Source organism: Streptomyces sp. NPDC056161 (genome assembly GCF_042268025.1).
GTDB lineage: Bacteria > Actinomycetota > Actinomycetes > Streptomycetales > Streptomycetaceae > Streptomyces.
Genome location: NZ_JBHJUV010000071.1, coordinates 1 through 45,205 on the forward strand (window position 1 = coordinate 1; position 45,205 = coordinate 45,205).

Here is a 45,205-nt window from a genome sequence, read left to right on the forward strand (position 1 = left end):
CGGGGCCCGCGCGGGCTTCGCCGCGGCCCGCTCCGGCGGCGGGATCGCGGTGTGGGAGTCGGCCGCCGGCGTCTGGCGCCGGCGGCGCTTCCAGCTCGCGGGGCAGGGCCGCGGCGTGCTGACGACCTTCGGCACCCGGCTCGCGGTCACCGCCCGCCGCGGCGTCGAGGTGTGGGACCTCGCGACCGGCGAGCGCATCGCCCGAGGCGACCTGGACATACCCTTCCAGGTGCTCGCCCCGGTCCGGCTCGGCCGGCACACGGTGCTCGCCTGGGCGTTTCGCGACCACCGTACGTGCGGGGTGCGACTGTGGGACCCGCGGCGTCCGGCCGCGCTCAGCGAGGTGTTCAACCAGCACGGATCGGCCTTCGGCGATGCCCGGTTCGGCAGCGCGACCATCAAGGCCGTGGTCGCCGTCCCCGGCCAGGACGGAAAGGCCCGGGTGGCCCCCCGACGGTGGCGCCGCCGGGGAGCGGATCACCGGTGCCCGCGGCCGACACCGCGTCGCTCCGCCACCGCGCAGACGACGAGGGCGAGCGCGCCCCCGGCCACGGTCAGGCCCATCCGTACGCCGGCCAGCCGCCAGTCCTCGGCACCGTGCTCCATGCCGAAGAACAGCGCGACGACGGTCAGGCACAACGTCCACCAGCCGTAGTGGGCGGCCCCGGCCAGTTGCATGGCGCAGACCGTCAGCGCGATCACCAGCGCGCGTTCCAGCAGCGTCAGCGGCGGTGTCAGCAGCAGCGCCGTGAGCGTGCCCCCGCCGAGCGTCCCCACCACGCGTGCCCGCGCCCGGCCGTGCCGTGTCGGCGCGTCGGGTTTGGCCACGCGCAGTGCCGACGTGGCCAGCCACACGGCGTGCGAGACCGCCAGCGTCCAGGCCGTGGCGACACCGACGACGCCCGTCACCGCGAGCGTGCCCGCGTAGACCGCGCCGTCACGTGACCGGGCTCGCACCCTCGCCGGCGACTCGCCGAGTGCCGGCCCCGAGGCGGGGGCCGTCAGCGCGATGACGGCCCCCTGCCACAACGCGCCCGCGGCGAAGCCCGCGGCGTACTGCCACCACGGCATCCCCACGGCGAGATTGACACCGGCCAGCAGGAAGGCCAGCGCGGACATCGCCGCGGGCATCCGCAGCGGGCCGCCCGCGACCTCCCACACCCCCTGTACCGCGGCGACCACCGCGGTACCCGCGACCAGCGCGGGCAGGACCGGGACGGCCGCCGCGCCCGCTGCCGAGCCGACGCTCAGCCCCGTGGCCGCGGCGACGAGCACGGTGGCGCGCGGCCTGCTGTCCAACGGGGAGAACGAGGCCACCATCAAGTACGCCCCGAACGAGCCGGCCACCCCCAGGTCCCCTCGTCCCGTCAGGGTCGTCACCGCGAGCGGCACCACCACCGCCACGGCCCTCGCCGCAGCGACCGTCTCCCGTCCGCGTCCGCCCGGTCGGCTCGGCCACCCGATCACCGGCTGTCCCTCGTGATCAGCAGGGCCTCCCTCTCTCGGCGTCGCCCGCGGGGGAGGGGAGACGGCCCGGCCAGGACCGGCCCCGCTGACTTTCAGTCAGGAGGCACGCCAGCGTGGGTCCCTGATGCCCCGTCCGGCCTCGGCGGCCGAAAAACTGCTGAAAACAGCTGAAATCTATGCTTGTCCGGATCCGGCTGAGAGTACAGCGGAAGGTGATGCGACGGGCGCAGGCCGCGCACGGCCTGCGCCCGTGTGCAAGGGAAGGGGCGTGCGTACGGGCGGATCAGTGGGCCGGGGCCTCGGTGAGGGTGACCTCCTCGATGCTCCGCTCGATTTCCTCGGGCCGGGACGCGGTGCCCTTGGCCCAGTAGTAGATGGCCAGGGAGAAGGCCGCGATCACCAGGATGTCCCACCACAGGCCGATGTGACCCTGGCCGCCGAAGCCGCCCTGCCAGGAGATCAGGCCCAGGCCGGCCAAGTAGGGCGGCAGCCACTGGGCGGCCCGCCAGTCCAGTCGGGGCGCGTCCGGCAGGTCCTTGCTCCTGGCGTACCAGGCGTAGCCGCCGAGCAGCGCGTAGCCGAGGACGATCGCCACGCCCAGCCGCCACAGCGTGTCCCAGCCGGACCAGTAGATGATGAGGTTGGCGACCACGAAGGACAGCGGCGAGATCACCTTGCCGCCGGGCAGCCGGTAGGGGCGTTCGTGGTGCGGGAGCCGTTCGCTGAAGACCCCGTAGGCCAGCGGAGCACCGGCGTACATCAGGACGCTCGCGGAGGTGATGAAACTGACCAGTTGCTGCCAGCTCGGGAAGGGGAGGAAGCAGACCACGCCGGTCACGAAGGAGATGATCAGGCCGAACCACGGCACACCGCGGGCGTCGGTCTTCTCGAACACCTTGGGCGCGTAGCCGTTCTTGGACAGGCCGTAGGAGACGCGCGAGGTCGCGGTCGTGTAGATCAGGCCGGTGCCGCCGGGGGAGATCACGGCGTCGAGGTACAGCACCACGCTCAGCCAGCCGAGGCCCACCACCGTGGCCAGACCGGCCCAGGGGCCGCTGATGCCCGGGAAGTCGAGCTTGGCCCAGCCGTGCGCGAAGGAGCCGAGCGGGAGGGCGCCGATGAACACGACCTGGAGGAGTACGTAGATGACCGCGCCGATGGCGACCGAGCCCAGGGTGGCGCGGGGCAGGTCGCGTTTCGGGTCGCGGCTCTCGCCCGCCAGCTGGATCGCCTGCTCGAAGCCGAGCAGGGCGAAGATGATGCCGCTGGAACTGATGGCGCCCAGCACACCCTTGGCGCCGAACGGCGCGAAGCCGTGGGCGGTGAAGTTGTGCGGGTGGAAGTTGCCCACCGCGATGATGAAGATCGTGGCCAGCGGTACGGCGATCTTCCACCAGGTGGCCGCGCTGTTGGTGTGGGCGAGGATCCGCACGCCGAGGAAGTTGACCAGGACGAACACGGCCATCAGGACGACCGCGACGGTGAAACCACTGGTCGTCAGGGTGCCGTCGGCGTGCTGGAAGCCCTTCGCCCACTGCCAGTGTCCGGCGTAGCCGATCATGGCCTCGACCTCGATCGGGGCCACGGTCGCCGCTTGCAGCCAGGAGAACCAGCCGAAGGACATGCCGGCCAGGCCGCCGAAGGCGTAGTGCGGGTAGCGGGCCGTGCCGCCCGCCACCGGGAACATGCCGCCGAGTTCGGCGTGCACGAGTGCCAGCAGGACGATGGCCACCGCGCCGATCAGCCAGGAGATGATCGCCGCGGGACCGGCCATCACGACGGCCTTCTCGGCGCCGTAGAGCCAGCCGGACCCGATGATGGAACCGACCGAGGCCCACATCAGTCCGATCAGGCCGACGTCCCGCCGCAGGGAGGTTCGGCCCTGGGCGACGTCGGGGGCTGCATGGTCAAGGTTCACCACGTCAAGCGACCTCTCACTATCTGAATGCCGAATTAACGCTCAATGGCCGCTCAGACTAGGAATCGGGCTCGCTCGGCAGAAGACCGCAGCCTGCGATTTGACCCTTCCATGGATGATTCTTTTGCGCAGGTTTTGTACAGGTCAGGCCGGGTTCCGGAATGCCTGTATTCAGTCGAGGAATGTAAGAAGAAGGTGAGACTTGGCGGGCCGGTCGGGGTTTTTGGCGGGGGCGCTCAGGAGCCCGGCCGCCTCACCGCAACTGCATCTTGATGCGGTCCGGGGAGGACCAGCCTTCGTGGGCGGGCACCATGAACCAGACGTCGAGCCGCACCTCGGCGAACAGCCACCGGCCGTCCACGCGGCGGTACACGTCGTCGAACCGCCCGGACACCAGGAAGCTCTCTCCCCGGTACACCGGCTTGGCCTCCAGGTAGCTGATGCCGGTCGCGCGGTCGGCGTCGCGCTCGTCCAGGCGGACGTCGTGCGCGTGGACGAACTGCTTGACGAACGGCGGCTCCGTGGGGGACGGGCTGCCGGTCACCCCGGCGGTCGCCGCGCCGAAGAACGCCGCGATCTCCTCCCGGCCGCGGGGGGTCCCCAGGTGCGCGTAGTCCATCAGCGCGTCGTCGGTGAACAGCTCCGCCGCGTGGTCCTCCCACGCGTTGCTGTTGATCAGTTCGTGGTAGCGGTAGCGGAGCCGGTGCAACGCCTCGATGTCCTCCAGCCGTGCCAGCCGGCGCTCGATGTCCTCCAGCCGTGCCGGCCCGCGCTCGATGTCCGCGAGCCGCATCGCGTCGGAATCAGTCATGATGGCCCCTTTCTCCTTTTTGGCCGGCCATCCGTCTCGCCCGGCCGCGCGGACCGCGCGGACCGCGCGAGTCGCGCCGACTGCGTCGGCATCGTCGACGTCGTCGGTCGTGTCGGCCGGAGACCGGGTACCGGCGGCGGCGCGGATGACATTCCCAGTCAATTCGGTCCGGCGGCGGACCTGAAGGACCGATCCGGTCCTCATCCATACCCGCGCGGTATGGGTCGGGCCGGTCTTGGTGACCCTGCGCAGAGTACGTCCAGCAGGAGCAGTCACACCCTGTTCCGGGCGGGCGGGAAAATGATCTGATGACAGCGGATACCGAGTGTCCCTCCAGGCGACGCCCGACCAGGCGTCGAACTGCCGGCCGGCCGTGCTGCGCGCGCACCACGGCCGGCGGGGGGTCACCCACACGCCGACAAAGGACTCATCCTTATGGAATATCGCCATCTCGGCCGTAGCGGCCTCGTCATCAGCGAGATCGCGTACGGAAACTGGCTCACGCACGGGTCGCAGGTGGAGGCCGAGCAGGCCGCCGCATGTGTGCGTGCGGCACTTGAGGTGGGCATCACCACGTTCGACACCGCCGACGTCTACGCCGGCACGCGGGCGGAGGCGGTGCTGGGCGAGGCGCTCAAGAACGAGCGCCGCGAGGGACTGGAGATCTTCACCAAGGTCTACTGGCCCACCGGACCCGGCCGCAACGACCGAGGGCTGTCCCGCAAGCACATCATGGAGTCGATCGCCGGCTCGCTGCGTCGTCTCCAGACCGACTACGTGGACCTGTACCAGGCACACCGGTACGACGTGGCCACGCCGCTTGAGGAGACGATGGAGGCGTTCGCCGACGTCGTCCACTCCGGCAAGGCCCTTTACATCGGAGTCTCGGAGTGGCCCGCGGAGCAGATCCGGCGCGCGCACGCCCTGGCGCGCGAGCTGCACATCCCCCTGGTCTCCAACCAGCCCCAGTACCACGCCCTGTGGCGGGTGATCGAGGGTGAGGTCGTGCCCACCTGTGAGGAACTGGGCATGGGCCAGGTGGTGTTCTCGCCGATCGCGCAGGGAGTGCTGACGGGCAAGTACGAGCCCGGTCGGCAGCCCCCGCAGGGGTCGCGGGCCACGGACGAGAAGGGCGGCGCCGACACGATCGCGCGCTGGCTGCGCGATGAGGTGCTGGAGGCCGTCCAGCAGCTCAAGCCGCTGGCCGCCGAGGCAGGACTTTCGTTGGCGCAACTCGCGGTGGCCTGGGTGCTGCAGAACTCCAATGTCTCCGCGGCCATCGTCGGTGCCTCGCGCCCGGAGCAGGTCGTGGAGAACGCCAAGGCGTCCGGCGTGGTCCTGGAGAAGGACCTGCTGGCCCGTATGGAGGAGATCCTCGCACCCGTCGCCGTCACCGACCCCAAGCGGGTCCACGACAACGTTCCGCTGCGCAGCGTCTGAGCGGGTCTGACCGTCCCCTGCTGGGCACCGCTGTACAACTCGGCGGTGCCCGGCAGGCGCGTGTTCCTCATATTGCTGCCGCTGCCGCTGCCGCTGCCGCTGCCGCTGCCGCCGGGGCCGCGGCCGTGCTGTTGCCGCAGCCGACGCCGTCTGTCGGCGGCCGTCATCCGCAGCCCGTCGGCCTCCGGCCGCCGACGGGCTCCGGCTCGTCGGCCCAGCCCACGGAGACGATCAGGCCCTTGCGGCAGTGTTCGGGCCCCGTCCGGTCAGGATCCGTGGTCGTCGGACCTGGCCGGGGTGGCGGTCGAACCGTACTTCCGGGGCAGCGTGTCGCCCGGGACGACCAGTTCGTCGATGCCGGTGGCCTCGCCGGAGACCGCGGCCGGCTCGCCGCCCAGCGGTTCCACCGGCCGCCGTCCGGGCCGGCGGTCGAGCCGGGCCGTCAGCAGTGAGGCGACCGCCGCGACGACACAGGCGGCCACCGCGAACCAGAACGCGATCACCAGGCCCTTGTGGAACGGGCCCGAGATCAGATGCGGGAAGTACTCCTTGCTGGTGAGCGTGCGCCCGCCGTCCGGCAGCCCGGCAAGGTGCCCCCCGAGCAACTGCTGGAAGGGGTTGTAGCCCAGGAACGCGGCGAACAGCACGGCGATCGGCGGCAGCTGTGACAACTGCGTGGCCTCGCCGGCCGGAACGCCCTGCTGGACCAGGCCGGTCTGCATGGTGTGCGGCAGGGTGTGCGAGAGCCCGGCGACCATCAGGCTGAAGAAGATGCCGATGGACAGCACCATCGAGGAGTTCTGGAACGTCGCGGTCATCCCGGCGCCGACGCCCCGTGACTCCGCGGGGACCGCGTTCATGATCTCGGCGCGGTTGGGCGAGGCGAACAGCCCGGAGCCCAGGCCGTTCACCAGGATGAGCAGGGCGAAGACCCAGTAGTCGAAGTCGGTGGGCAGCCCCATCAGGGCGAGGAAGCTCACGGCGGTGAGCAGCGCGCCGCCGACGGTGAAGTACCGGGGGCCCACCCGGTCGGACAGATAGCCCGACAGCGGCGCCGACAGCAGGAAGCCCACAGTCAGCGGAATCATGTAGATGCCCGCCCACAGCGGCGTCTTCTCGAAGTTGTAGCCGTGCAGTGGCAGCCAGATGCCCTGCAACCAGATGATCAGCATGAACTGCAGCCCGCCCCTGCCCAGCGCGGTGAGCAGGCTGGCGATGTTGCCCGCGGTGAACGCCCGCAGCCGGAACAGCGAGAGCCTGAAGAGTGGTTCGGCGACCCGCTGCTCGATGACGACGAACACCCCGAGGACCAGCACGCCGCCGATGAGCGCGGCGAGCACCCAGGGGTTGGCCCAGCCCATGGTGCTCGATCCGTAGGGCTGGATGCCGTACGTGATGCCGACCAGTACGGAGATCAGGCCCACGGCGAAGGTGATGTTGCCCCACCAGTCCATGCGGGCCCTGCGCCGCACGCCGGTGTCATGCAGCTTGAGGTACGCCCAGATGGTGCCGAAGACGCCGAACGGCACCGAGACCAGGAAGATCATCTTCCAGTCGACCGGCGCGAGCACCCCGCCCAGGATCAGTCCAAGGAACGAGCCGGCGATCGCCGCGATGGAGTTGATCCCCAGAGCCGTGCCGCGCTGCTTCGGGGGGAAGGCGTCGGTGAGGATCGCGGTGGAGTTCGCGAAGAGCAGCGCGCCGCCGATGCCTTGCAGGACCCGCCAGGCGATGAGCCACATTGCGCCCGCGCTGCCGTGCATCCAGGTCACCGAGAGCATGATCGAGCACACGGTGAACGCCGCGAAGCCCATGTTGTACATGCGCACCCGGCCGAACATGTCGCCCAGCCTGCCGAACGTGACCACCAGGACCGCGGTGACCACCATGAAGCCCATCAGCATCCACAGCAGGTAGCTGGTGTTCGACGGGTCGAGCGGATCGAGGTTTATACCGCGGAAGATGTCGGGCAGGGCGATGAGGACGATCGACTGGTTGATCATCACCATCAGCACGCCGAGGGTGGTGTTGGAGAGGGCGATCCATTTGTAGTGCGGTCCGGGTCCTGCGGCCCCCCGCGGCTGCCTTGAGGTGCTGTCGGCTATGGCCACTGCTGCGATTCCCCATCCCTTCCCCGCCGTGGCGATCACCGGGGAAAATCGTTGGTTGTTGCAGGTAACTTTAGCCCGGGAGGGACACGGCCGCGCTTCCGGAGGGGCCGACGGTGTCAGGGCCGTGGAAGGTCGTCCCGTGGCGGAATTTCTGTGCGCGGACACCCCGATCGCGGCATATGGGTGATGTGCGGCACTCTGATGGGGGGATGGGGATGGGTGCCGTCCTCGACCGCGGGGGCAGGCCCGCGCCGCGGTTCCGCACCCGGTGCGGAAGCCCGGCCCCGCGGCCGGCCCGGAGTCCGCTACGGCCTTGCCCGGTACGAGGCGGCGCACCTGCCGCGGCCGAGCGCGCCCACCCCGCGGACCCCGCCCCGTCGGGAACGGGGCGACCGTCCGCGGACCTGACACGGCACCAGGAGTGGCTTCGGCCCGGTGCCCTTCCGGTGACGCGTCCGGGCCGATCCGTGCTGCCGGTCCCGGCCACGGGATGCCGATCCCGGCCAGGGGGTGCCGGTCCCGGCCGGTGCCTGCCGGTCCCGGCCAGCGGGGGACGGCGCGCGACGTCCGTTGGTCATTCCCGGGCGCTCAGGGCGACGCGACGCCTGCCGCCGCTGCCGAACCCGTCGGCTCCCGGGGGCGAGTGAGGATCGCCGTACGTACGGCAGGACGACATGAGAATTCCCCCGAGTGGTGTGGTGGTTCCCTCGTGGCGGGCGGGTCCGTGCGGCCGATGTGGCCGCTGGCGCGCGCCGGGATGCCGGACCACTTATACCCATACCCCCTAGGGGAAACAACATCCTGACCGTGCGGCGGCGGGAGCCGGCCCGGCCGCCGTGCCGCCCCGGGAGGCACGGATCGGCCAGGTGTCTGCGGTTCGTGCCCTGCCCCGCATGCCTGATGGCGGCGGTTCCAGCGTGGGATTTCCACACAAGTGATACGCGTGCCTCCGCTATTCCCCTTCCTCTGGAACCGTGATCTTCGTTTTTGTCCCCATTGACAAGAGCTACCCCCGTAGGGTTTTCTCTGCACGGTCGCAACAGAGCACACGTCGGTGCCGGTCGATCACCAGCCACAGCAACTCGCGTCATCCGCACCAGCCGGGGTTCCGGAATGGGAGACGGACGTCTGATCGTGCCGGGGTGCTGCAACTCACCGACGAACGTGGCGTTCGGTTGAAATGGGGGACGGCAAACGATGGAGACAGCGATGATGCATGTACCGATCGCGTCCGGATACCGCAGCGTATGACCGCATCGCCGCACTTTTCCGATGCGGCCGATGACCTCACCCACTCGATTTCCTAGGGCCGACCGGGCCCCTTTCCGCGCGGCCGTTCGGCGCTCCCGCCAGAACTCACCGGAGTGATGAGCCAAGCCGCTCGTTCCTTTCGATTCCCGTAATCAATTGTCGGATTCACACTCAGCGACTCGGCCTGCTGCCTGATCGCATCCCGGGTCGGCGTAATTCTCGGCGTGCATTTCGGCATGCCTTCGAAGCGCTGACGGGCAGTCGGCGTTCTCCGCACCCGCACTGGACGAGAGGACACATGGACATCATCGGGAAGCCGCTCATACACGATCGCTTTGCCGCCGTGGCGGCCGCTCGGCGCGACGCGACGGCGGTCGAACACGACGGCCGCCGGATCGGCTACGCCGAACTCGACAGACGGGCGAACCGACTCGCCCACCGATTGCAGACCCTCGGGGCCGGACGCGGCTCGGTGGTCATGGTCCATCTGGAGCGTTCCATCGACCTCGTCGTGTCGTTCCTCGCGACCCTCAAAGCAGGGGCGGCCTACCTGCCGGTGGAACCAGGTCTGCCCGACGACCGGATCGCGGCCTACGCCAAGGAGACGGGCTGCGCGGTCGCCGTCACGCGTTCCGGCAGCGAGCACCGGTTCGCCGGACTCTCGGTGGCGACCCTGCGCGTGGACGCCGACGACACCGCGGAATTACCCACCGGCCCGCCCCCGACCGGCGTCGCGGCCTCGGACACCGCGTACGTCATCTACACCTCCGGTTCCTCGGGCTCCCCGAAGGCCGTGCGGGTCGGCCACGCCTCCCTCGGCTACCTGTGCCGGAGCGTCAACGAGCGGTACGGCGTCGGACCGGACGACCGGGTACTCCAGTTCGCCGCGCTGTCCTTCGACACCTCCATCGAGCAGATCCTCAACACACTGCTCAACGGGGCGACACTCGTCCTGCCCGAATACACCTGGGCGCCGAGCGAACTGCCCGAGCGGCTCGTGTCGCTCGGCGTGACGGTCATGGACCTGACCCCGCCCTACTGGCGCGCCTTCCTCGCCGAACTGGCCCGCACCCCGGCCGACCTGCCGGTGCGGCTCACCATCGTGGGCGGCAGCGCGGTGCACGCCGAGGACTGCCGGACCGCCCTGCGGCTGATGCCCGGCTCCCGGCTGGTCAACGCCTACGGGCTGACCGAGACGACGATCACCTCGTGCACCATGGAGATCACCCCGGCGGTGCTGCCGGCCCAGGGACCCGCGCCGGTCGGACGGCCGCTGCCGCAGACCGTCGTACACGTGCTGGACGAGGACCTGAACCCCGTCCCGCCGCGGCAGCACGGCGAGATCTACCTCGGCGGACCCGGTCTCGCGCAGGGCTACCTCGGCGACGAGGCCCGCGGCGGACGACGATTGCGCACCCTGCCCGGAGCGGCGGCGGACACCGGACCGGTGTACCGCACCGGTGACCTCGGCGGCTGGACGGCCGACGGGAACCTCGAAGTCGTAGGACGGGCCGACCGGCAGATCAAGATCCGGGGATTCCGTGTCGAGCCGGCCGAGATCGAGGCGGCCCTGTCGGCGCACGACCTCATCGAGGACGCCGCGGTGACGGCCTTCAGCCACAAGGGCGAAGCACAGATCGCCGCCTATTTCACCGCGGGGCACACCCCCCACCGGCTCGACCCGGGCGAACTGCGTGCCTTCGCCACCCGCCACCTGCCCGCCTACATGGTCCCGGCCAGGTTCGTGCAGCTCGACGAGATGCCGGTGACGGCGCACGGCAAGATCGACCTCGCCGCCCTGCCCGAGCCGTCGCAGGCCCCGACGGCCGGTCCGACCGCCGACGGCGGGGCACCCGCCGCGAGTCTGGTCGAGCGTGCCGTGGCCGGCCTGTGGCGCCAGGTGCTCGACGTCGATTCGGTCGAACCCGGCGACAACTTCTTCGACCTCGGCGGGAACTCGATACTCGCCGCCGAACTCCTGGCGAAGGCCAGGGCCTCGCTCGGCATCCTGATCACCCAGGTGCGTCCCCTGATCCGGCTCCTCCTCGACGACGCGACCCTGCGCGGCTTCGCCACGGCGGTCGAATCGGCCCGCGCCGGCACACTCGGCGCGGACACCGCGGCCCAGGCCGACTTCGGCGCCGACACGGCCGTCGGCGTACCGATCCGGGCCCGGTCCACGGACGAGACGTCGTGGGCGGACCCCGCCCACGTCCTCCTCACCGGAGCCAGCGGCTTCCTCGGCAGCTACCTGCTGCGGGACCTGTTGGCGACCACCGGCGCCACCGTGCACTGCCTGGTGCGCGCCCGCGACGCCCGCCACGCGATGGAGCGCATCCAGAGCACCGCACGGCGCTACCTGGACGACGACCTGGACGAGCACCGCGCGTCCGGACGGATCTGCGCCGTTCCCGGCGACCTGGACCAGCCGCGACTCGGACTCTCGGACCAGGATTTCGACCACTACGCGAAGACCGTCGACGTCATCCACCACCCCGGCGGGCTGGTCAACTTCATCTACCCGTACTCCCACCTGCGCCCCACGAACGTCGAGGGCACCCGGGAGATCATCCGGATGGCCGGACGCTACCGGAACATTCCCATCCACTACGTCTCCACCATGGCCGTGATCTCCGGCTTCGGCACCGCCGGGGTCCGGCACGTCACTGAGGAGACACCCCTGGCCCACCCCGACCGGCTCTCCGTCGGCTACGTCGAGAGCAAGTGGGTGGCGGAGAGGCTGCTGCTGAACGCGGCCGAGGAGGGACTGCCGGTCGCCATCTACCGGGCCGCCGACATCTCAGGAGACCGCGTCACCGGGGCCTGGAACACGGCGACCGAGATGTGCGCGATGAAGAAGTTCATCGTCGACACCGGGACCGCGCCCATCGCCGAACTCCCGCTGGACTACACGCCCGTCGACTGCTACTCGGCCGCACTGCTGCACATCGCGTCGAGCCGGCTCCCCGCGGGCGAGGTCTACCACCTGACCAACCCCGGAAAAGCGAACGTATCCCTCCTCGTCGAGCGGCTGCGCGCACACGGCCACACGATCCGCGAGATCCCCTGGGAACAGTGGATCGACGGCATCGTGAAGACCGCGGTCGAACAACCCGACCACCCCATGACGCCGTTCGCCCCGCTGTTCATCGACCGATGCTCCACCGGCGAGATGAGCGTCGCCGAGATGTACCTCGAAACGACCTTCCCCGTCTTCTCCCGGCACAACGTCGAGCACATGCTGCACGGCAGCGGAATCGAGATCCCGCCCGTGGACGGCGACATGCTCGACCGTTACATCCGGTACCTGACCTCCATCGATTTCCTGTGAGGCGGCCGTGTACATCCGAACGCCGGCCCGTACCGGCAGCTCATGGGAATCGCTGGACGTCGTCGGCGCTCCCGCGGACGGCCCCGTCGCCTTCGGCGGAGACCTGGGCCCACGGTCCCTGCTCGCCGCCTACCAGCGGGGCCTGTACCCCTTCCCGGCCGGCACGGCCGAACAGCGCATCGTCAACGAGCTGATGTACGAGGCCCAGGTCGAGGCGGGTCTCGTGAAGGTGATCCCCGGCTGCGACGAACCCTTCTCGATCGCCTGGTGCGCACCGGATCCGCGGCCCGTCATCCGCGTCGGGCAGACACGGTTGCAGCGCAGCCTGCGCCGCCAACTGCGCACCAGGAGCGACTGGACGACGACCGCGGACCTCTGCTTCGAGCAGGTGGTCCGCCGGTGCCGCGCGGACCGCACCGAACACTGGCTCACCGACGACCTGCTGCGAGGTCTGTGCCTGCTGCACGAGCTGGGCCACGCGCACAGCGTCGAGGTCTGGGACGGCGACGAACTGGTCGGCGGCACCTACGGCGTCCGGATCGGCGCCGTGTTCAGCGCCGACTCCCAGTTCACCCGGTGCAGCGGGGCGGGCAAGACCGCGGTCGCCGACCTGACCCGACGCTTCGCCGAGGCCGGCGGACTGGCCGTCGACGTCCAGCGCGACGGCGAACACGTCCGGCTCCTGGGCGCGCGCCCGATTCCCCGGCGGCAGTACATCGGCCTGCTGGCCCAGCGGCCGGAGAGCCGGCCGCTGAGCACGGAGCGACTGCCCGCCCGCCGCCTCGCCGAGTGACGACCACGCCCGCGCACGCGCCCGCCGACGGGAGAGACCCATGTCCGGTACCGCCAGCAGCACCAGCACCGATCTGCGGGTGATCAGCCTCGCCGACAGACCCGAACTGGAAGAGGCGATGATCACCATGGAATCGTCGTGGCCCGCCTACATCCGCCCCGAACCGCTCCTCGTGGACTGGGCGTTCGACGCCCACGCCGCGCACCAGCTCGTCGTGGTCGACGCACAGGACGAGGTCGTCGCCCGAGCCGCCAGCGTGCCCTTCGCCTGGGACGGCGACCCCGACCACCTGCCGGACGCCGGCTGGGACGAGACGCTGCGCCAGTGCCTGTCCGACACCCGGGCCGGCCGGGAACTCACCGCCCTGTGCGCGCTGGAGATAGCCGTCGTCCCGGACCGCCGTGCGCAGAACCTGTCCGCGTACACCCTGCGGGCCCTCGCCGACCACGCGCGCGAGCGGGGCTTTCGGCATCTCGTCGTCCCGGTCCGCCCCAGCCGCAAGCACCGGCGCCAGGAACTGCCGCTCGCCGACTACCTGGCACTGAGGCGGCCCGACGGGCTGCCCGAGGATCCCTGGCTGCGCGTGCACATGAGGGCCGGCGGCGAGGTCCTGAAGGTGTGCCCGGCGTCCATGACCGTCTCCGGAAGCCTCGCGCAGTGGCGCGAGTGGACCGGGCTTCCCCTCGACACCGACGGTCCGGTGGAACTGCCCGGCGCCCTGACCCCGCTCACGGTGAGCACCACGCACGACTACGCCGTCTACGTCGAACCCAACGTCTGGGTCAGACACCACCTCACCGGCCGCCGGCCATGACGACGCCACCCGACGCCACCCCTCAGAACCCAGCACACCGGACGGCTCCGCACACCGGACGACTCCGTGACCCGGACCACTCCGCACCTGCGGAACGACACACCTGCTTAACAACACACCTGCTTAACAACACACCTGCTTACCGACACACCTGCTGACCGGCGCACCTTGGCCGGCGCACCTCGGCCGACACACCTTGACCGACACACCTTGACCGACACACCTTGACCGACACACCTTGACCGACACACCCTGAGCGACACCGACGACAAGGAGTACGACCTCCCATGAGCAGCACGACTCCCCAGGACGTCCTCGCCACCGAGAAACTGGACCTCCGCGCGGCCCTGATCGAGCGGATCGGCGGATACATGACGGCGCACGCGATCGGTGTGGCCACGGAACTCGGGCTCCCGGACCTGATCGGAACCGGCTCCCGCACCGGCGCGGAACTCGCCGCCACGACCGGCACCCACGAACCGTCGCTCCGGCGCCTCCTGCGCACGCTGGTCGCCGTCGGCATCGCCGAGGAACCCGAGCCGGGGCGTTTCACACTGACCGGCATCGGCTCCCAGCTGTGCGCCGACTCCCCTGACTCCCTCCACAACTTCGCCAGGATGTTCTGCCACCCCATCTTCCTCACCGCCTGGCAGAGCCTGCACCACACCGTCAGCACCGGCGAGCGGGCCTTCGACCACGTCCACGGGATGGGCGTCTACGACTGGCTGGCCCAACACGGCGAGACCAGCACGCTGTTCAACGAGGCGATGAGCGAGGAGTCCAGGATCTCCGCCGGGCAGCTCGCCGCGGGATACGACTTCCCGGCGACCGGCACCGTGGTGGACCTCGGCGGCGGCGACGGCACCCTGCTCACCGCGATCCTGACGGCCCGGCCCGAGCTGCGCGGCATCGTCTTCGACAGCCCCAGCGGCGTGGCCGAGGCCGCTGCCGCCCTCGGCAAGGCCGGCCTCTCGGACCGGTGCGACGTCCGGGCCGGTGACTTCTTCCAGTCCGTGCCGGGCGAGGGGGACCTCTACATCATCAAGAGCGTCTTCCAGGACTGGGGCGACGACGAGGCGCGCGCCATCCTGCGCACCGTACGGGCCCACATGCCCGCGGCGGCCACCCTGCTGATCGTCGGCACGGTGCTGCCCGAGACCGCGGACACCGCCGCGCCCGTCGCCTACTTCACCGACATCAACATGATGGTCATGACCGGCGGCCAGGAGCGCACCGAGGGTGAGTTCCGGGCGCTGCTCGCGGAGACCGGGTTCACCGTGCGGTCGGTCGGGCTCGGGCAGGCCGGGCCGCTGTCGGTCATCCAGGCCGTCCCCACGGCCACGGCATGACGGCGGAACAGGCGCCGGAGCAGCGGGCCGACCGGACGACGACCCCCCGGCCGGGTTTCGCCGCCGGGCTGTTCCTCGGCCGGGCGGCGACGGACCTCCTCACCCTTCCCGAGGGCGATCCACGGCGCCTGGCGGAGGCGGAGGAGCGGTTCCTGTCGCGGCTGCGCGCCTTCTGCGAGAAGGAGGTGGACAGCGCCGCGATCGAGCGCGACGACCGCATCCCCGACGAGGTGGTCGAAGGACTCAAGGACCTCGGCGCGCTGAGCATCAAGATACCCAGGCGGTACGGAGGGCTCGGGCTGTCCTCCGTCTGCTACCACCGCGCACTGATGATCACCAGCACGACGCATCCGGCGCTGAGCGAGCTGCTCGCCGCCCACCAGGCCATCGGGCTCGCCCAGCCGATCCTGCTGTTCGGGACCGACGAGCAGAAACGCGAGTTCCTGCCCAGGTGCGTCCGGGAGATCTCCGCCTTCGCCCTCACCGAGGCGGACATCGGCAACGACCCGTACCGGATGCGTACCACGGCCGTCCACGACCCGGCCACGGACAGCTACGTGCTCGACGGTGTGAAGATGTGGACCACCAACGGGGTGGTCGCCGACCTGCTGGTGGTGCTGGCGCTCGTGCCCGCGCCGGGATCCGACGACGGCAGGATGACGGCCTTCGTCGTCGAGTCCGACTCGCCCGGGGTGACGGTCGAGCACCGCAGTTCCTTCCTCGGCCTGCGCGGCCTGGAGAACGGCTGCGTCCGCCTGCACCAGGTGGTCGTCCCGGCACGCAACCGGATCGGCGCGGAGGGCGAGGGACTGACCGTCGCCCTGGGCGCCCAGGACACCGGACGGCTTTCGCTGCCGGCGGTGTGCGCCGCCGCGGCGAAATGGAGCCTGAGGATCGCCCGGCAGTGGAGCGCGGCCCGGGTGCAGTTCGGCCGGCCCATCGGCCGTCATGACGCGGTCGCCGGCAAGCTGTCCTTCATCGCGGCCACCGCGTTCGCCCTGGAGGCGATGGTCGAGGTCATCGGCCGGCGCGCGGAGCGGGCCGGCACCGACACCCGGCTGGACGCGGAGCTGGCCAAACTGTTCGCGTCGGAGCAGGCATGTGTCGTCGCGGACGAACTCGTACAGATCCGGGGCGGTCGCGGCTACGAGACGGCCGAATCAGCGGTCGGACGCGGGGAACGCGGGATACCGGTCGAACAACTGCTGCGCGACACCAGGGCCGGCCGCATCTTCGACGGCTCCAGCGAGGCACTGCGCGCCTTCCTCGCCCACGATCTGATCGACCTCCACCGTGCCGCCCCCCAGGAGCCGGTGCCCGGTGTCCCGGCGCGTCACGGCGGCGGCCCCCTGGGCGGCCACCTCGCGTTCGTCGAACGGACCTGCCGGCGGCTGGCCGGCGAACTCGCCCTGGTCGCCGGCGGCCCGGCAGCCGGACTCGACGAACGCCAGCGGTTCTTGGGCCGGATCGTCGACGCCGGCGCCGAGTTGTACGCGATGAGTGCCGGCTGCGTCTACGCCGAGGCTCTCGGCGGCGCCGACTCCGCCGCCGGACGACTCGCCGACGCCTTCTGCCGTCAAGCCCGGCTGCGGGTCGCACACCTGCTGGACCGGCTGGCTGACAACACCGACGAGGCGGACCGGGGGACCGCGGCGGACGTGCTCGCGGGCCGGCACGTCTGGCTTGAGGACGGGGTGCCGGACCCCTCCACCGACGGGCCGTGGATCGCCCGGCCGGAACCCGGACCCGCGACCGGCCCGAACCTGCGGCGGGTCGTCCGGCCGACCGGCGCGGCGGACACCGCGCGAACCACCGACGGACCGGTGAGGAGGGCTCGGTGAACACCGTGCCGGATGTCGTCGCGGCAGCGCGGGAACGCATCTCGGAGGAAGCCCGCCCCAACCGCTTCCTCGACGTGCTGGAACGTGGCCGCGTGCCCGGGGAACGGCTGCGGCAGCTCGCCGGGGAGCTGTATCACCTCGTGGGCAGTGACCGCCGCAGCTTCGCGTTGCTCGCGACCCGCTTCCCCTCCGCTCCGGCGGGAGAGCTGTACCGGGCCATGGCCCAGGGCGAGATCGAGGCGCTGGGCCTCCTCCTCGACTTCGCGACCGCGCTGGGCCTGCGGGAGGGGGAACTGCGTGCCTACGAGCCCCAGTCGGCGGCCCAGGCGTATCCGCGCCACCTGGCGCGATCCGCGCAGTTGGGCGGTTGTGGCGAGGTCGCCCTCGCCCTGCTGGCGAACGCGGCGGAGTCCGGCGAGACCTACACCCGCGTGGCCGACGCGCTGGCCTCCCGGTACGGCTTCGAGGAACGGGCGCTCGGACATTTCCGCTTCTTCGCCGAGACGCCCCAGCCCCTCCTGGACCAGGCGGCGGCCACGCTGGAGCACGGGCTGGCCGGTGGGGACGACCCGGGCGCCGCGCTGCGCTGCGCCGTGACCGTGCACTCTCTGGAGGCCGGCTTCTGGAACTGCCTGGCCCGTGACCTCGACCCCGGCTGACCTCGTCGAAGTCCCGGCAGCGGAGGACCGGTTGGCTTGACACCCATACCCCCTACCCCTATTTTTCTAGCGCTACCCCAAGGGGGTATGCCCACGCGCGTGCGACCGGGCCTCGGGCACGGCGGCGTCGCGGGTCTCGACGAGGAGAGGAGTACCGATGTCTACGGCAGGAAGCCGGCAGTTACGAGCGGGGGGCAAGGAGTGGGCGGCGCTGGGCCTGCTGGTCCTCCCCGCGCTCCTGCTGTTCATGATGTTGACCATCCTGTTCCTGGCCATCCCCTACCTCGCGGCGGATCTGCGGCCGAGCAGCGCGCAGACCCTGTGGATCCTGGACATCTACGGCTTCCTGATGGCCAGCCTGCTGGTGCTGATGGGAACCGTGGCCGACCGCTTCGGACACCGGAACCTCCTGATGGTCGGCGCCGTGCTGTTCGGTGCGGTCTCGGTGGCGGCCGCCTTCACGGACTCCCCGGCGCTGATGATCGTCTGGCGTGCCCTGCTCGGTATCGCCGCCGCCATGCAGATGCCCACCACACTCGGCCTGATCTTCACGATGTTCCAGGACCCGAAGCAGCGGGGGGTGGCCATCGGCACCTGGGCGGCGGCCATCTCGGCCGGCGTCGCGCTCGGCCCCCTGCTCAGCGGCCTGCTGCTCGAAGTGTTCTCGTGGCGGGCCACCTTCCTGGTCGCCGTCCCGGTCATGGCGGTCGTGGCCATCGGCGCGCCGCTGCTGCTGCCGGGCCACCAGGGACCGAGGAACGGCAAGCTCGACCTGGTCAGCGCGCTGCTCATGCTGCTGACGCTGCTGCCGCTGATCTACGGCGTGAAGTCCTTCGCCACCACCGACTCACCGGCGCTCTCGGCACTGTCCGTCGTGGTCGGAGTGGTCTTCGGCGCCGGGTTCGTCTTCCGCCAACTGCGCACCGCCGATCCGCTCCTGGACGTCCGCCTCTTCAAGAACCGTACGGTCAGCGGGGCCCTCGGCGTCTTCATCCTCTCGGCCATGGGCCTGGGCGGCGTGTACCTGATGTTCACCCAGTACCTGCAACTGGTGAAGGCGCTGTCGCCGCTCAGGACCGGCGTCGCGATCCTCCCGGCGGCCCTCGTCCTGATCGTGGTCGCCATGCGCGCCCCGATCCTCGCCCGCCGGATCAGGCCCGGCAACGTGATCGCCGCGGGCCTGGCCGTACAGGTGGTCGGCTACGTCCTGTTCACCCAGATCGACAGCACCACCGGTCTGCCCTGGGTCATCGCGGGCTTCATCGTGCTGTATCCGGCGGTCTCCCCGTCCATGGCGCTGACCACCGACCTGGTGGTCGGCTCGGTACCGCCGGAGAAGGCGGGCGCGGCCGGCGGTCTGGCCTCGACCGTCAACGATCTCGGCATCTCCCTCGGTGTGGCGATCATCGGCAGCATCGGCGCCGCCACCTATCGCAGCGGCGTCGCCGACAAACTGCCCGGCGCCCTGCCGGACGAGGCGAGGTCGGCCGCCCGGCAGAACCTCGACGGAGCCGTGGCCGCCGCGCAGGACCTGCCCGCCCGTGTCGGCGGCGAGCTGCTGCGGGTGGCCAGGGAGGCGTTCACGACCGGGCTCAACGTCGCCGCCGCCACGGCCGCGGTGATCGCCGCGGTGAGCGCCGTCGTCGCGGCCGTGGCGCTGCGGCACGTACCGCCGACCGGCTCGCCCGCACCGGCCGCCCAGGGCGCCGAGGCGGGCGCCGCCGAGCCGGTCTCCACCGCGGAGGCCGACTGAATGACCGACACGGCGACAAGACACCGAAACAAGTGATCACAGCTGGACGCGACGGCTGGGCCGGCTCCGCCGCTCCCGCCGCCGCGTCCGGCCCTCATCAGGAGGCACGCAGTGATTCCCTTCAGCGCAACTCCGACCGAGACGATGCAGAGCAAGGGCGGCCGGTGCATGTACGCACAGGTCGAGCACCTGCGCTCGCTGGGACCCGCCGTCCCCGTGCACCTGCCCGAAGGGGTGGGGGCGTGGTCGGTGTCCCGTGGAGACGTCGTCAGGAAACTCCTGACGCATCCCGGCGTCTCCCGGAACCTGAAGAAGACCGTGCCCGGTTACCGGCCCGGCTCCGTCCCCTGGCTGTCCCCGTGGGTCGACCTGGACTCCATGGCCACCACCGACGGACGCGAGCACGCGCGGCTCCGCAAGCTGATCACCCCGGCCTTCACCCCCCGCCGGGTGGAGAAACTCCGCTCCCACATCGAGGCGGACGTGACCGCGCTCCTGGACGACTTGGCCGCACGGGACGCCGACGAGCCGGTCGACCTGCACCAGGAGTTCTCCTACTGCGTGCCGACCCAGGTGATCTGCGACCTCTTCGGCATCCCGGACGATCAGCGGCCCGAGGTACTGCGCGTGTTCCGCGCGGTGGCGAGGACCGGGCTGTCGGAGGAGGAGTCGGTCGCCCTCTACGAGGACCTGGTGGCGGCCATGCACCTCCTGATCGCCACCAAGCGGCGCACCCCCGGGGACGACCTGACCAGCTTCCTGCTCACCGCACGCGAGGAGGGCGAGGAGTCGCTGAACGAGCACGAACTGGTGTCGACCCTGCTGCTGATGATCGGCGGCGGCAGCCAGACGACCATCAACCTCATCGACCACACCGTCCGCGAACTGCTCGGCCGCCCCGACCAGCTCGCTCTCCTGCGAGCCGACCCGGCCCGCTGGGACGACGCGGTCGAGGAGTCCCTGCGCGTGCACTGCCCGGTGATGCATCTGCCCATGCGCTGGGCCGCCGAGGACATAGACCTCGGCGAAGGGGTGGTCATCCGGGCCGGCGACGCCATCCTGATCTGCTACGGCGCCCACGGCCGGGACCCGCAGGTGCACGACGATCCCGCCGCCTTCGACATCGACCGCGCGGACAAGGACCACCTCGCCTTCGGCCTCGGCGCCCACTTCTGCCCCGGCTCGCATCTAGCCCGGCTCGAAGCCCGGGTCGCGCTGCCCGCCCTGTTCGACCGGTTCCCGCGGCTGACTCTCGCCGTCGAACCCGAGGACGTACCACCCGGGAACACCTTCATCGGCAACGACATCTCGTCGCTGCCCGTGTTCCTGCGGCACCGGTGACCGCCCGCCGCGGACGCACGCCGCGGACCACGTACGCCGCGGGCCGTGCGGCACGCCCGCCGCGGCGCCAGGACACCATACGGTCACCCACGGAAAGGTCTCCCATGGCGATCGAAGAGAACCTGATCGACCGGACGGCACATCTGCTGAACGAGGCCCGGTACCTGAACCTGGCCACCACCCGGGACGGCACCCCCTGGGCGGCCACCCTGGAGTACGCGTGGTTCCCCGATCCGCTGCACTTCGTCTTCGGTTCGTCCACCGGATCCCGCCACAGCGGTGACATCCGCTCCCAGCCGCGGGTGGCCGGTTCGCTGTTCGTCAGGGAGGGCGCGGCCGGGGTGGCCGTCTCGTCCGTCGACGGAGCGCAGTTCACCGGCCGCTGCACGGAGATCCCGCCCGAACAACTGGCCGCGTACCACGCGCCGTTCTATGAGACGGTGTTCCCGGACGCTCGGCAGCGGACCGAATGGCAGCTGCCGTCGGAGCTGTTGCAGGCGCCCGCGCCCCACCGCCTCTACCGGATCGACGTCGAGCACTGGTGGCTGATCGACACGCGCACCTGGGCCGAGGACCGCGTCGACCGCCGGATCGAACTGCCGTTGGACGCCGGGACACAGACCCGGCTGTCCGCTCGCAGGCGGGTCAGGACGGCGTTCGGTTGACCTGCCCGCCCGGACGGTGCGCGGGGGCGGGTGAACCGGCCGGGTCCGCCGGCGGGGGGTGGGAACGGGCCCGGCCGGATCGCACCCCGCGGGCGGCGGGGAGCGCTGCACGGGACCGCGTCAGGCGGCGCGGCCGGTCAGTTCGTACCCGGCGTCGTCGACGGCCTTGGCGATCAGGGTGTCATCGGGGCCCTCCTTGGTGATGACCGTGACCCGGCCGGTGTCCACGTCGACGTCGACGGACAGCACGCTGTCGACCCCGCCGACGGCTTCCGTGACCGCCGCCTTGCAGTGGCTGCACGTCATACCGGACACCGCGTAGGTGGTGCTGACGCCGTCGGAGACGGACTCGCCGGTCGCGTCGGAGTGGCAGCTGCCGTCGGGGGTGCAGCAGGACGACATGGGTTTCCTCCTGGAGTTGAGCAGAGACTTGGCGGCGGCCCATTACCCCTGGAGGGTGAGGGTACTCATTACGGCCCTCCGGGTGTGGCGCCCGGTAATACATATACCCCCTACCCCTATATGGGGGCAAGGTCCCCGCACTCCCGTCGGCGCATCGGCACCGCCCGGATCCGCCTCGGCCACGGGGCGGCGGGGGAGGGGCCGCGGCAGCCGCTGTCCGCCCGGGTCGCGGGGCCGCCGGCCGGTGGTCCCGCGGCGGAACCGGGAATCCCCGGTGCTCCGCGGTCCGTAGCGGCAGTTCACCCCGGGTTCCTTCTGCCGTCGGCCGCGGGTGGTTCGTACCGGTGGAGGGTATCTTTTAGGGGGGAGCTCGCCGCAGGGGGCGACCCTCGGTGGAGGGAAGGGAAGCGGAGGCATGGCGGGCCAGAAGAAGCACAAGGATGACGTGATGATGCGGCTGCGCCGCATCGAGGGCCAAGTACGCGGGCTGCAACGCCTGGTGGCGGAGGACACCTACTGCATCGACGTCCTCACCCAGGTGTCGGCGGTGACCCGCGCGTTGCAGTCGTTCGCACTGCAGATGCTGGACGAGCACATGGCCACCTGCGTGAGCGACGCGGTCGCCGAGGGCGGTGCCGAGCGGGAGCAGAAACTGAAGGAGGCGTCCGACGCCATCGCGCGGCTCGTGCGTTCATGACCGCGCGGCCCGCGTCGGAAAACTCCGGGGCGCGCGTCGGGACCGTGTTCCCGTAACCGGACTCGGCGCCGCTGGCCCTCCCGTGGATCCGGCCGGCCGAGGCCACTCGCCGCCCACGGCCGCTCCCGCCGCCCCGCGGGCCGCCCTTGCCCATTCTTGGCGTGTCCACAACCATGGCAGGGTCGGTCGGCACAGCCAGCCCCGGGAGGGCAGATGCGTCCCAGCCTCAGCAGGCGAACCATCCTGACCGCGACAGCGGCGAGCGGCGCGGCGGTACTGGGAACGACGGGACCGGCCGAAGCGGCCCCACCGCGGGACGAGGGCCGGCGCCCGCCCGCGACGGCCCAGCCGCCCAGCCGTGAACTGCGCACCCTGCTCGCGGAGATCGATCCGGCCCGCATCGAGGCGACGGTCCGCAGACTCGTCTCCTTCGGCACCCGGCACACCCTGTCCGTCCAGGACGACCCGGTACGCGGCATCGGCGCCGCCCGCGACTGGCTGCTCGCCGAACTCCGCTCGTACGCCGCGGCCTCCGGCGGCCGGATGACGGCGGAACTCCAGTCGTACGTCCAGGAACCCGCCTCCCGGGTCCCGACCGCCACCCGCATCACCAACGTGCTCGCCACCCTGCGCGGCTCGGTGACCCCGGAGCGCGTGTACGTCGTCTCCGGCCACTACGACTCCCGCGTCACGGACGTCATGGACGCCACGTCCGACGCGCCGGGCGCGGACGACGACGCGTCCGGCGTGGCCGTGGTGCTGGAACTGGCCCGGGTGATGGCGAAGCGGCGTCCGGCGTCGACGATCGTGTTCGCGGCGGTGGCGGGGGAGGAGCAGGGGCTGTACGGGGCGGCGCACATGGCCCAGCAGTTCAAGGCGGCCGGCGCCGACGTGCAGGGCATGTTCACCAACGACATCGTCGGCAGTTCCACCGCGGACGACGGCACACGGGACCCGTACACCGTCCGCCTCTTCGCGGAGGGCGTCCCGTCCTCCGAAACGCCCGAACAGGCCGCGACCCGCCGCTCGGTGGGCGGCGAGAACGACTCCGCGACCCGCCAGTTGTCCCGGTTCGTGCGCGACGTGGCCGACAACGACGCGACCGGCATGCAGGTCCGGGTGATCTACCGACGGGACCGCTACGGCCGGGGCGGCGACCACATCCCCTTCCTCGAACAGGGCTATGCGGCCGCACGGTTCACGGAACCCGCCGAGGACTTCGCCCACCAGCACCAGGACGTACGCGTCGACGAGGCGGGCCAGCAGTACGGCGACCTGCCCGAGTTCTGCGACTTCCGCTACGTCGCCCGGGTCGCCCGGGTGAACGCGGCGACCCTGTGGTCCCTGGCCCAGGCCCCCGGCACACCGCGCGGCGCGAAGATCATCACCTCGGCGCTCACGAACTCGACGGACCTGGCGTGGACCCGGGGCACCGAGCCGGACCTGGCCGGCTACGAGGTCGTCTGGCGGGAGACCACGGACCCCGAGTGGACCCATGTCATCCCGGTCGCGGACGTGACGCGGCACGAAGTGGACCTGTCCAAGGACAACGTGTTCTTCGGAGTGAGAGCGGTGAACCGGGCGGGACTCAGGAGCCCGGTCGCCTTCCCGCAGCCTGCCGCCGGTTAGGAGCGGCCCGGACGCGCCCGGCGCACGACGAACAGGAGATCGCCGCGCTGCACCGGGCGCGGGTGACGGGCGAGGCGGAAGGCCCGATCGTCGTGCGCTCCAACGCCCACCTGGCGGAACGGGCCGTGCCCGAGTGGCGGGCGGCCCTGGACGCCCTCCAGGAACTGCCGAGGTTCGAGGCCGACAGCGCGGTCCGGTTCTTCGCCCGGCACCTTCGGACGGGCGGCCGCCTCGCCTGCCTGACGTGCGCCGGTGCCGGCGCCTCCGGGCCGAGGCGGTCCTGCCGCCTCGGCCCGGCCCGGCACACCGTGTGCCGCCCCCGTCCAGCGTCCCGCACCGAGCCGCGATGGACCGTTTGCTACTGCGTTTTTTATTCCGGTCAACCCTTCACAACGTGCCGTGATGATGGTCACTGTGAACGCATTTGCAAATATGAGGCCCCCCTCGGCTACGCTGGCATCAGCCGAACATGAGGACCCCCTCCGGAAGAGCCCCCTTGGCTCGGCAACCGGGCGGTCCGGATTTCCCGGATCGCAGATCACAGACAGGGCAGCGGCCGCCTGGCGGCGGTACCGCGGCACCTCACGAGGAGACGAAGATGAACAGGTGGATCAGGCGGGTCTCGGTCGGTCTTGCTTCTGCGGCACTGGCGGGCGGAGCCGTTCTCGGCGCCGGCGGCGCGGCTTCGGCGGCGGTTTCGCAGCCCGTGCAGGCGACCCACGCGCAGCCCGTCCAGCACGCCCAGGTCACGGCCGCTGCCCTGAGGACCGGCGGCGACCGGATCGGGTACCACGGCGACGGGTACGGAAACGGGTACGGATACGGCAACGGGTACGGAATCAGCTGGCCCGGCCAGCCGAACTATTCAGCGCGCTGGGACGGCCACCACGCGTACTTCTGGGACGGGAACGGGTGGAACCAGGTCACGCCGTGGCGCGGCATCGGAGCCACTCAGTGGTACGTGAACCAGTACGCGTGGTACCTGAACCACCGGTGATGCGGATGCGGCCCATCGAGGTCGGCTCGGCGTCGCGCGCGGACGAGGCCCAGGAGGGTCGCGTCCGCGCGCCGTCGGGCCGCCGCGTCATGTCGGGCCACCGCGCGCCGGCGGGTCACCGCGTGCCGGGCCGGGCGGTGTCGCCGGGAGCCGAGTCCGGTCGGCTCGACCCGGACGCCGAACCGGCGGGCGCGTTTGCGGCAAGCCTACGAACGCCGTCCCTGTCGAACGCCGTCCCTGTCGGACGGCGGCATCGTCCGGGGCCCGAGATGCCCTGGCGGACCTGGGTCCGGTCGCCGACCACGGCGACCGGACCCGTTCGTGTGTCTCACACCGTGTGTCTCATGGCCGAGTCGTCTCATGGCCGAGTCGTCTCATGCCCGGTCTCCCGTGGCCCTGAGCCGGAAGACCCGGGCCTCATGACCCGGGCCTCATGACCCGGGCTCATGACCCGGGCTCATGACCCGGCGGGCACAGCCGCCACGTCCGTCGCCGCGTCGGTCATTCCTCCCCGTGGCACTCGACGCACTCCTCCTCGGGGCACTCCAGAGCGACAAGGCTCGCGTCGACCTGCTGGGGGGTCAGCGGGGGCTCGGCCAGTTCGTGGGCGCACGGGGCGCGGAAGGCGTCGAGCATCAGGTGGAGGTGGCGGCGCCACGCGGTGGGGGCGACGGTGCGGGTGGCCTGGATGATCCCGGCCTGCGACCAGATCACGAACGCGATGTCCTGCGGGGTGACGTCGCCGCGGAGGGTCCCCTGCTCCTGGGCCTTGGTGAAGATCTCGGCCGCCAGTCCCTTCGCGCGCTCGAACATGCCCCTGCCGAGTGCGTGCAGGGGCAGTCGCGCGGAGACCAGGTCGTGGAACGCGCGGTCGCACGCCTGTAGCTCACACAGCTTTTCCAGGTAGTGGCAGAACCCGTCCCACGCGTCGTCCATGTTCGCGGCCGCCTCGGCGGCGTCGAGCAGTTCCGTGAACTTCGCGGTGAAGAGTTCCTCGACCAGGTCCAGCCGGCTGGGGAAGTGCCGGTAGAGCGTTCCGATCGCGACACCGGCCTCGCGGGCGATGCCTTCCAGGGAAGCGCCCAGACCCTGCGCGGCGAAGCTCCTGCGGGCTGCGGCCAGGATCGCGTCCCTGTTGCGCTGCGCATCACGCCTGAGCGGTCTTGCCGCCGCCCGTGGTGCGGAAAGGGTGGGCTGGGGGCTCATGCCGTCAGCATAACATGAGGGGGCCCTCGAATTAAAGGGTGACCTCGCTCACGGCACGGGGGCCGACCGCGGACGCCGGGCTCGCGGTGAGTGGTCGCACTCATACGTCTGCTCTCCCGAGGACGACGGGGAGTGCCCACCGCGTCCGGCCGACACGCGCGACCGACGCCGGCTCGGCGCCGAACGCCAGGGGGTACGCCCGCCTGCGGCATCCGCGGGGGCGACGTACTGCCGGCTCCGCCGTCGCGTGCGACCTCGTCCCGCGGTCGGCCGGTGCGCCGATCCGTGCCCGCGTGACGGGACCTGGACGAGCCCGCGAGGCGCGGGACGACGAGCGTGAACTGCCCTTTCCCTGCACGGAGATGAGGCACACGGTACGACCGCCGTGCGGATCGGCGCGGGCCCCCGCGCCGTACGCCGGCCCGGCGCCGCGGCGAGGGCCGCGGGCGCGCCCGGCAGAATGAGCCCACCGGGCCCGATCGGAGGCGGATGTGACAGCAGCGGAGAGCGTCGGCGCGCTCGTGCGCCGACCCGACCTCGGCGTACCCCGCCTGGTCGGCCGCGACCGCGACCTCTCGGCACTCGGCCGGGCGCTCGACGAGCGGCCGGGCCTCGTCGTGGTCGCGGGCGAGGCGGGCATCGGGAAGACCCGGCTGCTCCACGAACTGCTCGGGCGACGGCCGGAGACGGCACTGGTCGCGGTCTGCCCGCCGTTCCGGGAGCCGTACACCCTCGGCCCGGTCGTCGACGCCGTACGCCGGCTCGCCGACCGGGTCACCGGCCTGCCGCTGACCGGGCTCGCCGGGGCGCTGCGCCCGGTCTTCCCGGAGTGGGCCGGGCAACTGCCGCCCGCCCCCGAACCGCTGCCCGACGCGGCGGCCGCCCGGCACCGCCTGCTGCGCGCGCTCGTCGAACTCGTCGACGCCCTCGGCGTCGGGCTGTTCGTGGTGGAGGACGCCCACTGGGCCGACGAGACCACCCTGGAACTCCTGCTGTTCCTGCGGGCCAGGCCGGAGCGGAGCCCGCGGCTCGTCCTCACCTACCGGCCCGAGGACGTCCGCCCCCAGTCGCTGCTGCGCCGGCTGGTCGCACAGGCCGGCGTCACCCGGCTGGAACCCGGCCCCCTGGACATCGCCGGGACCGCGGACCTGGTCTCCTCGATGCTCGGCGGGGAGCCCGTCTCCGAGGAGTTCGCCGGATTCCTGCACGGCCACACCGACGGACTGCCGCTCGCCGTCGAGGAATCGGTCCGCCTGCTCTACGACCGGGCCGACCTGGTCTGTGAGGACGGCGCCTGGCTGCGGCGCGACGTGGCGGAACTCGACGTACCGCCCAGCATCCGCGACGCCGTGCTGGAGCGGACCTCCCGCCTCGGGCCCGCGGCGCGCGCGATGCTCGCCGCGCTCGCCGTGCTGGAGGGCGAGCGGGCGCCGGCGCTGGTCGCCGAGGTCGCCGGCCTGACCCTGCCGGAGGCGGAGAACGGTCTGGCCGAGGCGCTGGCCGGCGGGCTGCTGCACGAGGACCGCGACGCCCGGGTGGGATTCCGGCACATGCTGGCCGCGCGCAGCGTCCACCACGCCCTCGGCGCCCTCGAACGCGGCCGCCTGCACCGTCGCGCCGGGGCGGCACTCGAACAGGAACCGGTGCGCCGCGTCGCCGAACTGGCCCGGCACTTCCGCGAGGCGGGCGACCCGGACCGCTGGGCCGGGTACGCCGAGCAGGCGGCCGACCACGCGATCTCCTCGGGCGACCCGCGTACGGCGTTCGGGCTGCTCCTCGACCTCCTCGCGGGCGGTGCCGTCCGCGGCGCCGCGGTGTCCCGTCTGGTGCAGCGCATGCCGCTGTACGCCGCGCCCGGCAACGGGCCGCTGCGCGACCTCGTCACCGTGCTGCGCGCCACCGCCGCCGGCGAACTCACCCCGCACGAGCGGACCGAGGTCACCTGGCAGCTGGCCCGGCTGATGTTCCACGTCGGTGACGTGGAGGGCGCCTCCGCGGAGATGGAACAGGCCGTGCCGGGACTGGTCGGGGACCGGCCGGTCGCCGCGGTCCACGCGATGATGATGCTCGCCCGGCCGCTCGCGACCGCGCACCCCGCCGCGCATCACCGTGCCTGGCTGGAGCGTGCCGGACGGCTGGTCGAGGACCGGCTGGACCCGGCGCCCGAGGACCGGCTCTCCTTCCTCATGGACCGCGCCGCCACCCTCCTGGTGCTCGGCGACCCGGCCGGCTGGACGGCGGCCCGCGACCTGCCGGGCGACGGACGGACCCCCGGCGAAGTGCTGCAACGCGCCCGGGGGTTCGCCAACCTCGGCGAGGCGGCCATGCTGTGGGGCCGCTACGCCGACGCCCGGCACCGGCTCGACGCGGCCGCCGCCCTGGCCGAGGAGCACCAGCACCTGCGCCTGCGCGACCTGGTCGGGGCGACCCTCGCCCACCTCGACTGGCTCACCGGCCACTGGAGCGGACCGCGGAAGTGGCAGGCGTCGGCCCTCGACGCCGACGAACCCGTGCTGCGCGTCGACGCGCTGCTGCTGGCCGGACTGCTCGACGCCGCCCACGGTGACCACCACCGTGCGCGGGAGCGGGTCCTGGCCGCGATCGCGGTCGGGCGTCCACGCGGCCCCGTCGACGGGGCCCGCGACCCGTCCGCCGTGCTCGCGCGACTGGCGATCGCCACCGGCCGCCCCGCGGAGGCCCTGGCCGCCACCGATGCCGCCTGGCGGCTCGTCGAGACGAAGGAACTCTGGCTCTGGGCCGCCGAGATCGTCCCGCTGCGGGTCCGCGCCCTGCTCGAAGCCGGTCGGGCCGCGGAGGCCGCCCGCGCGGCCACGGCCTTCGCGGCGGGTACCCGCGGGGCGGACGCGCCGGTCGCGACGGCGGCCCGCCTGCTGACCGCGGCCCTGCTCGCCCGCGCCGACGGCGATCCGGCGCGGGCCGCCGGGCACTTCGAGGAGGCGGCCGCCGCCTGGAGCGCCCTGCCCAGACCGTACGACGCGCTGCTGGCCCGCGAGTCGGCGGCGGGCTGTCGCCTCGCCGCCGGTGCACGGGAGGGGGCCGTCGACGTGCTCCGCGAGGTCTTCGACGGCCTCATCGCCCTCGGCGCGCGGGGGGACGGGGACCGGGTACGGCACACCCTCGCGGACTTGGGGGTCCGGGTCGGCACCCGGGTGGGCCGGCCCGGCTACGGCGACCGGCTCTCGCCGCGCGAACTCGACGTGGTGCGGCTGCTGGTGGAGGGCCGGACCAGCGGACAGATCGCCCGCGTCCTCGGGCTCTCGCCCCGCACCGTCGAGAAACACGTCCACTCCGCGATGCGCAAACGGGACGCGCCCTCGCGCACCGCGCTCGCCGTCGCCGTGGTGGAGTCCGGTGACGTGCCGCTGCCCGGGAACGCGCCGCAGCCGCCCGCGTCGACGGGGTAGTTCCGGGGGCCACGGGAGTTTCCCGGGTAGTTCTGCGCATTGCCGCCCACGCGTCGTGCGGCGTTCACTGCTGGCTCTGGGACAGAACGGAGCAGCCGCGATGACCTCTGGCAATGGCGCCGAACCGGCCGGCGAGGAACCGGCGGCCGACAGCGTCGACACACCCCAAAAGGGTCACGCCGACGACTCGGACGACAGTGCGGAACCCCCTGCCGATCCGGCCACGGGCGCGGAACCGCCGCGCACGAGCCGGCGGAAGGCGGGCGTCGAGTACTGGCCGGTCTGACCAGCACCCCACTCAAGTCGGCCCGGCCGACGCACCCTTCCGAGGAGAGTGATGTACGCACGACTACGCATGTGGGCCGCCGGGCTGGCGGTCGCCTGCGCCGCGGCGTCCGGCCTGGTGGCCGTCGCACCGGCACAGGCGGCGGCCGGCGCGACCGGTGCAGCCCCGAGCAGCACGGCGGGCTACAGACCCGTCGGCTGCGCCATCCCCCTGCCCGCCGCCGAGCAGAAGGGTGACGCGCCCTACGCCACCTGCGACCTCATGGGTGTGACGGACCGTCACGGCGCCCTGGCCGCGGACGCGGACACCCCGCCCGCCACCGCCCTCACCCCGAACGACATCAGGGCGGCCTACGACCTGCCCGAGGGCGGCGCCGGCCAGACCGTCGCCATCGTCGACGCCGGCGGCTACGCGTCCGCCGAGGCCGACCTCGCCGTCTTCCGCACCACCTACGGCCTCCCCGCGTGCACGACGGCGAACGGCTGCTTCACCAAGGTCGACCAGAACGGCGGCCACAACCTCCCGGCCGAGGACCCCCACTGGTCCATGGAGACCGCGCTTGACCTCGACGCCGTCTCCGCCGCCTGCCCGCAGTGCCACATCCTGCTGGTCCAGGCGGACTCGGCCGCCATCGACGACCTCGGCCAGGCCGAGAACACCGCCGCCGCACAGCACCCCGTGGCCATCTCCAACTCCTACGGCATCCCCGGCGAGGGCAGCGCCCCGGCGGCCTACGACCACTACTACGACCACCCCGGTATCGCGGTCACCGCGTCCAGCGGCGACTACGGCAACATCGTCAACTGGCCCGCGTCGAACGGAAAGGTCCTCGCCGTCGGCGGGACCACACTGACCCGCGACGCCACCACCGACCGCGGCTGGACCGAGGCGGCCTGGGCCGACGGCGGCTCGGGGTGCTCGACCACCGAGCCGAAACCGGCGTACCAGCAGGGCATCGACACCGGCTGTGCCAACCGTGCCATCGCCGACATATCCGCCGACGCCGACCCGGCCACCGGCCTCGGCGTCTACGACTCGTCCGGGCTCGGCGGCTGGGCCCAGGTCGGCGGCACGTCGCTGTCGTCGCCGCTCATCGCCGCGATGTACGCCCTCGCGGGCACCCCGACGCCCGGCACCTACCCGGTGACCTACCCGTACGCAGACCCGAACGCCGGTGACCTCACCGACGTCACCGCCGGCTCCGACGGCCACTGCGGCAACCAGCTGTGCGAGGCCCGCAAGGGCTGGGACGGTGCGACCGGACTCGGCACGCCCGCCGGCGTCGGCGCGTTCCGTCAGGGCCCGCACGGCCTGGTCACCGGTACCGTGCGCGGCTCGGGCCCGGCGAGCGGTCCGGTCTCCGGTGCCGCGGTCACCGCCACGGACGCGGACGGCCGCGGCTACACCGCCACGACCGACGCGTCGGGCCGCTTCACCCTCGCCCCCGCCCCCGGTGACTACACCCTGACCGTCGCCCAGTTCGGCTACGCGACGGCCCGCACCACGCTGAAGGTCACGGAGGGCGGCACGGCGAAGAAGTCCTTCACGCTGCACGCCCTGCCCACCCACGCCGTCTCCGGCACCGTCACCGACGCCTCGGGCCACGGCTGGCCGCTCGCCGCGACCGTCACCGTCGACGGCTACCCCGGCGGCGCGGTCGACACGGACCCGGTCACCGGCCGGTACACCGTCCGCCTGCCGGACGACGGGCACTACAAGCTGCACGTCTCGTCGTCCCTGCCGGGCTACCGGACGGCGGACGACACCCTCGCCGTCGGCACCGCCGACGTGCACCACGACGTGTCGCTGTCCGCCGACGCGAGCGCCTGCACCGCGCTCGGCTACCGCTACGGCTACGACGGGACCACGACCGGCTTCGAGGGCTGGAGCGGCGCCACCCCGCAGGACGGCTGGACCGTCACCGACACCAGCGGCTCCGGGGTCACCTGGCGCTTCGACGACCCGGCCCACCAGGGCAACGACACCGGCGGCAGCGGCCGGTTCGCCGAGGTCGACTCCTACGACGCGGGCCTCTCCACCCACGCGACGACCAGCCTGGTCTCCCCGGTGCTCGACCTGAGCGGCGACGCCACGCCGATCGTCTCCTTCGACAACTCCTTCACGTCGCCCCGCTACAACTCCAACGCCTACGTCGAGGTCAGCGTCGACGGCGGAAAGACCTGGACCTCGGTCTGGCACATGGCCCGGACGATCTCCACCGGCCCCGAGGTCGTGGCGCTCCCGCAGGCGGCCGGCAAGAACGACGTGCAGATCCGGTTCCGGTACGACGCGGTCCACTCGTACTACTGGAAGGTGGACGACGTCTTCATCGGTGAGCGCTCGTGCGATCCCGTCTCCGGCGGACTCGTCGCCGGCACCGTCGACGACGCCAACACCGGCAAGGCACTGACCGGCGCCACCGTCAGCGTGGCCGGCACCCCGGCGGCCTCGACGGCCGACGGCGGTTACGAACTGTTCGCGCCCGCCTCGGCCGCCGACAGCTCCGGCCGGACCACCCTGGGGGTCACCCACGGCGCCTACACCGCCGCGACCGCCGAGGTCGCCGTCGCCCGCGACCGCATCACCCAGAAGGACTGGCGCCTGGGCGCAGGCCGGATCGCCGTCTCGGGCGGCTCGCTGCGGGTCACCCAGCCGCAGGGCCGCTCGACGACCCGGACCGTGACGCTGCGCAACACCGGCACCGCCCCGGTCCACGTCGTCCTCAACCCGCAGGACGGCTCGTACACGCCCGACTCGCACGCCGGACAGTCACGCGAACAGGGCACCGGCGCACCGGTCCGCCGCCTCGACGGCGACTTCACCCGTGGGTCGCTGCTCACCGGCGGGACCCGTCCGACCACTGCGGGGAAGGGCACGGCCGACGCGACCGCCGCGGCGGGCACCAGCACGGCGGGCACCACCGCGTGGACGACCACCGACGCCCTGCCGACGCCGGTGATGGACGGCGGCACGGTCACGCTCGACGGGAAGGTGTACACCTTCGGCGGGACCGACAAGGCGAGCCTGCTGTTCAAGGCATTCGTCCACGACCCGGCGGGCGGAGGCTGGCAGCGGCTGGCGAACCTGCCGGAGGGCCTGGAGAAGCCCGCCGTGGAGGCGATCGACGGCGACATCTACGTCGTCGGCGGCTGGAACAGCACCGGCAACGCCTCGACGGCCGTGTACCGCTACGACCCGAAGCACGACTCGTGGACCACGGCGGCGCCGCTGCCCACGGGCGTCACGGCGGGCGGCAGCGCGGTCCTCGGCGGTCGGCTCTACGTGGTCGCCGGCTGCGGCGGCAACTGTGCCCCGGCCTCGCAGGCGACCTACGTCTACGACCCGCGGGGCGACGCCTGGAGCAAGGCGGCCGACTACCCGGTCACCGACGCGTGGCTGTCCTGCGCCGACATCGACGGCCGGGTCGTCTGCGCCGGCGGGACCGATCCGGTCAGCGGCAAGGACACGGCGGCGACCTACGCCCTCGACCCGGTCACCGGCACGTGGACGGCGCGGGCCGATCTGCCCTACCCGAACTGGGGGATGGCCGCCGCGTCCTCCGGCGGGCGGCTGCAACTGGTCGGCGGCGTCACCGGCGGACAGCTGACCAACCAGGCGGTGGAGTACGACCCGGCCACCGACTCCTGGTCGGCGCTGCCCGCGGCCGACGCGCCGGTCTACCGCGGCGGCGGCACCTGCGGGATGTACGTCGTCGGCGGCGCGGACGGCACCGGCGACGCGGTCACCGGCGTCGAGCAGTTGCCGGGCTACGGCGACTGCGGCACCTCGGGCGCGGCCGGCTGGCTGTCGGCCCCGCACTCCGTCACCGTCGCCCCGGGCGCCACGGTGCGGGTACCGGTCACCCTGGACGCGGCCGAGGCCGGCCAGGCCGGCACCTACACCAGCGGGCTGACCGTCGGCACCGACTCGCCGTACGCCGTCCCGGCGCTGGCCGTGACGATGAAGGTGACCGGCACGCACTGACCGCGGACCGGCCCACGGCCGGCCGTACCGGCACCGTCCGACGGGGCTCCCGGGAACCCGCCCGGGAGCCCCGTCGGCGACACCGCCGGGAGCCCGCGTCCGGTGCCGGCCCGCGGGCACCACGCGGCCCCTGCGGACGCCGAACGCCCCGCGGGCAGGCCGCCCGCGGGGCGTGTGCGAAGGTGACGAGGGATCAGCCGATCGGCGGCGAATTGAGATAAGTGAATTTCCACACCTGGTTCCAGCGGTTCCATTCCGTGCCCGTTGTGATGCAGTTCCATGTCTGTAGGATCGCCTGCTCGCCGGGCTGACCGGTGGAGGAGGCCGCGTCCAGACAACGGCCGGTCGAGCGATTCCTGATGATCATGTACGTGATGGGGAAGCACATGCACGGTTCCTGCGGCGGAGTGATCTGCTGGGTGTACCACTCGGACGGTGAGTATCCGGGATCGCAGTACGGGTCCTGGACGACCGGCGTCCCGTTCTGGGTGCCGCCGCCGAGCATCAGACACTGACCGGAGTGGCGTGCCTTGATGCGGAAGTATCCGTTGCCGCTGTCGAGCAGCTCGAACTCCTGTGACCAACTGGTGTTGTCCGGCCAGAGGAAGACGCCCTGACCTGGGCTGGTGGAGGCCCACATGACGTCGGCGCGGAGCCCGGTGGACTGATTCACGATCTCCACGAGAGGGACGTACGCGGCCGTCCTCGCGGGGGCGGCGCCGGTGATCGGGGCGGCCGTCGAGGACGGGGCGCCGGGTCCCTGGGCGGCAGCCGACGGGGTGACCACGAAGCCCGCCAGCGCGGCCATCGCCGCGATCAGCGACGACTTTCTCAGTTCTCTCTTCCGTAAGAGCTGCAACCCATTTCCTTTCTTCGGCGCACACCGCATTCGCGTCCGCGAAATGCGGTGGCGAACAGATGAAAATCGGGGCAGTGCCGGAGCGGAGCTGGTTGCAGGACAGATCAGTAATACGCCTCAGGCGCCTCGCGCGTCCCTCCCCAGTCGAATTCAATCCTGGCCGGAATACGGCTGGAGAACAAGCGCCCACTTTCGCCACCGCCCCATGCGCAAGAAAGCGCACGCACGCTACGTCGCGGCGGCAGGTGCCCGCGGCCGCCGCCGGGGCCGCCGGCGCAGCGCCCCGTCCCCGTGGCGCTGTCCGGGCGGCCCGACGTCCTCGGGTCCCTCCCGGGCCCGACGGCGGGCGGTGCGGAGCGGCCCGCCCCGCTCAGCGGCCCGTACGGGACACCGTCACCGCACCTCGATGGTGACCGTCGCCCTGCTGGTCGCGGCCGGCAGCCTGGTGGTGTCCACGGCGAGGTACTCGCCGTCGTCCTGCCGGCCGTCGGGCAGGGTCTTGGCGTGCAGGGTGTACGGCGGGGCGTCGTCGGAGATGCCGTCGATGCCGAAGTCACTGTCGTTGCTGACGATGACGGTGCGGCCGCCGTCGGTGGTGGCCACTCCCTCGATCTTGTCGTGGCCGAAGAAGCCACCGGTCGGGTCGAGGCTGGTGACCAGGGCGCCGAGGTCCAGGTACGGGCTCTTGGCGACCGGGGTGATACCGGCCGCCTTCAGGGCGGCCTGGGCCGTGGCGGTGTCGCCGTCGCCGACGTACGCGTCGATGGTCCGGCGGTCCTGACCGATGAGCAGCCCGCCCTTGGCCGCGTCGTACGTGGCACCCGGCACCTTCGCGGACGGGCCGACGTCGGTCGCCCCGCTCAGGTCGATCTTGAACAGCTTCTTGTACGCGCCGGGCTCCATGGCGCCGTCCCGCTCGTCGACCAGGAAGCTCGTGTCGCTGAGCGCGGTGATCTCGCTGACCGCACCGCTGTTGGTCTTCGGGTCGTCGAGCAGGTAGACGTACTCGTGGGTGGCGTGGCTGCGCAGGTTGTACGTGACGATGCGCAGCGCGGTGATGTTCTTGGTCTTCACACCGGAGGGCAGGTCGGGCACCTGGAGCGCGGACTGCATCATGCCGACGAGCGTGCTGCCGTCGGGGGTGACGGTCAGGCCCTCCATGCCCTTGTTCGGCACCCGGTCGGCCAACTCGGCCGGGAGCGAACCGTCGAAGGGCGACAGGCGTCCGATCTGCTGGCCGGCGGCGGAGAAGTGCGTGATGTACGGGCCGTACTCGTCGGACACCCAGAAGGTGCCGTCGGGCAGGGCGACCAGGCCCTCGGGGTCGTAGCCGTACGGCGACGGCGCCAGCGCCTTGCCGTCGAGGTCGACCAGGGATTCGCCGGTGCTCGCCTGGGTGCTGACGTGTCCGTTGTACGGGGTGCCGTCGGCGGCGCGCAGCGGGATGGTCTGAAGGACCTCCGCCTTGCTGCCGGTCATCCGGATCCGGGCGATCGTCGGGTCGAAGTCGGGCAACGGCAGGGCCTTCTTGCCGTCCGGGGTGTCCACGTTGGGGCCGCGGTCGGTGATCCCGTAGTACTCGTTCTTCTTGCCGGGCACCGGGTACAGGGACGAACCGAACGCCCCGCCCGTCACCTTCACCCCGCCGATCGTGGCGAGCGGCTTGACATCGGTCTGGTACAGCTTGACGGCGTCGCTGACCGAGTAGTCGAAGCTGTCGGTGCCCTTGAAGCCGGGGTCCGGCGTGTAGGCGAACGAGCCGTCCTGGTGCACGGTCAGCGAACCGTGCGCGGTCCTGGTGTGCGAGACGAGGGTCGCCGGGCTTCCGCTGTCGTTGCCCAGAAATCCCCTCCCGCGCACGGTCAGGGTCCGGCCCGCGTGGGCGGTGTACGTGTCGGGGCGTGCGGAGAGCGCCGGTTTCCCGCCGTGGTGGGCCGTCGCGGCACTCGCCAGGCTGCTGCCCGCCACCGACAGCACCACAGCGGTGGCTGCGGCGGTCGCCATCCTCAGACGAGACATGTGTTCCTCCTAGTCGGTGCGTCTCCTTGCGCGACGCACGACCGGCGAGTTTCGTGAGCGGACATGTCCTCTGCCGCAAAAGGGACTTTCCGCGACCCGCTGATCAAGTGACGCGGAGGTGACCGGCAGGTATGGCTTTCGTCATGCGGGGTTGAAGCTCCGGCCGGGGGTGGAGGAGATTCTCGGTGGAGAACGGGTCGGTGTCACTCACCGGCAGGGTCACGTCGGCTGCGGTTGCTTGGCTCATGTCGACTCCGATCAAGGCGTGGGGGAGCGCAGCGAGTGCGGGGAGCGTGCCGTGCACGCGGATCAGAGGTCCAGGACGAGGCGGTCCCCGCAGGAGCGCGAGACGCACGGGTACATGCAGTCGTCCGCGGCGCGCTCGTCGGGGGAGAGCAGGGAGTCCCGGTGGTCGGGTCTCCCCTCCAGCACCGTGGTGAGGCAGGTCCCGCAGACGCCCTGCTCGCAGGAGGACAGCAGGTCCACACCCGCTTGTCGGAGGGCCCGCAGCACCGACAGGTCGGGAGCCACGGTGACGGTGATGCCCGACCGGCGCAACTCGACCTGGAAGGCCCGGCGCACCGGCTCCGGCTGCTCCGTCGCCGAGAAACGCTCGGTGCGCAGGCTGTGCGCCGGCCAGTGCGCGGCGGCCCGCTCCACGGCGTCGAGCAGGGCCGAGGGCCCGCAGCAGTAGATCTTCGTGTGCGGCGACGGGGTGGCGAGCCATCCGCTCAGGTCCAGCCGCCCCTGCTCGTCCTCGGGGACGAGGTGCACGCGCTCGCCGTACGCGGACGTCAACTCCTCGCGGAACGCCATTGGCCCGCCTGCGTCCGCCGTACAGCAACTGCCAGTCACAGCCGATCAGTTCTGCCTGGTGCACCATCGGTATCAAGGGCGTGATGCCGCTCCGGCCCGCGCGTTCGGCTCAGGACTGTCCACGACCACGATGTCGACTCCTGTCTTCAGGAACGCGACGATCATGCTCGTGGGCGGCGTCGGGCGGCCACGGGATTCTCACTGAGCGAGCGAGGAGTTTTCGGGGCACCGGCCCGACAGGGCCGGGCACGGCCGCCCACGGTCACACGTCCACGTACGGCCACACGCCCACACGTTCACTTTCGGCCATGTACGGCCATGTGCAGCCATGTACGGTCACATGTCCACACGTTCTCGTTCAGCCACGCACCTGCGCGGACGTCCGCTGCCACCGGCCGCCGAGCGCCGCGTTGCCGGTCCTGCCGTCGGCGGCAGACGGTCGGTGGCAGGCGGTAGGCGGCAGACGGTCGGTGGCGGGCGGTCGGCGCTCGGTCGTCCGGCCGAGGGTTGCTCCCGGTGCCGCTCACCCGGTCCGGGTCAGCTTCGTTCCGACCGAGGGTTCCCGCAGCTCGGACCGCAGCGCCACCGGCACACGCTGCGCCCCCGTGCCGCCGTCCACCGCCAGCTCGCCGACCACGGTCCCGGCGGGCGCCCCGTGGACGAGAGCCTTGCCCTGCCCCCGGAGCGTGAGGGTCAGCTGCTGCCCCGGCACCCCGGCCACCGCCAGGTCCCGTGTCGCCACCACCGCCGTACGGCCACCGAGACGGTCGTCGACGTGTCCGACGACCTGGCCCTCGCGTACCACCGTCGCGGAGGTGAGCGCCTCCCGGACGGCCGTGATGACCTTCTTGCTGTTGTCCTGCACCAACACGAGGCTGTTCGCGCCGTTGGGGTCCGCACCCGTGACGTGCTGGTCCAGCATCGTGCCGAGGATCAGCCGGTCCACGCCGCCCACGGACTTGTACGCCGCCCAGGACAGCGCGCCGCCCGCCGAGGTGTTGGACCCGGTCTTGATGCCCATGACGCTCAGTCCGGCCAGGAGCAGCCGGTCGTTGTTGTTGTAGATCCGCCCGACCCCGGGGATGTCGGCGCCCGCCATGGCGACGACAGCGCGGAAGGCGTCGGACCTCATGACCGCCTCGGCGAGTACGAGTTGGTCGACGGCGGTGCTGACGGTTCCCTCGTCCAGCCCGCTGGGATCGGTGTACGTGGTGTTCTTCATGCCGAGCGACCTGGCGGCCTCGTTCATCTTCCGGACGAACGCCGTCTCGTCCCGGGTACCCGTGTCCCACCGGGCGAGCAACCGGGCCACGTTGTTGCCCGAGGGGATCATCAGCATCCGCAGCATGTCCAGGAGGCTGAACGTCTGGCCGACCCGCAGCCCCTCGATGCGTGACTCGTCCTTGGCCTTGCCCTCCTCCACCGCCTGGGCGTCGACGGTGACACGAGGGCCCGGCTCGTCCCTGGAGAGCGGGTGCTCGCGGAGAATCACGTAGGCCGTCATGACCTTGGCGACGCTCGCCGTCGGGACGGGCTTCTGCTCCCCGAACGTACCGATCGTCCCGGAGCCCTCGACCATGACCGCGGCCTGCCCCCTGGCGGGCCACGGAACGGCGAAGGCGGTGCCGTCGACTGTGAAGGACGACATCCCCGCGTCGAGGCTGAGGACCGGCCGGGGCAGCGGCCGGACCAACTGGACGACGACGAGGACGACCAGTACGAGCAGCGCTACGAGGGGCGCCCAGATCTTGAGGCCGCGGCGGAGTGTGCGCGCCGGGAGCGACGGTGACGACGACGGGTCGGTGAGGTGGGCGAGCGGGTCGAGCGGGTCGAGTGTGCCGACGGCGGGTTGTGTGCCTTGGGTGTCCTGCGGGCTCGGAGCGTCCTGCTCGGTGGACGGGGGAGCGGGCGCTTCGACACGTGCCACGCCGGTGACTTCTTCGAGGCCGTCGGCCTCTTCGGGCTTTTCGGCCCCTTCGGCCTGTCCGGCCTGTCCGGGTCCGTCGTCGGAGGGTGCCCCGGTGCTGTCGACCGGGGTTTCGTCGTCGCTGTTGTCCGGCTGGCGTGCCGGTGCGTCGGTGGTGGCGGTGGTGTCGGTGGTGCTTTTCGCCCGTTCGGGCTCGCCCGTCCGGTCCGACTGCTCGGACGGTTCCGGTTCTGACGCCGGCCGCTCGGCCGCCCCGGTGTTCTCGTCGGGGGTGTCACCGTCGTCGTCGGCCCGGTGTGCGGGTGTGTCGGTGGCGTTCTTCGCTCGTTCGGGCTCGCCCGGCCCGTCCGTCTCCTCGGCGGGCCCCGGCCCTGACGTCTGCTCCGGCCCTGGCGTCCGCTCCGGTTGCGAAGTCTGCTCCGGCTCCGACGTCCGTTTCGGCTCCGAGGTCTCCTCCGGCCCTGACGTCTGCTCGCCGGACGGTCGCCCCTTGTCCTTGGCGGTTGATGCCGGGCTCGGATCGCGTTGCGCGCTGGAGGGGCCCGCCGACGGGTCGTCCTGGTCGAGGACGCCGGTGTCGGGTGTACGGTCCGCCATCGCTGTCTCCTTCGTACGCTCGCGACACATGCCGCCGACCGGACGGGCACGTCAGGCGACCCGACGACGGTGCTGGGGTGGGCGCCGGGCGATCCACGGCCTCCGGAGTTCCGGCCGGGCATCGCCACGCGGCGGTGCGGCCAGCCTAACCGATCATCATTCGAAATCCGGGCCGACAGCAGCCGGCGGCCGACTGAAAACTGTCGATGTGTCAGCTCCTGCCGTCCTGCCGCGCGTGCGGGTGCCGCGACGCGACCGGCGTGCCGGTCGGCGCGCCGATGCCGGTGATCAGCAGCCCCGCCCACGGCGCCCTCTGAAGGGACCCTGTAGGCGGCGTGGACCTACGGCCGCCCCGCGAGCACGGCGTGATCGACTCGGGACACGGGCAGGATCAGGTGGGCCGTACGGTCGGGATCAGGACACGGCTCCCCGTGCGGCCGTCGGGACGGGAACGGCAGACAGACCCCGCGGGGCCGCGGGTCACTCTTGCCCGGCGGGCGCCCGGCGTGGTCTTGTGGAGCGGTCGTGTGATCGGAGGGGTGACGGGTGGAGTCGTCGGCCGGGAGTACCGGTGAGTTGCTGGCCATCAGCGACCTGCACGTGGGATACCCGGAGAACCGGGCCATCGTGGCGGACCTGCGTCCGACCTCGGACGAGGACTGGCTGATCGTGGCGGGCGATGTCGCGGAGACGGTGGCCGACATCCGCTGGGCCCTCCAGACGCTCGCGGACCGGTTCCGGCGGGTGCTGTGGGTCCCGGGCAACCACGAGTTGTGGACGCATCCCAAGGACGAGGTCACGCTGCGCGGAGCGGAGCGGTACGAGCATCTGGTGGCGCTGTGCCGGGAGCTGGGCGTGACCTGCCCGGAGGACCCGTATCCGGTGTGGGAGGGGCCGGGCGGCCCGGTCGCCGTGGCGCCCCTGTTCCTGCTGTACGACTACTCGTTCCTGCCCCCGGGGTGCACCACGCAGGAGGAGGGGCTCGCCTACGCGCACCGCACGGGCATCGTGTGCAACGACGAGTACCTGCTGCACCCGGACCCCTACCCCAGCCGCGAGGCGTGGTGCCGGGCGCGGGTGGCCGAGACCGAGCGCCGGCTGGCGGAGCTTCCGGACGGGCTGCCGACGGTGCTCGTCAACCACTGGCCGCTGGACCGGCATCCGACGGAGGTCCTGTGGTATCCGGAGTTCGCCATGTGGTGCGGTACCCGGGCGACCGCCGACTGGCACCGCAGGTTCCAGGTGCGGACGATGGTCTACGGCCATCTGCACATCCCGCGGACCACCTGGCTGGACGGTGTGCGCTTCGAAGAGGTGTCCGTGGGTTATCCCCGTGAGTGGCGCAAACGGCCGGGCACGCCCGGCACACTGCGCCGCATTCTGCCGATGGAGGTTGGATCCGGTGATCGAGGAGCTGCTCCCGGACTCGGTCGTGGCCGTGGACAGGCACGGTGACGACGGGATCGAGGAAGCCCCGCTCTTTCCCGAGGAGGCCGCGCTCATGGTCCGGGCCGTGGCCAAGCGGCGCCGTGAGTTCTCCGCCGTACGTGCCTGCGCCCGGCGGGCCATGGAGAAGCTGGGCGTGCCCGCACAACCGATCGTGAGCGGGGAGCGCGGAGCGCCGCAGTGGCCGGACGGCCTGATCGGCAGCATGACCCACTGCGACGGCTACTGCGCGGCGGCCCTGGCCCGCGCCACCGACCTCGCCTCCCTCGGCATCGACGCCGAGCCGCACGCCACCCTGCCCGACGGCATCCTGGAATCCGTGTCCCTCCCGCAGGAGGCCCGCCGACTGCGCGAACTGGCCGCGGTCCGGCCCGCGGTGCACTGGGACCGGCTGCTGTTCAGCGCCAAGGAGTCCGTCTACAAGGCGTGGTTCCCGCTCACCCGGCAGTGGCTCGACTTCAGTGAGGCGGACATCGAGATCCGCCCCGAGCCCGGCGGCGGTCCGCAGGGAAGCTTCCGCGCGGCACTCCTCGTGCCGGGACCGCTCGTGAACGGCCGCCGGCTCACCGGCTTCGACGGCCGCTGGGCGGTACGACGGGGTCTGGTGGCCACGTCGGTGACGGTCCCGCACGCCTGAACGGGTGCGCCCCGCCGCCTGACGGGGGACCGCGCGGTACGGGGTTCTCCGGTACGGGACTTCAGCGCGGGTGTCCCACTACGGGCGTGGCGTGTCAGTACCGGCCTCTCAGGCACCGGCATCTCGGTACCGGCATCCCGGTACCGGCCATTCCTGCGCGCCTGCCGGTAGCGGCCGTCCGGGGTTGCCCGTCCGGCACCGGCCGCCCCGCACGGCCGAACCGTACGGGCCCGCCGAGGTCTCTCAGCCGGACAGTTCGCCGAGGGCCGGCTGCTTGCGCCGCGTGGTGATCAACATCGCCCACAGCGAGAAGACCAGGGGTATGGCGCCCGAAATGATCACCTGGCCGCGGCTGGAGACCAGGCTGTTGGGCGTGCCCAGCAGATAGCCGAGGCCGATGCAGGACCGGGACAACGCCTGATAGCAGGCCCAGGCACTGCCGTGCACCTCGGCGGGCACATGGGTGTGCACCGCGTTGCGCAGCCCGACGTTGCACACGCCGTTGCCGAAGCCGCCCAGCAGGAACAGCGGGAAGATGACCGCGGCCACCGGGACGACGCCCGCGAACAACAGCCCCAGGGAGATGCCGAGCACCCCGCCCAGGATGAGAGCGGTGTGCCGGTTCGCCCAGCCCGCCCGTCCCGCGAGCAGCGCCCCGGGGATGCTGCCCAGCGCCCAGGTCGCCAGGAACAGGCCGAAGACGGTGTCGTTGCCGTCGGCGACGTCGCGCAGGTAGTAGACGCCCGCCACGACCTCGATGCTGGTCGCCAGCATCGCCGCGGCCAGGGTGGGCAGCAGCGTGCCGACGACCGGCGCGCGCCGCAGCGCCTGGTAGCCGTCCGAGAGCTTCGCGGCGGGCCGCCGTTCGAGCGTCACGTCGGAGGACTTGGGAAGGGCCAGCGCGGTGCACCAGGCGAGGACGAGGAACGAGACGGCGTCGGCGCCGAGCAATACCGCGGTGCCCCAGGCGGAGTGCAGAAAGCCGGCCAGCGCCGGCCCGAGCAGCCCCGCGGCGGACAGGCCCGCGGTGAGCAGGCTGTTGGCCCGGCCGGTGTGCTTCTCCCCGGCCACCACGGGCAGGATCTTGAAACCGGCGGCCACCGACGCCACACCGGCCAGCCCGGCCACGGCGATCAGCGCCACCCGCAGGTGGAAGGCGTCGACGACGGCGGCCGCGCCGAGCGTCAGCGCCTGGGCGACCAGGGCCCACAGACACACGGACCGCGCGCTGAGCCGGTCCACCAAGGACCCGATGAGGGGAGCGGCGACGACCGTGGGCACGAGGTCGGCGAGGAACACCTCCGTCACGCCCCACGAGATGTCCTTGTCCGCTGCGTCGAGCACCATGCCCAGAGAGGCGAGCGAGTCGCCGACGCGGGAGAAGAGGGTCCCCACGATCAGGATGAGCACGGGGGCCGGGACCAAGGTCATCCGGCGGAGCGCGGCGAACGACGTCTTCCGCGTCTTCTGCGTGTCCAATCGATTCCAATCCGTCCGCTTCTGTGTCACCCATGGACTGCTCACGAACAGATTAGAACTGTTCGTTCAACGGGACGGCGTCCACCGGCCATCCGTGCGCACCACTGTGCGTGGCCCCGGCGACGGGTTGGTTCCGTGTGCGCGTACCGGTTTCTCGACCATGAGCGGCACTTCAGCGGAAATCGGTATTCGTTCTCCGGGAATCCACCGAACGCCGGGCAACGCGTACTCGGCGGTGCGTCGAACCCGGTCCGAGCCGGTCTGACACAACATGCCTGTACCGTCCAGGTGTTGACCTCGCTTTTCGGCCAGGCACCCCAGTCGCCTGGGTTTCCCGTGGTCAACCGCGGTGGCCGGGATCCCAGTCAGGGTAAGGCTGTGCCGATCACCGCGGGTTTGCCGAATCCTGGCAGGCGAATGTCCGGAAAATGTCAGGACCTTGCCCCGACGGAGTTGACCTGAGGCCGGTCTGCGGGCCCCGGCGCACTCGAATTCCCGGCAGATCAGGGTGGATCACGGAAGATCGCGGAGGATAGTGGAAGATCGCGGCAGAAGGGGACCGAACGGGCCGCCGAGGCAAGTTCGGGAGTTTGTGGAATTCGTCCCGCGCGGCACGCTCCACACCGATCCGGATATGGATCCGGAAAACTCGGATGCACCCTCCTCGCCGCCGTCCGCAACCTGGGCATCCCGGCCCGTGTGGACGCCGGCAGGCCCACCGGTACGGCGTACCGCGGATCGCCTTCGTCGACAAGACGGACCGCGCGGGCGCCGACCTGGACGCGGCCGTCGAGTCGATCCGGGTCACCCTGACCGACGGGGCCACCCATGTGAAGGACTCCTCCGAGCCGGCCTTCCGCACGGCCGGCCGGCTCGGGCTGCGCGCGGTCCTGCGCGCCTGCGCCCCGGTCCTGCTGGAGCCGGTCGCCGAGGTCACGGTCACGGTGCCCGCGGACGCCGTCGGCGCAGTGCCCGGCGATCTGGTGGCGCGCCGCGGCCGGGTCACGGCGACCACGGCCCGGGGCGGCACGGCGGTGCTCACCGCCACCGTGCCGCCGGCCGAACTGTTCGGCTACGCCACCCGGTTGCGCAGCCGCACCCAGGGCCGCGGCACGTTCACCACCAGGCCCGGCGCCTATCGCCGGCCCCCGGGGCGGCGGCCCCGCCCCGGTGACCAGCCCGGTGATCAAGCCGCTGGTCCGGGCCGCTGGTCCGGCCCGGTGATCCGCGGTGATGAGCAGGGAGTGCTCCGGGG

The 45,205-nt window shown here is 71.8% G+C and carries 30 protein-coding genes and 1 pseudogene; 19 read left to right on the plus strand and 12 right to left on the minus strand.

Features of this window, described 5'->3' with window-relative positions; translation table 11 throughout:
• From ACFC09_RS40160 to ACFC09_RS40175, 4 genes are all read right to left on the minus strand, one after another.
• Nucleotides 1-259 (minus strand): hypothetical protein (locus tag ACFC09_RS40160; protein ID WP_376537045.1); only part of this gene is annotated, 259 nt, incomplete at its 3' end.
• Nucleotides 260-477: 218 nt separating this feature from the next.
• Nucleotides 478-1,380, minus strand: coding sequence for an FUSC family protein (locus ACFC09_RS40165; protein ID WP_376537047.1), 903 nt, complete (start codon nt 1,378-1,380; stop codon nt 478-480).
• 370 nt (nt 1,381-1,750) lie between these two features.
• Nucleotides 1,751-3,388 (minus strand): APC family permease, encoded by a 1,638-nt coding sequence (locus ACFC09_RS40170; protein ID WP_376537049.1) that lies wholly within the window; start codon nt 3,386-3,388, stop codon nt 1,751-1,753.
• Between the two features lie 250 nt (nt 3,389-3,638).
• Nucleotides 3,639-4,196, minus strand: coding sequence for a nuclear transport factor 2 family protein (locus tag ACFC09_RS40175; protein ID WP_376537051.1), 558 nt, complete (start codon nt 4,194-4,196; stop codon nt 3,639-3,641).
• A gap of 435 nt (nt 4,197-4,631) precedes the next feature.
• Between ACFC09_RS40175 and ACFC09_RS40180 the strand changes: the two genes are divergently transcribed.
• Nucleotides 4,632-5,636: an aldo/keto reductase family protein gene (locus ACFC09_RS40180; protein ID WP_376537053.1), complete on the plus strand. Its 1,005-nt coding sequence runs from the start codon at nt 4,632-4,634 to the stop codon at nt 5,634-5,636.
• A gap of 266 nt (nt 5,637-5,902) precedes the next feature.
• Here ACFC09_RS40180 and ACFC09_RS40185 read toward each other — a convergent pair whose 3' ends face one another.
• Complete coding sequence (locus tag ACFC09_RS40185; protein WP_376537055.1) at nt 5,903-7,747, minus strand: MFS transporter; 1,845 nt, start codon at nt 7,745-7,747, stop codon at nt 5,903-5,905.
• 1,549 nt (nt 7,748-9,296) lie between these two features.
• Between ACFC09_RS40185 and ACFC09_RS40190 the strand changes: the two genes are divergently transcribed.
• The 9 genes from ACFC09_RS40190 to ACFC09_RS40230 all read left to right on the plus strand — a co-directional run bounded on the left by ACFC09_RS40190 (nt 9,297) and on the right by ACFC09_RS40230 (nt 21,544).
• The gene (locus ACFC09_RS40190; RefSeq protein ID WP_376537057.1) at nt 9,297-12,329 is read left to right on the plus strand and encodes an amino acid adenylation domain-containing protein; all 3,033 of its coding nucleotides are present in this window, start codon (nt 9,297-9,299) and stop codon (nt 12,327-12,329) included.
• A gap of 7 nt (nt 12,330-12,336) precedes the next feature.
• Nucleotides 12,337-13,122, plus strand: coding sequence for a leucyl/phenylalanyl-tRNA--protein transferase (locus ACFC09_RS40195; RefSeq protein WP_376537059.1), 786 nt, complete (start codon nt 12,337-12,339; stop codon nt 13,120-13,122).
• 40 nt (nt 13,123-13,162) lie between these two features.
• Nucleotides 13,163-13,936: an N-acetyltransferase gene (locus tag ACFC09_RS40200; protein ID WP_376537061.1), complete on the plus strand. Its 774-nt coding sequence runs from the start codon at nt 13,163-13,165 to the stop codon at nt 13,934-13,936.
• 287 nt (nt 13,937-14,223) lie between these two features.
• Nucleotides 14,224-15,285, plus strand: coding sequence for a methyltransferase (locus tag ACFC09_RS40205; RefSeq protein WP_376537063.1), 1,062 nt, complete (start codon nt 14,224-14,226; stop codon nt 15,283-15,285).
• Entirely contained in the window at nt 15,282-17,126 is a 1,845-nt protein-coding gene (locus tag ACFC09_RS40210; RefSeq protein ID WP_376537065.1) for an acyl-CoA dehydrogenase family protein, read from the plus strand. The genes ACFC09_RS40205 and ACFC09_RS40210 overlap by 4 nt, the downstream gene beginning before the upstream one ends.
• On the plus strand, nt 17,123-17,785 hold the full coding sequence (locus ACFC09_RS40215; RefSeq protein ID WP_376537067.1) for a hypothetical protein: 663 nt from the start codon (nt 17,123-17,125) through the stop codon (nt 17,783-17,785). The genes ACFC09_RS40210 and ACFC09_RS40215 overlap by 4 nt, the downstream gene beginning before the upstream one ends.
• Nucleotides 17,786-17,942: 157 nt before the next feature.
• Nucleotides 17,943-19,538, plus strand: coding sequence for an MFS transporter (locus ACFC09_RS40220; RefSeq protein ID WP_376537069.1), 1,596 nt, complete (start codon nt 17,943-17,945; stop codon nt 19,536-19,538).
• Nucleotides 19,539-19,649: 111 nt separating this feature from the next.
• Nucleotides 19,650-20,879, plus strand: a complete 1,230-nt coding sequence (locus ACFC09_RS40225; RefSeq protein ID WP_376537071.1) for a cytochrome P450 — start codon at nt 19,650-19,652, stop codon at nt 20,877-20,879.
• A 104-nt stretch (nt 20,880-20,983) separates the two neighbouring features.
• Entirely contained in the window at nt 20,984-21,544 is a 561-nt protein-coding gene (locus tag ACFC09_RS40230; protein ID WP_376537073.1) for a pyridoxamine 5'-phosphate oxidase family protein, read from the plus strand.
• 120 nt (nt 21,545-21,664) lie between these two features.
• Here the strand turns inward: ACFC09_RS40230 and ACFC09_RS40235 are convergent, their stop codons facing one another.
• Nucleotides 21,665-21,946, minus strand: coding sequence for a heavy-metal-associated domain-containing protein (locus tag ACFC09_RS40235; RefSeq protein ID WP_376537075.1), 282 nt, complete (start codon nt 21,944-21,946; stop codon nt 21,665-21,667).
• Between the two features lie 415 nt (nt 21,947-22,361).
• Between ACFC09_RS40235 and ACFC09_RS40240 the strand changes: the two genes are divergently transcribed.
• The 3 genes from ACFC09_RS40240 (at nt 22,362) to ACFC09_RS40250 (ending at nt 25,269) form a co-directional block, all read left to right on the plus strand.
• Nucleotides 22,362-22,643 carry a metal-sensitive transcriptional regulator gene (locus ACFC09_RS40240; RefSeq protein WP_376537077.1) on the plus strand — a complete coding sequence of 94 codons (282 nt, stop codon included), beginning with the start codon at nt 22,362-22,364 and terminating at the stop codon, nt 22,641-22,643.
• Between the two features lie 213 nt (nt 22,644-22,856).
• Nucleotides 22,857-24,272, plus strand: coding sequence for a M20/M25/M40 family metallo-hydrolase (locus ACFC09_RS40245; RefSeq protein ID WP_376537079.1), 1,416 nt, complete (start codon nt 22,857-22,859; stop codon nt 24,270-24,272).
• Between the two features lie 598 nt (nt 24,273-24,870).
• Nucleotides 24,871-25,269: a hypothetical protein gene (locus ACFC09_RS40250; RefSeq protein ID WP_376537081.1), complete on the plus strand. Its 399-nt coding sequence runs from the start codon at nt 24,871-24,873 to the stop codon at nt 25,267-25,269.
• Between the two features lie 501 nt (nt 25,270-25,770).
• Here ACFC09_RS40250 and ACFC09_RS40255 read toward each other — a convergent pair.
• The gene (locus ACFC09_RS40255; RefSeq protein WP_376537083.1) at nt 25,771-26,475 is read right to left on the minus strand and encodes a TetR/AcrR family transcriptional regulator; all 705 of its coding nucleotides are present in this window, start codon (nt 26,473-26,475) and stop codon (nt 25,771-25,773) included.
• 491 nt (nt 26,476-26,966) lie between these two features.
• Here ACFC09_RS40255 and ACFC09_RS40260 point away from each other — a divergent pair, with 491 nt between their 5' ends.
• From ACFC09_RS40260 to ACFC09_RS40270, 3 genes are all read left to right on the plus strand, one after another.
• Entirely contained in the window at nt 26,967-29,900 is a 2,934-nt protein-coding gene (locus ACFC09_RS40260) for an AAA family ATPase (protein ID WP_376537084.1), read from the plus strand.
• Between the two features lie 100 nt (nt 29,901-30,000).
• The gene (locus ACFC09_RS40265; RefSeq protein ID WP_376537085.1) at nt 30,001-30,186 is read left to right on the plus strand and encodes a hypothetical protein; all 186 of its coding nucleotides are present in this window, start codon (nt 30,001-30,003) and stop codon (nt 30,184-30,186) included.
• 51 nt (nt 30,187-30,237) lie between these two features.
• On the plus strand, nt 30,238-34,170 hold the full coding sequence (locus tag ACFC09_RS40270; protein WP_376537086.1) for a carboxypeptidase regulatory-like domain-containing protein: 3,933 nt from the start codon (nt 30,238-30,240) through the stop codon (nt 34,168-34,170).
• A gap of 193 nt (nt 34,171-34,363) precedes the next feature.
• On the opposite strand, the gene ACFC09_RS40275 is transcribed toward ACFC09_RS40270, so the two are convergent.
• The 4 genes from ACFC09_RS40275 to ACFC09_RS40290 all read right to left on the minus strand — a co-directional run bounded on the left by ACFC09_RS40275 (nt 34,364) and on the right by ACFC09_RS40290 (nt 40,388).
• A complete protein-coding gene (locus tag ACFC09_RS40275) occupies nt 34,364-35,029 on the minus strand; it encodes an RICIN domain-containing protein (RefSeq protein WP_376537087.1) in 666 nt (221 codons plus the stop codon).
• 393 nt (nt 35,030-35,422) lie between these two features.
• Nucleotides 35,423-37,048, minus strand: a complete 1,626-nt coding sequence (locus tag ACFC09_RS40280; protein WP_376537089.1) for an esterase-like activity of phytase family protein — start codon at nt 37,046-37,048, stop codon at nt 35,423-35,425.
• Between the two features lie 309 nt (nt 37,049-37,357).
• Nucleotides 37,358-37,864 carry a flavin reductase family protein gene (locus ACFC09_RS40285; protein ID WP_376537091.1) on the minus strand — a complete coding sequence of 169 codons (507 nt, stop codon included), beginning with the start codon at nt 37,862-37,864 and terminating at the stop codon, nt 37,358-37,360.
• A gap of 523 nt (nt 37,865-38,387) precedes the next feature.
• Entirely contained in the window at nt 38,388-40,388 is a 2,001-nt protein-coding gene (locus tag ACFC09_RS40290) for a serine hydrolase (protein ID WP_376537093.1), read from the minus strand.
• 546 nt (nt 40,389-40,934) lie between these two features.
• Between ACFC09_RS40290 and ACFC09_RS40295 the strand changes: the two genes are divergently transcribed.
• Together ACFC09_RS40295 and ACFC09_RS40300 are read left to right on the plus strand one after the other, a co-directional pair.
• Complete coding sequence (locus tag ACFC09_RS40295) at nt 40,935-41,843, plus strand: metallophosphoesterase family protein (protein ID WP_376537095.1); 909 nt, start codon at nt 40,935-40,937, stop codon at nt 41,841-41,843.
• Nucleotides 41,791-42,471 (plus strand): 4'-phosphopantetheinyl transferase, encoded by a 681-nt coding sequence (locus tag ACFC09_RS40300; protein ID WP_376537096.1) that lies wholly within the window; start codon nt 41,791-41,793, stop codon nt 42,469-42,471. The genes ACFC09_RS40295 and ACFC09_RS40300 overlap by 53 nt, the downstream gene beginning before the upstream one ends.
• A 243-nt stretch (nt 42,472-42,714) precedes the next feature.
• On the opposite strand, the gene ACFC09_RS40305 is transcribed toward ACFC09_RS40300, so the two are convergent.
• Complete coding sequence (locus ACFC09_RS40305; RefSeq protein ID WP_376537098.1) at nt 42,715-43,950, minus strand: MFS transporter; 1,236 nt, start codon at nt 43,948-43,950, stop codon at nt 42,715-42,717.
• 788 nt (nt 43,951-44,738) lie between these two features.
• On the opposite strand from ACFC09_RS40305, the pseudogene fusA reads away from it, so the two are divergent.
• A pseudogene (gene fusA, locus ACFC09_RS40310) lies at nt 44,739-45,101 on the plus strand (elongation factor G); the annotation flags it as partial.
• Nucleotides 45,102-45,205: the final 104 nt, after the last annotated feature.

Excerpts from the sequence above, each read along its gene's own strand:
- ACFC09_RS40280 (WP_376537089.1), bottom strand. The coding sequence starts at position 37,048 with ATGTCTCGTCTGAGGATGGCGACCGCCGCAGCCACCGCTGTGGTGCTG.
- ACFC09_RS40270 (WP_376537086.1), top strand. The coding sequence starts at position 30,238 with ATGTACGCACGACTACGCATGTGGGCCGCCGGGCTGGCGGTCGCCTGC.
- ACFC09_RS40230 (WP_376537073.1), top strand. The coding sequence starts at position 20,984 with ATGGCGATCGAAGAGAACCTGATCGACCGGACGGCACATCTGCTGAAC.
- ACFC09_RS40255 (WP_376537083.1), bottom strand. The coding sequence starts at position 26,475 with ATGAGCCCCCAGCCCACCCTTTCCGCACCACGGGCGGCGGCAAGACCG.
- ACFC09_RS40245 (WP_376537079.1), top strand. The coding sequence starts at position 22,857 with ATGCGTCCCAGCCTCAGCAGGCGAACCATCCTGACCGCGACAGCGGCG.
- ACFC09_RS40290 (WP_376537093.1), bottom strand. The coding sequence starts at position 40,388 with ATGGCGGACCGTACACCCGACACCGGCGTCCTCGACCAGGACGACCCG.
- ACFC09_RS40250 (WP_376537081.1), top strand. The coding sequence starts at position 24,871 with ATGAACAGGTGGATCAGGCGGGTCTCGGTCGGTCTTGCTTCTGCGGCA.
- ACFC09_RS40210 (WP_376537065.1), top strand. The coding sequence starts at position 15,282 with ATGACGGCGGAACAGGCGCCGGAGCAGCGGGCCGACCGGACGACGACC.
- ACFC09_RS40240 (WP_376537077.1), top strand. The coding sequence starts at position 22,362 with ATGGCGGGCCAGAAGAAGCACAAGGATGACGTGATGATGCGGCTGCGC.
- ACFC09_RS40265 (WP_376537085.1), top strand. The coding sequence starts at position 30,001 with ATGACCTCTGGCAATGGCGCCGAACCGGCCGGCGAGGAACCGGCGGCC.
- ACFC09_RS40205 (WP_376537063.1), top strand. The coding sequence starts at position 14,224 with ATGAGCAGCACGACTCCCCAGGACGTCCTCGCCACCGAGAAACTGGAC.
- ACFC09_RS40175 (WP_376537051.1), bottom strand. The coding sequence starts at position 4,196 with ATGACTGATTCCGACGCGATGCGGCTCGCGGACATCGAGCGCGGGCCG.
- ACFC09_RS40200 (WP_376537061.1), top strand. The coding sequence starts at position 13,163 with ATGTCCGGTACCGCCAGCAGCACCAGCACCGATCTGCGGGTGATCAGC.
- ACFC09_RS40235 (WP_376537075.1), bottom strand. The coding sequence starts at position 21,946 with ATGTCGTCCTGCTGCACCCCCGACGGCAGCTGCCACTCCGACGCGACC.
- ACFC09_RS40220 (WP_376537069.1), top strand. The coding sequence starts at position 17,943 with ATGTCTACGGCAGGAAGCCGGCAGTTACGAGCGGGGGGCAAGGAGTGG.
- ACFC09_RS40190 (WP_376537057.1), top strand. The coding sequence starts at position 9,297 with ATGGACATCATCGGGAAGCCGCTCATACACGATCGCTTTGCCGCCGTG.
- ACFC09_RS40285 (WP_376537091.1), bottom strand. The coding sequence starts at position 37,864 with ATGGCGTTCCGCGAGGAGTTGACGTCCGCGTACGGCGAGCGCGTGCAC.
- ACFC09_RS40180 (WP_376537053.1), top strand. The coding sequence starts at position 4,632 with ATGGAATATCGCCATCTCGGCCGTAGCGGCCTCGTCATCAGCGAGATC.